The organism is Aeromonas sp. QDB23, assembly GCF_027707745.1.
Lineage (GTDB): Bacteria > Pseudomonadota > Gammaproteobacteria > Enterobacterales > Aeromonadaceae > Aeromonas > Aeromonas allosaccharophila.
This window is the reverse complement of sequence record NZ_JAPCJA010000003.1, coordinates 56,412-113,285: the sequence shown is the minus strand read 5'-3', so window position 1 is coordinate 113,285 and position 56,874 is coordinate 56,412. Positions and strand designations below refer to the sequence as shown.

At 59.9% G+C, this 56,874-nt stretch carries 51 protein-coding genes, 1 tRNA gene and 1 riboswitch (2 of these 53 running past the window's edge); of the genes, 32 read left to right on the top strand and 20 right to left on the bottom strand.

Translation table 11 applies throughout. The features are described from left to right. Positions 1-264: the 3' portion of a methyl-accepting chemotaxis protein gene (locus PG888_RS02500; protein ID WP_182937870.1), read on the top strand. 1,392 nt of this gene lie to the left of the window's left edge; 264 of the gene's 1,656 nt are visible here — the last part of the coding sequence; its start codon lies beyond the left edge, outside the window; it ends in the stop codon at positions 262-264. Between the two features lie 72 nt (positions 265-336). Here the strand turns inward: PG888_RS02500 and PG888_RS02495 are convergent, their stop codons facing one another. Beyond that, complete coding sequence (locus PG888_RS02495; RefSeq protein WP_182937869.1) at positions 337-2,067, bottom strand: formate--tetrahydrofolate ligase; 1,731 nt, start codon at positions 2,065-2,067, stop codon at positions 337-339. 67 nt (positions 2,068-2,134) lie between these two features. Here PG888_RS02495 and PG888_RS02490 point away from each other — a divergent pair, with 67 nt between their 5' ends. Further along, positions 2,135-2,551 (top strand): hypothetical protein, encoded by a 417-nt coding sequence (locus tag PG888_RS02490; RefSeq protein ID WP_163129552.1) that lies wholly within the window; start codon positions 2,135-2,137, stop codon positions 2,549-2,551. Positions 2,552-2,606: 55 nt separating this feature from the next. Here the strand turns inward: PG888_RS02490 and PG888_RS02485 are convergent, their stop codons facing one another. Beyond that, the gene (locus tag PG888_RS02485; protein ID WP_182937868.1) at positions 2,607-3,509 is read right to left on the bottom strand and encodes a LysR family transcriptional regulator; all 903 of its coding nucleotides are present in this window, start codon (positions 3,507-3,509) and stop codon (positions 2,607-2,609) included. A gap of 109 nt (positions 3,510-3,618) precedes the next feature. On the opposite strand from PG888_RS02485, the gene PG888_RS02480 reads away from it, so the two are divergent. The 4 genes from PG888_RS02480 to PG888_RS02465 all read left to right on the top strand — a co-directional run bounded on the left by PG888_RS02480 (position 3,619) and on the right by PG888_RS02465 (position 6,610). After that, positions 3,619-4,179: a YceI family protein gene (locus PG888_RS02480; protein ID WP_182937867.1), complete on the top strand. Its 561-nt coding sequence runs from the start codon at positions 3,619-3,621 to the stop codon at positions 4,177-4,179. Further along, complete coding sequence (locus tag PG888_RS02475) at positions 4,179-4,916, top strand: hypothetical protein (RefSeq protein ID WP_182937866.1); 738 nt, start codon at positions 4,179-4,181, stop codon at positions 4,914-4,916. Before PG888_RS02480 ends, PG888_RS02475 begins: the two co-directional genes overlap by 1 nt. Positions 4,917-5,098: 182 nt before the next feature. Beyond that, positions 5,099-6,223, top strand: coding sequence for an adenosylhomocysteinase (locus tag PG888_RS02470; RefSeq protein WP_058052119.1), 1,125 nt, complete (start codon positions 5,099-5,101; stop codon positions 6,221-6,223). A 78-nt stretch (positions 6,224-6,301) separates the two neighbouring features. Beyond that, complete coding sequence (locus PG888_RS02465; RefSeq protein WP_182937865.1) at positions 6,302-6,610, top strand: SelT/SelW/SelH family protein; 309 nt, start codon at positions 6,302-6,304, stop codon at positions 6,608-6,610. Positions 6,611-6,713: 103 nt separating this feature from the next. Here the strand turns inward: PG888_RS02465 and PG888_RS02460 are convergent, their stop codons facing one another. Together PG888_RS02460 and pepT are read right to left on the bottom strand one after the other, a co-directional pair. Further along, on the bottom strand, positions 6,714-8,423 hold the full coding sequence (locus tag PG888_RS02460; protein ID WP_182937864.1) for a lysophospholipid acyltransferase family protein: 1,710 nt from the start codon (positions 8,421-8,423) through the stop codon (positions 6,714-6,716). A gap of 212 nt (positions 8,424-8,635) precedes the next feature. Further along, positions 8,636-9,859 carry a peptidase T gene (gene pepT, locus PG888_RS02455; protein ID WP_182937863.1) on the bottom strand — a complete coding sequence of 408 codons (1,224 nt, stop codon included), beginning with the start codon at positions 9,857-9,859 and terminating at the stop codon, positions 8,636-8,638. A 1,015-nt stretch (positions 9,860-10,874) separates the two neighbouring features. On the opposite strand from pepT, the gene speA reads away from it, so the two are divergent. Both speA and PG888_RS02445 read left to right on the top strand, forming a co-directional pair. Continuing rightward, positions 10,875-12,776, top strand: a complete 1,902-nt coding sequence (gene speA, locus PG888_RS02450; protein ID WP_270692781.1) for a biosynthetic arginine decarboxylase — start codon at positions 10,875-10,877, stop codon at positions 12,774-12,776. A 285-nt stretch (positions 12,777-13,061) separates the two neighbouring features. Further along, a complete protein-coding gene (locus PG888_RS02445) occupies positions 13,062-13,250 on the top strand; it encodes a hypothetical protein (RefSeq protein ID WP_042655959.1) in 189 nt (62 codons plus the stop codon). 74 nt (positions 13,251-13,324) lie between these two features. Here PG888_RS02445 and PG888_RS02440 read toward each other — a convergent pair whose 3' ends face one another. From PG888_RS02440 to PG888_RS02430, 3 genes are all read right to left on the bottom strand, one after another. After that, the gene (locus PG888_RS02440) at positions 13,325-13,618 is read right to left on the bottom strand and encodes a hypothetical protein (protein ID WP_182937862.1); all 294 of its coding nucleotides are present in this window, start codon (positions 13,616-13,618) and stop codon (positions 13,325-13,327) included. A gap of 268 nt (positions 13,619-13,886) precedes the next feature. Beyond that, complete coding sequence (locus PG888_RS02435; RefSeq protein ID WP_182937861.1) at positions 13,887-15,893, bottom strand: methyl-accepting chemotaxis protein; 2,007 nt, start codon at positions 15,891-15,893, stop codon at positions 13,887-13,889. Positions 15,894-16,090: 197 nt separating this feature from the next. Further along, a complete protein-coding gene (locus PG888_RS02430) occupies positions 16,091-17,386 on the bottom strand; it encodes an amino acid permease (protein WP_042655962.1) in 1,296 nt (431 codons plus the stop codon). A gap of 250 nt (positions 17,387-17,636) precedes the next feature. On the opposite strand from PG888_RS02430, the gene PG888_RS02425 reads away from it, so the two are divergent. The 6 genes from PG888_RS02425 (at position 17,637) to PG888_RS02400 (ending at position 23,774) form a co-directional block, all read left to right on the top strand. Continuing rightward, on the top strand, positions 17,637-18,020 hold the full coding sequence (locus tag PG888_RS02425; protein ID WP_182937860.1) for a Rid family detoxifying hydrolase: 384 nt from the start codon (positions 17,637-17,639) through the stop codon (positions 18,018-18,020). 22 nt (positions 18,021-18,042) lie between these two features. Beyond that, positions 18,043-19,332, top strand: a complete 1,290-nt coding sequence (locus PG888_RS02420) for an L-cysteine desulfidase family protein (protein ID WP_182937859.1) — start codon at positions 18,043-18,045, stop codon at positions 19,330-19,332. Between the two features lie 65 nt (positions 19,333-19,397). Next, a complete protein-coding gene (locus tag PG888_RS02415; protein ID WP_040065159.1) occupies positions 19,398-20,051 on the top strand; it encodes a helix-turn-helix transcriptional regulator in 654 nt (217 codons plus the stop codon). A gap of 153 nt (positions 20,052-20,204) precedes the next feature. Continuing rightward, positions 20,205-20,792 (top strand): histidine phosphatase family protein, encoded by a 588-nt coding sequence (locus PG888_RS02410; protein ID WP_182937858.1) that lies wholly within the window; start codon positions 20,205-20,207, stop codon positions 20,790-20,792. Between the two features lie 150 nt (positions 20,793-20,942). Further along, a complete protein-coding gene (fabV, locus tag PG888_RS02405; protein ID WP_182937857.1) occupies positions 20,943-22,136 on the top strand; it encodes an enoyl-ACP reductase FabV in 1,194 nt (397 codons plus the stop codon). A 162-nt stretch (positions 22,137-22,298) separates the two neighbouring features. Continuing rightward, a complete protein-coding gene (locus tag PG888_RS02400; protein WP_182937856.1) occupies positions 22,299-23,774 on the top strand; it encodes a YfcC family protein in 1,476 nt (491 codons plus the stop codon). Positions 23,775-23,838: 64 nt separating this feature from the next. On the opposite strand, the gene PG888_RS02395 is transcribed toward PG888_RS02400, so the two are convergent. Continuing rightward, entirely contained in the window at positions 23,839-25,053 is a 1,215-nt protein-coding gene (locus tag PG888_RS02395) for a pyridoxal phosphate-dependent aminotransferase (RefSeq protein ID WP_182937855.1), read from the bottom strand. A gap of 381 nt (positions 25,054-25,434) precedes the next feature. Here PG888_RS02395 and PG888_RS02390 point away from each other — a divergent pair, with 381 nt between their 5' ends. Together PG888_RS02390 and aqpZ are read left to right on the top strand one after the other, a co-directional pair. Beyond that, positions 25,435-25,647 (top strand): DUF1653 domain-containing protein, encoded by a 213-nt coding sequence (locus PG888_RS02390; RefSeq protein ID WP_042655972.1) that lies wholly within the window; start codon positions 25,435-25,437, stop codon positions 25,645-25,647. A 269-nt stretch (positions 25,648-25,916) separates the two neighbouring features. Continuing rightward, the gene (gene aqpZ / locus PG888_RS02385) at positions 25,917-26,606 is read left to right on the top strand and encodes an aquaporin Z (RefSeq protein ID WP_042656004.1); all 690 of its coding nucleotides are present in this window, start codon (positions 25,917-25,919) and stop codon (positions 26,604-26,606) included. Positions 26,607-26,698: 92 nt separating this feature from the next. Here aqpZ and PG888_RS02380 read toward each other — a convergent pair whose 3' ends face one another. Further along, a complete protein-coding gene (locus PG888_RS02380) occupies positions 26,699-27,448 on the bottom strand; it encodes a lytic transglycosylase domain-containing protein (RefSeq protein WP_411579865.1) in 750 nt (249 codons plus the stop codon). Between the two features lie 328 nt (positions 27,449-27,776). Here PG888_RS02380 and PG888_RS02375 point away from each other — a divergent pair, with 328 nt between their 5' ends. Next, complete coding sequence (locus tag PG888_RS02375) at positions 27,777-28,217, top strand: GNAT family N-acetyltransferase (protein ID WP_182939771.1); 441 nt, start codon at positions 27,777-27,779, stop codon at positions 28,215-28,217. A gap of 5 nt (positions 28,218-28,222) precedes the next feature. On the opposite strand, the gene PG888_RS02370 is transcribed toward PG888_RS02375, so the two are convergent. Further along, complete coding sequence (locus PG888_RS02370) at positions 28,223-28,765, bottom strand: DUF1439 domain-containing protein (protein WP_058052102.1); 543 nt, start codon at positions 28,763-28,765, stop codon at positions 28,223-28,225. Between the two features lie 97 nt (positions 28,766-28,862). On the opposite strand from PG888_RS02370, the gene cls reads away from it, so the two are divergent. Together cls and PG888_RS02360 are read left to right on the top strand one after the other, a co-directional pair. Next, the gene (gene cls, locus PG888_RS02365; protein ID WP_042057989.1) at positions 28,863-30,344 is read left to right on the top strand and encodes a cardiolipin synthase; all 1,482 of its coding nucleotides are present in this window, start codon (positions 28,863-28,865) and stop codon (positions 30,342-30,344) included. 106 nt (positions 30,345-30,450) lie between these two features. Beyond that, positions 30,451-31,713 carry a DUF945 family protein gene (locus PG888_RS02360; protein ID WP_182937853.1) on the top strand — a complete coding sequence of 421 codons (1,263 nt, stop codon included), beginning with the start codon at positions 30,451-30,453 and terminating at the stop codon, positions 31,711-31,713. Between the two features lie 79 nt (positions 31,714-31,792). On the opposite strand, the gene purU is transcribed toward PG888_RS02360, so the two are convergent. Continuing rightward, the gene (gene purU, locus PG888_RS02355; protein WP_042655976.1) at positions 31,793-32,629 is read right to left on the bottom strand and encodes a formyltetrahydrofolate deformylase; all 837 of its coding nucleotides are present in this window, start codon (positions 32,627-32,629) and stop codon (positions 31,793-31,795) included. 249 nt (positions 32,630-32,878) lie between these two features. Beyond that, a riboswitch (FMN riboswitch) is annotated at positions 32,879-33,035 on the top strand. Positions 33,036-33,139: 104 nt separating this feature from the next. Between purU and ribB the strand changes: the two genes are divergently transcribed. Further along, positions 33,140-33,793: a 3,4-dihydroxy-2-butanone-4-phosphate synthase gene (ribB, locus tag PG888_RS02350; protein WP_182937852.1), complete on the top strand. Its 654-nt coding sequence runs from the start codon at positions 33,140-33,142 to the stop codon at positions 33,791-33,793. 225 nt (positions 33,794-34,018) lie between these two features. After that, positions 34,019-34,261, top strand: coding sequence for an Lpp/OprI family alanine-zipper lipoprotein (locus PG888_RS02345; RefSeq protein WP_005334342.1), 243 nt, complete (start codon positions 34,019-34,021; stop codon positions 34,259-34,261). Between the two features lie 152 nt (positions 34,262-34,413). On the opposite strand, the gene PG888_RS02340 is transcribed toward PG888_RS02345, so the two are convergent. Then, the gene (locus PG888_RS02340; protein WP_182937851.1) at positions 34,414-35,262 is read right to left on the bottom strand and encodes a tetratricopeptide repeat protein; all 849 of its coding nucleotides are present in this window, start codon (positions 35,260-35,262) and stop codon (positions 34,414-34,416) included. Further along, positions 35,259-35,981, bottom strand: coding sequence for a 4'-phosphopantetheinyl transferase family protein (locus PG888_RS02335; protein ID WP_182937850.1), 723 nt, complete (start codon positions 35,979-35,981; stop codon positions 35,259-35,261). Before PG888_RS02335 ends, PG888_RS02340 begins: the two co-directional genes overlap by 4 nt. A 275-nt stretch (positions 35,982-36,256) precedes the next feature. Between PG888_RS02335 and PG888_RS02330 the strand changes: the two genes are divergently transcribed. From PG888_RS02330 to PG888_RS02315, 4 genes are all read left to right on the top strand, one after another. Then, positions 36,257-36,745, top strand: a complete 489-nt coding sequence (locus PG888_RS02330; RefSeq protein ID WP_042057977.1) for a C40 family peptidase — start codon at positions 36,257-36,259, stop codon at positions 36,743-36,745. Positions 36,746-36,894: 149 nt separating this feature from the next. Next, on the top strand, positions 36,895-37,866 hold the full coding sequence (gene rlmF / locus PG888_RS02325; RefSeq protein ID WP_182937849.1) for a 23S rRNA (adenine(1618)-N(6))-methyltransferase RlmF: 972 nt from the start codon (positions 36,895-36,897) through the stop codon (positions 37,864-37,866). A 246-nt stretch (positions 37,867-38,112) separates the two neighbouring features. Next, on the top strand, positions 38,113-38,838 hold the full coding sequence (locus PG888_RS02320) for a MaoC family dehydratase (protein ID WP_042655982.1): 726 nt from the start codon (positions 38,113-38,115) through the stop codon (positions 38,836-38,838). 245 nt (positions 38,839-39,083) lie between these two features. Continuing rightward, on the top strand, positions 39,084-40,499 hold the full coding sequence (locus PG888_RS02315; protein WP_151287278.1) for an SLC13 family permease: 1,416 nt from the start codon (positions 39,084-39,086) through the stop codon (positions 40,497-40,499). Between the two features lie 99 nt (positions 40,500-40,598). Here the strand turns inward: PG888_RS02315 and PG888_RS02310 are convergent, their stop codons facing one another. After that, positions 40,599-41,585, bottom strand: a complete 987-nt coding sequence (locus PG888_RS02310; RefSeq protein ID WP_182937848.1) for a DUF481 domain-containing protein — start codon at positions 41,583-41,585, stop codon at positions 40,599-40,601. A gap of 39 nt (positions 41,586-41,624) precedes the next feature. After that, entirely contained in the window at positions 41,625-42,566 is a 942-nt protein-coding gene (locus PG888_RS02305) for a L,D-transpeptidase family protein (protein WP_182937847.1), read from the bottom strand. A gap of 565 nt (positions 42,567-43,131) precedes the next feature. Between PG888_RS02305 and PG888_RS02300 the strand changes: the two genes are divergently transcribed. Beyond that, a tRNA-Ser gene (locus tag PG888_RS02300) sits at positions 43,132-43,221 on the top strand. A gap of 517 nt (positions 43,222-43,738) precedes the next feature. Then, positions 43,739-47,614, top strand: a complete 3,876-nt coding sequence (locus PG888_RS02295; protein WP_182937846.1) for a DEAD/DEAH box helicase — start codon at positions 43,739-43,741, stop codon at positions 47,612-47,614. 156 nt (positions 47,615-47,770) lie between these two features. Here PG888_RS02295 and PG888_RS02290 read toward each other — a convergent pair whose 3' ends face one another. After that, positions 47,771-48,664, bottom strand: coding sequence for a DNA replication terminus site-binding protein (locus tag PG888_RS02290; protein ID WP_182937845.1), 894 nt, complete (start codon positions 48,662-48,664; stop codon positions 47,771-47,773). 523 nt (positions 48,665-49,187) lie between these two features. Between PG888_RS02290 and PG888_RS02285 the strand changes: the two genes are divergently transcribed. Together PG888_RS02285 and astE are read left to right on the top strand one after the other, a co-directional pair. Next, positions 49,188-49,397: a DUF1127 domain-containing protein gene (locus PG888_RS02285; protein ID WP_042083987.1), complete on the top strand. Its 210-nt coding sequence runs from the start codon at positions 49,188-49,190 to the stop codon at positions 49,395-49,397. Between the two features lie 295 nt (positions 49,398-49,692). Beyond that, positions 49,693-50,718, top strand: coding sequence for a succinylglutamate desuccinylase (astE, locus tag PG888_RS02280; RefSeq protein WP_182937844.1), 1,026 nt, complete (start codon positions 49,693-49,695; stop codon positions 50,716-50,718). A 159-nt stretch (positions 50,719-50,877) separates the two neighbouring features. Here the strand turns inward: astE and PG888_RS02275 are convergent, their stop codons facing one another. After that, positions 50,878-52,428, bottom strand: coding sequence for a lytic transglycosylase (locus PG888_RS02275; protein WP_058052090.1), 1,551 nt, complete (start codon positions 52,426-52,428; stop codon positions 50,878-50,880). A gap of 70 nt (positions 52,429-52,498) precedes the next feature. Continuing rightward, complete coding sequence (gloB, locus tag PG888_RS02270) at positions 52,499-53,263, bottom strand: hydroxyacylglutathione hydrolase (RefSeq protein ID WP_182937843.1); 765 nt, start codon at positions 53,261-53,263, stop codon at positions 52,499-52,501. 72 nt (positions 53,264-53,335) lie between these two features. Here gloB and PG888_RS02265 point away from each other — a divergent pair, with 72 nt between their 5' ends. Continuing rightward, complete coding sequence (locus PG888_RS02265) at positions 53,336-54,058, top strand: methyltransferase domain-containing protein (RefSeq protein ID WP_042656955.1); 723 nt, start codon at positions 53,336-53,338, stop codon at positions 54,056-54,058. On the opposite strand, the gene rnhA is transcribed toward PG888_RS02265, so the two are convergent. Further along, entirely contained in the window at positions 54,046-54,510 is a 465-nt protein-coding gene (rnhA, locus tag PG888_RS02260) for a ribonuclease HI (protein WP_042656956.1), read from the bottom strand. The genes PG888_RS02265 and rnhA overlap by 13 nt on opposite strands. Positions 54,511-54,589: 79 nt before the next feature. Between rnhA and dnaQ the strand changes: the two genes are divergently transcribed. Both dnaQ and PG888_RS02250 read left to right on the top strand, forming a co-directional pair. Further along, a complete protein-coding gene (gene dnaQ, locus PG888_RS02255; RefSeq protein WP_042656957.1) occupies positions 54,590-55,324 on the top strand; it encodes a DNA polymerase III subunit epsilon in 735 nt (244 codons plus the stop codon). Next, on the top strand, positions 55,321-56,583 hold the full coding sequence (locus tag PG888_RS02250) for a TIGR03503 family protein (protein WP_182937817.1): 1,263 nt from the start codon (positions 55,321-55,323) through the stop codon (positions 56,581-56,583). The genes dnaQ and PG888_RS02250 overlap by 4 nt, the downstream gene beginning before the upstream one ends. A 92-nt stretch (positions 56,584-56,675) precedes the next feature. Here the strand turns inward: PG888_RS02250 and PG888_RS02245 are convergent, their stop codons facing one another. Continuing rightward, a protein-coding gene (locus PG888_RS02245; protein WP_270692769.1) for an HD domain-containing phosphohydrolase crosses the window boundary here: on the bottom strand, positions 56,676-56,874 show its end. 1,319 nt of this gene lie beyond the right edge of the window; only the last 199 of its 1,518 coding nucleotides appear in the window; its start codon lies off the right edge, out of view; it ends in the stop codon at positions 56,676-56,678.

Here is a 56,874-nt window from a genome sequence, read left to right as displayed (position 1 = left end):
AGCGTCGGTCTGGCGCGGGATGCCGGTACCAGTATCGACACCATCAACGGTGCCGTGGTGCGCATCACCGACATGAACACCCTGATCGCCACTGCCACCGAAGAGCAGAACGCGGTGACCGAAGAGCTCAACCGTAGCATCGTCAACATTCACAATGCGGCTGACGAGAATGCCCAGGGCGCCCATCAGATCGCCCAGGCCTGTGGCGAACTGAGCAAGTTGGCCAACACCCTGCACCATATGACCCAACGCTTCACCCTCTAAACCGTGACGCCTGGATAACAGAAGGCCCCGCCAATTGGCGGGGCCTTGTTGTTTCTGGCGTTGTGGAAGGGCTCAGCTCAGGCCGACTATCTCGCCGTTCTCATCGATATCGATATGGCGATAGGCAGGCAGACTGCCCAGTCCCGGCATGGTCATGATGGGGCCCGCCAGCGCATAGACGAACCCGGCCCCTGCGCAGAGCTTCACCTCGTCGATGGGTACCTCGAAATCGGTCGGTACCCCCTTGAGGGCGGGGTCATGGCTGATGGAGAGCGGCGTCTTGGCCACGCAGATGGGCAAGTGATCCCACCCTTCGGCGGAAAGTTGTGCCAGCTGCTGGCGGGCTCTGTCGGAGAGCTGCACCCCGCGGCCACCGTAACCGCACTCCACCAGGGTCGCCAGCTTGGCGTCGAGGCTCATCTCGTCGGGGTAGAGCAGTTTCACCTTGCTAGGTTGCTCGCAGGCGGCGACCACAGCGCGGGCCAGCTCGCTGGTGCCAGCGCCACCCTGAGTGAAGGCGTTGGAGATAGCCGCGCCACAGGCACCGGCTTGCTGTGCTTCATGGGCCAGCAGCGCCAGTTCGGCCTCGCTGTCGGTGGGGAAGCGGTTGATGGCGACCACCACCGGCACCCCGTAGCGACGGGCGTTCCGGATATGCCAGGCGAGGTTGGCGCAGCCTTGCTTGAGGGTTGGCAGATCTTCCCCCTGCAGGCTGGCTGGCAGCGGTTGGCCCGGGCGGATATCGAGCAGGCCGCTGTTGGCCTTGAGGCCGCGCACCGTGGCCACCAGCACCACGCAGGCGGGGGTAATGCCGGATTGGCGGCTCTTGATGTTGAAGAACTTCTCCAGCCCCATGTCGGAGCCAAAACCTGCCTCGGTCACCACATAATCGGTCAGACCAAGGGCGATGCGATCGGCGATCACCGAGGAGTTGCCGTGGGCGATGTTGGCAAAGGGGCCGGCGTGTACCAGCACCGGCGTCTGCTCGGTGGTCTGCATCAGGGTCGGTTGCAGCGCATCTTTCAGCAGCACCGTCATGGCGCCCGCCACTTCAAGCTGCTCGGCAGTGATGGGCTTACCGTGGACATTGCGGGCCAGCTGGATGCGGCCGATGCGTTGGCGCAGATCTTTCAGATCGCTCGCCAGCGCCAGAATGGCCATCAGCTCGGAGGCGGCGGTGATGACGAAGCGCTCGCCGCGCTCCACACCATCGGCTGCGCCACCTTGACCTATGGTGAGGTGGCGCAGGGCGCGGTCATTCATGTCGAGGGTGCGCGGCCAGAGGATGTTATCGGCATCGATATCGAGCCGCGGCAGGCCGGTTTTGGCGGTGAACTCAGCACCCAGTTTCTGTTCGTGGAACAGGCGGGCATCGAGGGCCGCCGCCGCCAGATTGTGGGCCGCCGTCAGGGCGTGAAAATCGCCGGTGAGGTGAAGGTTCATCTCCTCCATCGGCACCACCTGAGCGTGGCCGCCACCGGCTGCCCCCCCCTTGACCCCGAATACTGGGCCGAGACTCGGCTGGCGGATGGTAGCGATGCTGGGCTGGCCGATATGGTTGAGCCCCATGGAGAGGCCGAGGGTGGTCACCGTCTTCCCTTCACCGAGCGGGGTCGGGGTGATGGCGCTCACCAGTACCAGCTTGCCGCGCTGTTTGGACTGAGACTTGAGCAGGTCGAGGCTGAGCTTGCCTTTGTAGTGGCCATGGGGGCTGAGCAGGTGCTGGGGGATGGCGAGGCGTTCGACCAGCGCGTGAATGGAGAGACGGGGGGACTGGCGGGAGATCTCGATATCGCTTAGCATCAGCACCTCGTTGGCATATCGGGGTAAAATATGCGGCGCAGTCTAGTGGAATATAACGGGTAATCCAATGACGAAAACGATTTTATTTGGTGAGGGTGAGGTTCGTCAGAATCCTGTTCTGCTGGATCTCAACGAACTCTATCATCCCCCCAAGCAGCCGATGACGGCGCTGGGGATTGTCAGTGCGCTGGTGCCACTGTTCGGTTTCGGCTGGCAGGCGATGACCCAGGACCCGGAAACCCAGCTGCGCCACGAGATCCGCAAACGGGTCAACAAGCACAAGACTGACGAGGCAAACCTCATTCTGATCCTGCAGCTGGCCGCCATGTTTGACTGCCCCGAGCTTGAGGTGGCGCTCCCCTATGCCCTCAGTGAGCCGCAGTTGTCGGTGATCCGCACCCGTCTGCCGCGCTGGCAGTTAAGCCTCGAGCAGGAGCGTCTGCTGGCGAAGCTGGTTCCGGCCGCGGCCCCCGGCCAGCGCTAGGGTTCAAGCCGGGCCAGCAGGCCGGACATTCAGGCCGTACCCTCTGCTCTGGCAATCAGGTCGGCGTATCCCACTGTTGCGGGGCGAGATAGCGCTCCTGCACGAACTCGATAAAGCAGCGCACCTTGGCTGAAACGAAGCGGCGGTGCGGATAGACCGCATAGAGCCCCACCTCCCCCTTATCCCACTCCGGCAGCAGGCTCACCAGTTGCCCTTCCCGCAGCGCCTCCCCCACGATAAAGGTGGGCTGCAATATGATGCCCTGATCATCACAAGCGGCGCGGGTCAGCGCCACCCCGTTGTTGGCCCGCAGCGGCCCCTGCGGCCGGATGTTCTGCGCCTCGCTCCCCTGTTTGAAGTGCCACTCCGGCTGGGTCAGGGTATAGACCAGACAGTCGTGCTGCTTGAGATCCTCTGGGCTCTGTGGCGTCCCCTTGTGAGCCAGATAGGCGGGGCTGGCACAGAGTTCCAGTTTGATGGTGGCAAGCTGGCGTGCCACCAGCGAGGAGTCGCTGAGGTGGCCGATCCGCAGCGCCAGATCGAATCCCTCTTCCACCAGTGCCACCCGCCGGTCGCTGTACTCGATATCGAGCTTGAGATCGGGAAAGCGCTGGCGAAACAGCGGCAGGGCGGGGGAGAGGTGCAGATAGCCAAAATCCATCGGCACCGAGAGTTTGAGGGTGCCGTTCGGCTGCTGGTTGTGGTGGGTCAGCTGGCTGTGGGTCTCTTCCAGCTCCGCCAGCAGGGCGAGGGAGCGCTGGTAGTAGAACTGGCCCGCCTCGGTGGGATTGACCTGACGGGTGGTGCGCGACAGCAGCCGGGTGGCGAGGGACTCTTCCAGCTGCTGCATCAGTTTGGAGGCCATGGCGACCGAGATGCCGAGCTGGTTGGCGGCCTTGGTAAAGCTCTGGCACTCCACCACCTTGATAAAGGTGCGCATGGCGGCTATCTGGTCCATTTTCCATCCTCAGTAAATAATGAATTTAATAAATCACTGATTATTCATCTTCAGAACGAGGTTAGCATTTTAGCCACTGATGTGAACCCCAAGATGAAGGAACGAACGGATGAAAATGACCAAGGCTCTGCTGGCCTCCTGCCTGTTTATGGCTACCCCTCTGATGGCGGCGGATTACGATGTGGATGCGGCGCACACCACGGTGCAGTTCAAAGTGGGTCACCTGGGCTTCTCCGAGCTGGTGGGTCGCTTCAACACCTTCAGCGGTACCTTCAGCATGGATGACGCCAACCCGGCTGCGGCCAAGGCGAGCTTTGAAGTGGACGCCGCCAGCGTCGACTCCAACCACGAGGCCCGCGACAAGCACCTGCGCAGCCCTGACTTCCTCGACGTGAAGCAGTATCCCAAGATGACCTTCGTCAGCTCCGCTTACGAGGGCAGCAAGGATAAAGGCGTGCTGAAAGGAACCCTGACCCTGCACGGCATCTCTAAAGAAGTGGCCTTCGATCTGGTGAAGATTGGCGAGGGCAAGGATCCCTGGGGCGGCTACCGCAGTGGCTTCAACGCCTCTACCACCATCAAGCGCAGTGACTTTGGCGTGAGCTACATGCTGCCCGGCATCCCGGACGAGATGAACATCAACCTGTTTGTCGAAGGCGTGCGCAAGTAATGGGCGCGGAACTTCTGCTGCAAACCCTGGCGGCTCCTCTGGGAGCCGCTTTGCTATCGTGGCGCTGGCCGCGACTGGGGTATCTGTGGGGCGCGCTGGCGCTCTGGCTGGTGGGATCCTGGCTCGGCGGCCTCTATGGCATTCCGGCCAAGGCGTGGCAGTGGTTGCCGCTGACCCTGATGGCCCCTGCCATTGCGGCTCAGGTGAGCGATCTGCGCAGTTCGCTGCTGCTTTTTGCGGTGTTCAGCGCGCTGGTGTGGCGGCAGGGATTGGCCTCGGTATTGGCGAGCGAACCCGGGATCTGGTTGGCGTTGCTGCCCGCCATCCTCTGGTTTGGCTGGAGTGGTCTGCGCGGTGACAGCCGCGAGGGGCTGGGTTTTGCTCTCGGCTTTATCTGGCTGGCGCTGGTGATCGGCATCGATGGCAGCCTGCTGATTGCCCAGTTGGCCGGTGCGCTGGCCGCTTTCGCCGGTTTTCGTGCCCTGCTCGCCACCTTTGTTGGCATCAAGGTGGCACCTGCCGGTCTGGCGCTGGCCCTCGCTTTTGTCCAGATGCTCGCCTGGCAATATGTGGAGGTGCCGCTGGTGGTGTTGCTGCCGGTCTGGTTGCTGCCGCTGCTGGAATGGGCGTTGCGTGACAAGCCGTGGCCGCTGCGCTGGGGGGCTCTGATCCTGCTCGCCGCCGCGGGGACCGGACTCAGCCTGTGGTGGGTGTGGCCCGCTGCTTCTTTGTACTGATTTTTGCATGAAAAACAGGCAATTACAGTCATTTTTGCATACCCGCTCATACTCTTGGCAGATAATGATTGAGCCCCCTATGTGTTTCAGATAAAAAGGATTTTCATTTTATTTGGACACACACAGAACCCGGCCGAGCCGGGTTCTGTTTGCCTGCTTTGCGGCACATAAGGAGGCCACAGTTGCGCAGTCAAGGATCTGAGCATCTGTTTTTTCGCCATTTCACCGGACAGGGACGTATCGACGGTCTCTGCATTCTGCTGGTCACTCACCTGCTTCCCGATCGCCCCCGTTTTATCGAAGCGCTTTCCCGGATTGGGCGGATCGGCGCCATTTTGCCCAAACCGAAATCGGTACACGGCCCGACCCTGGAGTGGGTATCCCAACACTATCCGGTGCTGCCCCTCAACCGGCACTGGACCAATGATCCCGACAGCCTCATCCAGCAGATTGCACCGCTGGTGGCCCCCCACGAGCGGCTGCTGATCCTCGATATCGGCGGTTACTTCGCCAGAACCCAGGTGATCTTGAGCGAGTACTTCGGCCCCCGTTTTCTCGGGGTGGTGGAGATGACCGAGAACGGCCATCAGCGCTATGAGCAGGAGGTGCTGGCGACCCCGGTGGTGTCGGTGGCGCGCAGCCCCCTCAAGCAGGCCGAGGATATCCAGATTGGTCTGAGCGTGGTCTACTCCGCCGAGTCGCTGGCCCGCACCCTCAACCGCACCTTCAACGTCTGCGAAGCCGTGTTGTTTGGTTATGGCAAGGTGGGGCGCAGCATCGCCCGCGACCTGCGCTGTCGCAATCTCCATCTCGGGCTGGTCGAAACCGATGTGCTGCGACAGGTGGAAGCGCTCTCCCACGGTTTTCGCTTGATCACCAAGGCCGAGGCGTTGAGCCGTGCCGAGCTGGTGATCTGCTCCACCGGCAATGGCTCGCTGGACTTGGCGGATCTGCAGGCGCTGCGCCCCGGCACCATGGTGGCCTCGGTCACCTCGGCTGACGACGAGTTCGCCTTCTCGCTGGCCCAGCTGCCGTGGCCGAGCGAAGAGGTGTGCCCTCATGTGCTGGCCCTCAACCGGCCGGATGGCAGCCAGATCTACCTGCTCAACCGGGGTGAGGCGGTCAACTTCGTGCATGGTGCCGTGATTGGTGAATACGTCTATCTGGTGCTGGCGGAGATCATGGAAGGGATTCGGATGCTGGCGGCAGGCCCGCTTGCTCCCGGCCTGTTCGAGCTGCCAGAATCGGCGATGCGTACCATTGCCCGCCATTGGCTGGCCGATTTTCATGGTGTTGACCAGCACTGATTTGACCAAACCGGGATCGGCCATTGGGCGGCGGTACGCCACTTTCCGCCATTGGCCGCTTTTTTTATGGAGTCCCTCATGACCGAGTCTGAAACCCTGATCAGCAAACCCCGCATCGAGATCCGCTACTGCACCCTCTGTCGCTGGATGCTACGCGCTGCCTGGCTGGCGCAGGAGCTGCTCTCCACCTTCGACAGTGAGCTGGGAGAGGTGGCGCTGGTGCCGGCCAGCAAGGGGGAGTTCCGCATTCTGGTGGGCGGGGTGCAGGTGTGGGATCGGGTGGTCGATGACGGCTTCCCCGAGGCCAAGGAGATCAAGCAGCGGGTGCGCGATGTTATCGCACCGGAGCGAGATCTCGGCCACTCGGATCGCAAGACGGCCGAGTAACGTCCACCCCGTTGTCTGTAAAACACAAAATAGAAAAAGGAGAGGGAGGCCATGGCCTCTCTCTCCTTTTTTGCATTTGGCTTTTGTTTGGTACCTGCGGGGGCTATGGTCGCGGCTCGGACAGATGGCTGCCGATATAGCGGGCCCGCTTGTGGGGCTTGATGCGGCTCACATCCACCCACACCAGCCCGTCGATGCAGTGGTTGAAGTCGGGGTCGATGCCAAAATCCATAAACTGGACGCCGCCCGGCTCGCACAGCTCGGAATACTGCTTGTAGAGGGTAGGGATGGCGCAGCCCAGATTGTCGAGGCGGGCCTTGAGTGCTTTGAGGTCGGCGCCGTAATCCAACCCTTCGAAAAGAGGCTGCGTCTCGGGGTAGGGACGGCGGGAGGGGGCCAGCGCCAGCTCGGGGGCAAAGTGCTGGCGGTAGAAGCTCACCAGCAGATCCTTGGCCGCCGGTGGCAGGCTGCCGGAGAGCGACACCGGGCCAAACAGGTAGCGGTAGCTGGGATAGCGGGCCAGATAGGCACCGATACCGAACCAGAGATAATCGAGCCCCCGCTTACCCCAGTAGGCGGGCTGGATAAAGCTGCGGCCAAGCTCGATGGCCTGCTCCAGCCGGGGCAGCAGCTTCTCCTCGAAACCGAACAGGGTATGGCTGTAGAGGCCATCCTTCCCCTTGCTGGCCAGCAGCTCCGCCACCGGGGCGAACCGGTAGGCACCGATAATATCGAGCCGGGCCGGATCCCAGAGGATCAGGTGGTGGTAGTCATCGTCAAAACCATCGAGATCCCGCCGCTTGCCAGACCCTTCCCCCACCGCGCGAAAGGCGATCTCCCGCAGTCGCCCCAGCTCGCGCAGGATCACCGAGTGGCTCAGTTCGTGGCGGCGGTAGAGGTAGATCCCCTGACCATCCGGGGTGGTGCCGAGCTGTTCGCACCCCTCGATGGCCTGTTTGAGCTGGCGGCGATCCTCCGGCAGGGCGATGGGGGCCTCGGTCTGCAGCCGTCCCGCCTTGCCCCGGCCAATCCGGTAGAGGTGGCTGCGCACCAGCCGCGCCGCCGTCTTGGCGGGCAGCTCCTGAAAACTGCCGAGCGGAATGCGCGCCCCTATGGTCACCGGCAGGGTCTGCCCCTGCTGGCGAAACAGCTGGCGCACCAGCAACAGGGCGGAAGCGGGCTTGTTGAGCCAGGAGGCGAGATAGAACCAGAGGCTGTTGCGCCCCCCCAGATGGATCGGCACCAGCGGGGTGCGGGTGCGCTGGGCCAGCTTGATAAAGCCTGCCTGCCAGGGGCCATCTTTCACCCCCTTGAGGCCAAGCCGGGAGACTTCACCTGCGGGAAAGATCACCAGCGCCCCTTCATGGGCGAGGTGTTCGTTCATGGCGAGGATGGCCTGTCGATCGGTTTTGCCCGCCATATTGTCCACCGGCAATAGCAAAGGGCGCAGCGGCGCGAGCTGGGCCAGCAGCTGGTTAGCGACGATCTTCACATCGGGGCGGATGCGGCCGAGCAGTTGCAGCAGCGCCAGTCCATCCAGCGAGCCGATGGGATGGTTGGCGACAAGCATGACCCGACCGCTGGCGGGAATGTGCTCCAGCTGTGCCTCGCTGACCCGATAGTCGAAATCGAGCCGGGTCAGCGCCTGCTCGACAAAGTCGAGGCCGCGCAGGTGCGGGTAGCGGGCGGCAAAGTCGGCAAAGGCCCGTTCGTTGAGCAGCCAGCCCAGCAGCCGCTTGCACAGCGGGGTGAGCAGGGGATAGCCAAGCAGGCGAGGGAAGTGCTGGGTCAGCAGGGTATCGATAGTGAACATCTGGGGGCTCCGGCGATCCGTTGTCCCCAGCATGGTGCGGCACTGTTCCCGCAACATGTCAGCGGGATGACAGTTTGATGGCAGCGGCGGCCAGTTGCCCTCGTACTGCGCTCTGTGGTTTCCTTTTCCTGATGGCTGGTGGCCAGATAGCAAAGCGGGGAGCCGGTTAACCGGCTCCCCGCTTGGTGGTCGTGGTAAGGATAGCGACCCGATTAACCGCGCCAGGCCGCGGTGAGGCGCACCAGCTCCACCAGGGTGGCGACCGATTTTTCCATGGATTGCAGCGGGATGAACTCGTGCTTGCCGTGGAAGTTGTGGCCACCGGTGAAGAGGTTGGGGCAGGGCAGACCCATAAAGGAGAGGCGGGCGCCATCGGTACCGCCGCGAATGGGCTTGATCTTCGGCACCACGTCGGCGGCTTCCATGGCGGCCTTGGCCAGCTCGACGATGTGCATGTGCGGCTCAATCTGGCTGCGCATGTTGCGATAGCTGTCGGTCAGGGTCAGCTCGATACGGGCTTTCGGATACTCGGCTTGCAAGGCTGCGACCCGGCTCTGCATCTCGGCCTTGCGCGCGGCGAAACGCTCGTCGTCGAAGTCGCGGATGATGTAGTGCAGGGTGCTCTCCTCCACCGTGCCGCTCATCTGGGCCAGATGGAAGAAGCCCTCATACCCGTCGGTGCACTCCGGGGTCTGCTCGGCAGGCATGGCGGCGTGGAAGCGGGCGGCCAGGGTCTGGCTGTTGATCATGCTGCCCTTGGCGGTGCCGGGGTGGACGTTGTTGCCGACAAAGCGCAGGTTGGCGCTGGCGGCGTTGAAGTTTTCATACTCCAGCTCTCCCAGTTCGCCGCCATCCACGGTATAGGCCCACTTGGCCGGGAATCTCTCCAGCGGGAACAGGTTGGCGCCGCGGCCGATCTCTTCGTCCGGGGTGAAGCCGACCCAGATATCGCCGCGCGGGATCTCGGGGTGGGCTTGCAGGTGGTCGATGGCGGTAAGGATCTCGGCGATACCCGCCTTGTCGTCGGCGCCCAGCAGGGTGGTGCCGTCAGTGGTGATGAGATCCTGACCCAGATAGTTTTTCAGGAAACGGTAGTCACGGATGGCAAGCACCTCGTCACCCTTGCCAAGGCAGATGTCGCCACCCTGATAGTTTTCGATGATCTGGGGTTTGACCTGCTCCGCCTCGTAGTCGGCGGTGTCCATGTGGGCAATCAGGCCGATGGCGGGGGCGTCCGGCTGGTTGCCCGGCAGGCAGCCGGTGAGGTAGCCGTGCTCATCCAGGGTGACCTGGGTCAGCCCCAGCGCCTTCATCTCTTCTTGCAGGGCACGGGCGAAGATCAGCTGGCCTTCGCTGCTGGGGCAGGCAGGATTGGTCTCATCGGAGCGGGTATGAAAAGTCACGTAACGCAGAAAACGCTCAAGCAGGGTATCCATTAGTCAGCCTCTAACCGGTTGTGAGCGGTCATTGTGGCCAATCCGTGCAGGCGACTCATTGCGTCAGCGCAGGTTTTTCCCATTTTTTGACGCAAGGGAAGAGCGGCGAATGTGCGGCGCGCGGGGCAACTTCGGCGAGGGGGGGCGCATAAATTTGGCATTTATTACGATATTTAGGCACTGGCGGTCACGGCTAAATTCCCCTTGGCCACCGCACAGCAAGGCATCAGCCCCATCATGGCGTTTTCACACACTTTTCAAGGGGAAAGCGGGCTGTCGCATAACCTGCGCCATCCCAGAGCCCGCCTGCCCGCCAGCAAGATTTGATCGACTTATTAAAAGGGGATTTTGAACACTATTTTTTATTGTCACCGCCTGCGGTAAGTGTGTACACTCCGCGCCGATCCAAGGGCAACCCTGAAGCAGGCAGAGCCGCCAGAAACCCGACCGATCATACGCCTATAGGGCGAGGCACGCAGAAACGACAGACACTGCTGGGGAATGGTTTCTTTAATACCGGTTAGGCTCCGGTATCAGGGAGAACAACAGACTCTCATCCTTCATTTGACCGAGTGGGCCACCGGCTCATCATCTTCCCTTGTCATGGGCGGTCACTGACGGTGAGGTGGGCTGTGGTTGTTGTCGTCTATCAACACGCATGCGTGCTGGCGCCTTCGCTTCTCTTCCTTGGAACCCTCTCCTTCTGTCGGGATCGCTGCCGAATGATGAACTGACGGCGTGGCTGATGTCGTCTGTCATCAAAGTACCGCGGCGCCCCGTTTAAGGTGGCACCGCATACCGTTGAGCTTGATGTAAAGCCACCAGCCCCACATCAAGACTCGTTACTTCCCCAAGATCCACCAGGCAGCCTCTGGCTTGCCGCGATGTGCAAAGCGTTGGTTAGTGTGGCTGCGTCTCGTGATGGCAGCACCCGCCGCACTCTGCACTAGATGGTCTGGATGTGATTGAGGGTAACGAAGGCGACTCTGGGTCGCTCATTTGCGAGGCATAGCCCATGACTAACTGGTCCAGCAAGGACTCCTTGAAGGTCTACAACGTTCCCTACTGGGGTGCGGGTTTTTTCAATATCAATGACGCCGGTCATGTGACCGTCGCCCCCGACAAATCACGCCCTGACGCGCATATTGTCATCTCTGATGCCATCGAACAGCTGCGTCAGTCCGGGCTGACCACCCCCGTGTTGCTGCGCTTCCCCGATATCCTCAAGAGTCGGGTCGATGCGCTGTTCAACGCCTTTGGTCAGGCCATCGAGAAGTCAGGCTATGAAGGGGACTACCTCTGCGTTTACCCGATCAAGGTAAACCAGCAGCGTCGTGTCATCGAGACCATCAGCCAGTCCTACAACGACAAGCCCCGGCTTGGCCTGGAAGCTGGTTCCAAACCGGAACTGCTGGCCGTGCTGTCCCATCACCATGAGCAAGGCTCGGTGATCGTCTGCAACGGTTACAAAGACCGCGAATATATCCGCCACGCCCTGCTGGGCAACCTGATGGGCCACAAGGTCTACATCGTGGTGGAGAAGCCCTCCGAGCTGGAAATGGTGCTGGACGAGTCAGCTCGTCTCAACATCAAGCCCAACATCGGGGTGCGTGCCAAGCTCGCTTCCACCGGCTCCGGCATGTGGGAATCGAGCGGCGGCTCCATGTCCAAATTCGGTCTCTCCGCCTCCCAGATCCTGGCGCTGATCGAGCGTCTGCGCGGGCTGGGCAAGCTGGACTGCCTGCAACTGCTGCACTTCCATCTGGGTTCCCAGATCGCCAACATCCGCGACATTCAGGGCGGCATCCGCGAGTGCGGCCGTTTCTACGCTGAATTGCGTCGCCTCGGTGCCAACATTGAGGTAGTGGATGTGGGCGGCGGCCTGGGCGTGGACTACGAGGGAACCCGTTCCCAGAGCCACTGCTCCGCCAACTACAGCCTCTCCGAGTACGCCAACAACGTGGTGTGGGGCATCGGCGATGTCTGCCGCGAGTTCGACCTGCCGCACCCGACCATCATCAGCGAGTCTGGCCGTGCCCTGACCGCCCACCACGCCGTGCTGGTTACCAATATCATTGGTGCCGAAGGGGTGGAGATGAACGACATCAGCGCACCGGGCGAAGATGCACCGACCATTCTGCAGAACATGTGGCAAGGCTGGCTGGATCTGCGCAGCGAAGATCCCTCCCTGCTGGAGATCTTCCACGACTCGGTGGCTGATCTGGGTGACGTGAATACCCAGTACACCATGGGCCTGCTCAACCTTGAGCAACGTGCCTGGGCCGAGATGCTGCACCAGAACACCTGTCTGGCGCTGAAAGAGCTGCTCAACCCGGTCAACCGCAACCACCGCGCGCTGGCTGACGAACTGAGTGAAAAGCTGGCGGACAAGTGCTTTGCCAACTTCTCCCTGTTCCAGTCCCTGCCGGATGCCTGGGGTATCGGTCAGGTGTTCCCGGTGATGCCGCTGGCTGGCCTCGAGCGTCCGCTCACCCGTCGCGGTATCCTGATGGATATCACCTGCGACTCCGACGGTCAGGTCGAGCACTACGTCGACGGTCTGGGGGTCGAGAGCACCCTGCCGATGCCGGTCTACGGCGAGAACGAAGAGTGCCACGTCGGCTTCTTCCTGGTCGGTGCCTATCAGGAGATCCTGGGCGATCTGCACAACCTGTTCGGTGACACCCACTGCGCGGAAGTGTGGCTGGACGAGGAGGGCAAGATGGACATTCGCAACGTGGTACGCGGCGACACCGTCGATCAGCTGCTGCGTTACGTCAACATCGACCCGTCCGTTATCCGCGAGAACTATCAGCGGATCGCTTCCCACCCGGCGCTGGACGACGCAACCCGCAAAGCCCTGCTCGACGAGCTGGAGCTGGGCTTGCAAGGCTACGCCTATCTGGAAGACGAATAAGCCTCTGGCTTGTTCGCCCCGTCGATGAAAACCACATGACGGGAATGAAAAAACGGCGCCTGCGGGCGCCGTTTTTGTTGCCGGGGGGCCATCCGGCGATATGACGGGGCGCTCGACCCATCTTCATTCGGATAACCTATGGTGGCTCAGGGCATCCGCAGGCCACAGATCTGGCAGATATCTGTCCCTTGCAGCCGCTTCCCTTGATCTGCATCAAGCTTGAACCTCGGTGGTTATTTTACGGTCAGGAGTGATGTTGATGGGATGTAACAAAAGGATGTGCATATGGAACTGAAAAGGGACCCGAGATGCTATACCGACGTCTGTATCGACGGTAAGTGGTATCACTACGACCACTGCAGCACCAACGTCTACATGCTGATGGGGGGCGCCGCGCCGAGCCTTCAGCTCGCTTATGAGCCCAGCAGCGAAGAGGAGCTGATTGAGATGCTCCAGCAGTTGGCCCGCTTCTGAGTCACAAGATTAACGCCTCGCCATATGGCCATCGGGCACGTTGCCACGATGGCCACCACTCTTTACCGCTGCACCTAATCACGGCGAGTTTTTTTGCCAAATAGCCCCTTGCCTAGCTCCAGCATGGCGACGGCCGCGGCGTAGCTGCTGTCCGACTTGCCAATCTCATCCGCCACGTAGAGAAAGTTGGATTGGTACTTCTCGACGGCCTCTCGCGGGCTGGTTGCGTCAATAAAGTCCTCTTCCACCTCGAATCCTTGGGTCAGCAGTGCCGCCTTTTCACTCAGAAAAGTCGGAGATGCCATGTCGATAAAGGTGTATTGCTGCCGATTGGACGCCGGAACGGTAAAAAACTGGTATCTGGCCATGGATAAATCCTCGCTTGAAGCGGGTGATGGATGAGGTGACGCTGGTTTTAATCTGTGGCTCGCAGGCGGCTTGGTTTCCCTCGACATCGCACACAGTGCGCGTCAAGAATGCCGCATTTTGTTTTCGTTCGAGACTACTTTGTTGGCGTCTGCCCGGCAAGTGGGGCGCAGGGATTTTCTGGATGATCCGTGCAACTGAGGCGTTGTGGGCAGGCGTGAGGTCGGGGTAATGCCGGGCTCATATTGAGCCCGGCTTGTCAGCGTTCTGTCACAGCACGAAGCTCTGCACCATGGCGCGCAGCTGTTCGGTGAGCTGGTGGATCTGGCGGGCGGCGTCGCGGGCGGCGTTGGCCACTTGCAGCGCCTCGTCGCTGCCATCCGAGATGCGCACCACGTTGCGTTCGATCTCGTTGACCACCGCGCCCTGCTGCTCGATGGCGCTGGCGATGATGGCGTTGGTATCGACCATCCGATCCACCTTCTCGGTGATGGCGCCAAAGGCCTGTTGCGCCTCCTGCGCCAGACCGACCCCCTCCTGCGCTTCATGGCTGGCCGCCGACATGGCGGTGACCGAGGCGCGGGCGCCGGATTGCAGCTGTTCGATCATCTGCTGGATCTCGACGGTGGCGCCCTGGGTGCGGTTGGCAAGAGACCGCACCTCGTCGGCCACTACCGCAAAGCCGCGACCCTGTTCACCGGCTCGGGCCGCTTCGATGGCGGCGTTGAGGGCCAGCAGATTGGTCTGTTCGGCGATTCCGCGGATCACGCTGATGACGCCGCCAATCTGGCTGCACTGCTGTTCCAGTTGGCCGATGGTCTCGGCGGTGCGCAACACCTCGCGGTTGATATGGTCGATGGCCTTGATGGTGCGCTCCACCACATCCTCGCCCTGACCGACCACGTTCTGTGCCTCCTGGGTCATGCGGGCAGCTTGCAGGGCGTTGCCCGCCATGTCCTGTGAGGTGGCGGCCAGCTCCTTGATGGCGGTGGCGACCTGATGGGTCTCCCCTTGCTGATCGGCAATCACCTCCTGCGAGCGGCAGGTGCGCGCTTCGATCTCGGTGGCGCTCTCCACCACGGTGACGCCATTCTCCCGCACCCGCAGCATCAGGGTGCGCAGGGTCTCCAGCGTTACGTTGTAATCCCGGCTGATGGCGGCCAGCTCGTCCTGACCGACGATCTCGATATGCTGGCTGAGATCCTGGGCGTTGACCCGGGCGGCAATATCACGCACTCGCGCCACGGTTTCGCGCAGGGAGAGATAGGCGCCGATCATCAGGTAGAGGTAGAGCAGCAAGCTGGCGGTCAGTGGCGCGGTGACCCACCAGAAGTGGCGTTGGTTGGCGGCCAGCCGCTGACGCAGATCGGCCTCCAGCCGCTGGCGTACATGGCCTGCCAGCGCGGTGATGGCTTCGTCCATCTTATCCCCCAGTGCTTGCACCTCCTTGGTGGAGAGCTGCACCAGCTGATCCTTCATCATCTTGTTTTCCATGGTCTCGACCCCCTGACGCACCAGCTGCATCAGGGCATCGGTCTGCTGACCCAGCTCGGCGCGGTAGGCCGGTTCGATCTGGTAGAGCAGGGTCAGGTCGGCCTCCAGCTCCTGCAGAGTGGCGCTGATCAGGTCAAGACGAAAACGCAGGCCGCTGTAGCCTTCTGCCTGAAACAGGCCGAAGTCGGCGATGGTGGCGGCGCGATCCCGCACCTGGGCCAGCAGGTCGCGCAGTTGCGGCAACCGCTCGCTGGCGAGGATCACCATGTAGTAGGTACCGAGCGCCGGATCCTGGATCAGGCTGCTGGCGGCGGTGATGTGCTTGTAGAGGTGGCGCACCTCGGTCAGCAGTTTGTCGTGGCGCAGGTTGCTCTGTTCCACCTCCAGCTTGCCCGCGTCACTCTGCAGGGCGGCCCAGCCCTGCTGGATCACCTCAAAGGAGGGGTTGTTCTGGCGGGTGTCGGCAAAGGCCTGCAGGCTCAGCTCCACCGCTTGTGCGGCTGTCTTGAGCTGATCGTCACCGACCGGATCCACCTCATAGGCATGGCGGGTCATCAGATTGCGATGGGTGAGCAGGGCCTGTTCGATGGCGGGAATAGGGGCGAGATTGACCACGCCAGCCAGCTCCCGGTTGGCCTGCGCGTTGTCATCCTGCAGCCGCCCCAGCAGGTTGGTCATGCTGTAGGCCAGTGGCAACAGCATCAGGCAGGACCAGAGCAGGAATTTGTATTTGAAGGAGAGCTGATTGCCCAGCCGGATGGCCGGGTTGAAAATCCATTTCATATGAGGCCTCGATACCCGATAGGACGGGTCTATGCGGTGATGCCTGAATAGTACTCTGCGCAGGCCCCCTTGGGGGAGGCCGCATTGCAAGTTGTGATCTCTTTGGCTTTTTGCCCAGACGCATCCTCTGACGCAATAGAAAACGGGCCACCCGAAGGTGACCCGTTGTTGATGAAGGCATGTCCGGTTGCAACCGATCAGTTGAACGCCAGGAAGGGCGAGACACAGAGCAGCAGGCCGGTGACGATGATGATGTAAAGGGAGGTGCCCTTGTACTTGTGCAGCGCCGGTACCTGATAGACCAGATAGGCCGGGATGAGGCAACCCACCATGCCGAAGATGGGGCTGCAGATGGAGGTGAAGCTCAGTACCGGTGCGTTGAGCACGATGGCGCCCCAGGAGAGCATGACGGTAAACACCATGATCCCTTTGCCTACCAGACCCTTGTTGATGCGGTTTTCCGGCATCACGCGGCGCAGCAGGTTCATCGCCAGACCCTGACAGGCTTCACGGAAACCGAGGTAAACGCCGAAGTAGGCGGTCATCACCGCGAAGATGTTGAGGGTCAGGCTCAAGAGCTTGAGGGTCTGGCCAGGCATGCCCTGGGCCACCAGGGCCAGTGCGGAGATGTTCTCCTCGGAGGCTTTGACCGCCTGATCGTGACCCATCGCCAGGGTGAAGGAGACCGCGTAGAAGAACACCACCACGAACAGGATGCCGAAGGCGATGTTCATGGCGCGCATCGCCTTGAAGCGAGCCACTTCCAGCGACTTCTCCCGGGAGCGGTAGGAGATCACCATGGGGCTCAGGCTCTGGATAAAGAGGATGGAGGTGAGGGTGAAGGGGAGCATGATGATGGCATCCTTCATCCAGTCACCGGCAGCGGGCATGGCGGTGATGTTGGCCGCATCCCACTTGTCCACCATCATCAGGCCGAGCACGGCCACCACGGTGATCTTGGTCAGCACCATAAAGGTGGAGATCTTGAACAGCATGTTCTCGCCGCGCGATGCCAGTGCCACCAGACCGCAGATCAGCACCAGACCGTAGAGCGGGTTTTCGGAGAGCAGGCCGTCGGTGACGCCGAAGCTCTGCAGGAAGGAGGCGCTGTCATTGGTGATGGCGGTGGAGTAGACGAAGACCCAGATCACCAGCATCACGAAGTAGAGGGCGCCGAGCAGCATGCCCCAGTTCTTGCCGAGGTAACCGGTGATAACGCTGGGGTAATCCTTGCACTCCGGCGAGGTGGCCAGGGTGTTGATAAAGAGGCGCTGGAACATGTACATGGCCGGGTAGCCGATCACCGCAGAGAGCAGAAAGACCCACAAGCCCATCAGACCCACCTGTACCGGCAGGAAGACGATCCCTGCGCCGATGGCCATGCCGATGCTCATGATGATCCAGCCCCAGTCGGTGCTGTCGAAGCGAACCGCTTCTTTCCATTCCAGGGTGCCTATCGCGGGGCTGGTGAGAGTAGTGCTGTGCGCGTCCATTAAAACCTTCTTTTTTGTAGGGATGTGGGAAAGCGGCGCAAATATAGTTGAATGAATGCGTTGCAAACAATGCCCAAGACGATACTTTTGTTCAAATCAGGACCGTGATCACGGTTTGCATTGAGGCCGGCGATGTCTTTTTACGCCATTTTTGTATCTTTTTGTTGAATGGATAAAATAAAAAGCAAATAATGTTGAGCGAAAAGAGATTCATGATTGCAAAAAAAATTGCATAAATAGGAGTGGCTATATGAAAAGCATCATCACAGCAGCAGCGGCACCTGACGCTATCGGTCCCTACAGCCATGGCACTGCCTACGGCGATCTCATCTTCACTTCAGGTCAGCTGCCGGTCTGCAAACAGTTGGGCGGCGTGGTCGAAGGGGGCATTGCTGCCCAGACCCGCCAGTCACTGGAGAACCTGAAATCCGTGCTGGAAGCCGCAGGTGGCTCGCTGGATACCGTGCTCAAGACCACTTGCTACCTCGCCGAGATCAGCGATTTTTCCGCGTTCAACGAGGTCTATAAAGCCTATTTCCAGAAAGATTGTCCGGCGCGCAGCTGCTTTGCAGTGAAAGATCTGCCGATGGGCGTCAAGGTTGAAGTGGAAGCGATCGCCCATATCGCTCGTTAATGCTGATAAAAAGGTTCAAGTGATGAAACAAGCGTGGCAGCAGTATCTGCAGATTATTCAACAGGTTGTCAAACCAGCGCTGGGTTGTACCGAGCCAATCGCCGCCGCCTATGCCGCGGCTGTCGCCGCCCGGCAGTTGGGCTGTGAGCCCCGCGGCCTCGAGGTCGCGGTGTCGGATAATCTCTACAAAAACTCGATGGGTGTCTATGTACCGGGCACCGGCAAGATCGGTCTGGCCATCGCGGCTGCCGCCGGTGCCATCGGCGGTAACGCCGACGCCGGACTGGAGGTGCTGGCCGCCATTCAGCCCGAGCAAGTAATCACTGCCCAGGGGCTGATCGATGCCGGCAACGTGCAGGTGAGCCGCACCGCTGCCCCCGAGTTTATCTTCTGCCGCGTGACCGTTTATGGCACGGATGAAAATGGTGAAGAGCACAGCGCCGAAGTGACCCTGTGTGGCGGCCATACCCGCATCGTCGAGCAGCGTCGCGATGGCGAGGTGACCTTCACCGCAGATCAGAGCCAGAGCGGTGCCACCGGTTCCATCTGCGATGGCGTCGATATCAGCATCGCCACCATCTACGAGTTCGCCACCCAGGTGGAGTTCGAGCAGATCAAGTTCATCCTCAAGGCCTCCGAGCTCAACGGCAAGCTCTCTGCCGAGGGGATGAACAACCCCTATGGCCTGGAGATCGGCCGCACCATGCAGCAGAACATCGATGCCGGCCTCATCGGCGAGGATGTGATGAACCGCATCGTGATGATGACGGCGGCGGCCTCCGATGCCCGCATGGGGGGCGCGACCCTGCCAGCCATGAGCAACTTCGGCAGCGGCAACCAGGGCATTGCCGCCACCATTCCGGTGATGGTGATTGCCGAGCGCTTTGCGGCCAGCGAAGAGCAGCTGGCTCGCGCCCTTATCATGAGCCATCTGGGCGCCATCTATATCAAGTCCCACTATCCACCGCTGTCGGCCTTCTGTGGCAACACCGTGACCAGCGCGGCCGCCTCCATGGCCATGGTCTATCTGGCGGGCGGCAGCTTCGAGCAATCCTGCTTCGCCATCCAGAACGTGCTGAGCGACAGTGCCGGTATGGTGTGCGACGGGGCGAAAGCCTCCTGCGCCATGAAGGTGAGTACCTCCTCCGGCGCGGCGGTACGCGGCTTCCTGATGGCCCTCAACAGCCACTCGGTGTCGGGTCAGGGAATTGTGGCAGGCAATGTGGATCAGACCATCCGCAACGTCGGTCAGATGGTGAAGGAAGGCATGTCTGCCACAGACACCACCATTATTGATATCATGTCCGCCTGATGTCCCTGTCGGTTGCTGTACTGCCATCCCCCCGCGTGCAGCAACCCTTGCAAGAAGGTCCCATTGTGAAGCTGCAAGAGTTGAGCCCGAGCGATTTTGAGATCCTCAAGTCGATGGAGAACATAGTGGACGGCATCGCCGCCATGTATGGCCAGCACACCGAGGTGCTGCTCCACAGTCTGGATGTGCGCAATCCCTCGATCGTCAAGATTGCCAACGGCCATATCACCGGCCGCAGTGTCGGCGCTCCCATCACCAACCTGGCGATGATGAAGCTCAAGAGCGGGCAGGATATCTCCAGCCCCTACATGACCAAGTGCGCCACCGGCAAGACCCTGCGCTCCATCACCACCGTGATCCGCAACGGGGAGCACAGGGCCATCGGACTGCTCTGCATCAACAGCGACATGGATGCCCCGTTGCAATCCGTGCTGCGCACCATGATGCCGGAGTGCATGCATCCCCACGAGAGTCATGCCACCCCGGAGGTGTTCGCCCGCAACATCGACGAGGCGCTAAACAGCACCATCGATACCGTCAGTGCCGAGGTGCGCGGCAACGAGGCGGTGCCCCCGTCCCAAAAGACCCGGGTCATCGTCAACCAGCTGCACGACATGGGGATCTTCGAGTTAAAAGACAGTGCCCAGATCGCCGCGCGCCAGCTCGGTATCTCGGTCCACTCCATCTACCGCTATCTGCGGGAGATCAAGAAGGGCTGAGCCGGTTCACTCTGGCCAAATTGACAGCAAACGGGTCGGCACTGACCCGTTTTTTACGCCTGCGTTTACACGTCTGTTTGGGCCATCCCCCGAGCTCATCTGCTATCATCGTCCCCCTTATTTTTCTATCTATCTGAACGTGCTGGAGAAACCATGTCCCGACTCATCTACCTGCTGCGCCACGGCCAGACCCGATTCAATGCCGAGCAGCGTCTGCAGGGGCGTTGCAACTCCGATCTGACCGACAAGGGCGAGGCGCAAGCCATCGCCATGGGGCGGCGTCTTGCCGATGAGCTGGCCGATCCCGCCCGCTGGACCGTCTATGCCAGCCCGCTCGGCCGTGCTCGTCAGACTGCGCTGCTGGTGTGCGAGCAGCTGGGGTTGGCGGCGGATCGCATCGTCTGGGACGATCGCTTGATGGAGTTGGGCATGGGGGAGTGGGAGAGCTGCCAGATCCCGGCGCTGCGGCTTGCCCATCCCGAACTCGATACCGGCAAGGGGGACTGGTATCTGCAGGCTCCGGGGGCCGAGTCCTTCGAGTGCATTCAGCGCCGGGCACACCAGTGGTTGCAGGACCCAGCCATCGCCGAGCGGGCCATCGTCATCTCCCACGGCCTGCTCGGCGCCATGCTGCGCGGCGTCTATGCCGATCTCGACTATGAGGCGACCTGGGCACAGGAGTTGCCGCAAGATGCCTTCTACAAGCTGCAGGATGGTCATATCACCCGCATTGCCTGCTAGTTGCCGTGAGGTGGGCACCATGGCATGGACTATGATGGCCACCTTCGATGCCCATTTTTGCCGCAGTTCAACACATCAGAGCACCTTATCGCGGCAAGATGAGGTATCTTATGCCCCGATTTCATCCATTAAACGGATCCGAGACTCCATATGATCATCAAACCCAAGGTTCGCGGCTTTATCTGCACCACCACTCATCCGGTCGGTTGTGAAGCCAATGTTCGTCGCCAGATCGCTTATACCAAAGCCAAGGGCACCATCGATAATGGTCCCAAGAAGGTGCTGGTGATCGGTGCTTCCACCGGTTATGGCCTGGCCTCCCGGATTGCGGCTGCCTTCGGTAGCGGCGCCGCCACCCTCGGCGTCTTCTTTGAAAAAGCGGGCTCCGAGTCCAAGACCGGTACCGCTGGCTGGTACAACTCCGCCGCCTTCGACAAGGCCGCCAAAGAGGCGGGTCTCTACGCCAAGAGCGTCAATGGCGATGCCTTCTCCAACGAGTGCCGCGCCAAGGTGATCGAGCTTATCAAGCAGGATCTGGGTCAAATCGATCTGGTTGTCTACTCCCTGGCCTCTCCGGTGCGCAAGATGCCGGACACCGGCGAAGTGGTGCGCTCTGCCCTGAAACCGATCGGTGAGGTCTACACCACCACCGCGATCGACACCAACAAGGATCAGATCATCACCGCCACCGTCGAGCCGGCGAACGAGGAAGAGATCCAGAACACCATCACAGTGATGGGTGGTCAGGATTGGGAGCTGTGGATGGCCGCCCTGCGTGATGCTGGCGTGCTGGCTGACGGCGCCAAGTCCGTGGCTTACTCCTACATCGGCACCGATCTGACCTGGCCAATCTACTGGCACGGTACTCTGGGCCGCGCCAAGGAAGATCTGGACCGCGCTGCTGCCGCCATCCGTGGCGACTTGGCTGCCAAGGGCGGCACCGCTCACGTGGCCGTGCTGAAATCCGTGGTGACCCAGGCATCTTCCGCCATTCCGGTGATGCCGCTCTATATCTCCATGGCCTTCAAGATCATGAAGGAGAAGGGCATTCACGAGGGTTGCATGGAGCAGGTGGATCGCATGATGCGTACCCGTCTCTACGCGTCCGACATGGTGCTGGACGAGCAGGCCCGCATCCGCATGGATGACTGGGAACTGCGCGAAGACGTGCAGCAGACCTGCCGCGACCTGTGGCCGTCCATCACCAGCGAGAACCTCTCCGAGCTGACTGATTACACCGGCTACAAGCAGGAGTTCCTGCGCCTGTTCGGTTTCGGTCTGGACGAGGTCGATTACGATGCGGATGTGAATCCGGATGTGAAATTCGACGTGGTCGAACTCTGAGTCTGACTCAAGTGAAAACAGGGCCCTGCGGGGCCCTGTTTTTTTGGCAAAAATTCCGCTAATTAGCGGAATTTTATTATCAGCGATCACCTTTTTCCCATATCAAACCCGCTAGTCTTGCGCTGATCGGATCACAGACGGCATTGCCGAGGAACGGAAGCTATGACCACTCCAAACGAGGCGCCCAAGAAGCGCCAACTCCCCACTGTCTATACCCTGCTTTTTATCATCATCGCCCTGATGGCCGCCCTCACCTGGGTGCTGCCGGCGGGCAAATATGACTATGTCACCGCCAAGACCCAGCAGCCGGTGGCGGCAGCGGCCGTGGCTGATTACAGCGGCGACGAGCGGCTGTTGCCGGTGCCCGGCAGCTACACCGAGCTACCCGCCCACCCGCAAGGGGTGTTCGAGGTGCTCAAGGCGCCGATCCAGGGCTTTCACAAGGCGGCCGACGTGGCGCTGTTCGTGCTCATCATCGGCGGCTTTCTGGCGGTGACCATGCAAAGCGGGGCGCTCGATGCCGGGGTGGGGGCCATAGTGCGTGCCTTCGCTGGCCGTGAGCGGCTGCTAATTCCTGTGTTGATCTCCCTGTTTGCCCTCGGCGGCTCTACGTTCGGTATGGCAGAGGAAACAGTGGCCTTCTGGGCGCTGATCGTGCCGGTGATGATGGCGGCGGGCTTCGATCGCATGGTGGCGGCGGGGATCATCCTGCTCGGCTCCGGGGTCGGGGTGCTCGCCTCCACCGTCAACCCGTTTGCCACCGGTATCGCCTCCGGTTTTGCCGGCATTCCCATTGGTGAGGGGATTGGCCTGCGGGTCATTCAGTGGCTGCTGCTAGTGATCTTCGCCTCCTGGTTCGTGATGCGTTATGCCAAGCAGGTGCAGCAGGACAAGTCCCGCTCCGTGCTGGCCGATATCACCTATGACGACGAGTTCTCCCAGATGAAGAGCGGCAATCTCGCCTTCACCGGCAAGCAGAAGCTCACCATGCTGGTCTTCTTCGGCACCTTCCTGCTGATGATCTATGCGGTGGTGCCCTGGTCGGATTTGGGGATCGATCTGCTGCCCACCTTTGGCTGGTGGTTTGACGAGCTCTCCACCCTGTTCTTCAGCGCCTCCATCCTGATTGCGCTGATCAACCGGATGCCGGAATCCAACTATGTGGCGACCTTCCTCAACGGAGCGCGGGATCTGATCGGGGTGGCGCTGGTAGTGGCGGTGGCGCGCGGCATCTATGTGGTGATGGAGCAGGGCGTCATCATCGACACCATTTTGCACTGGGCCGAAGGGCTGGTGACCGGACTCTCCTCGTCGGTGTTCATCCTGATGGCCTATCTGGTACACATCATCCTGAGCTTTTTTATTCCCTCGACCTCGGGACTGGCGACCGTCTCCATGCCGCTGATGGGGCCGCTGGCGGACTTCTCCGGTATTTCGCGGGATCTGGTGATCACCGCCTATCAGTCCGCCTCCGGCTGGATCAACCTGTTCGCTCCCACCGCCGCTCATCTGGTGGCCGGTCTGGCGCTCGCCAAGATCCCCTACGATCGCTTCGTGCGCTGGGTGCTGCCCTTTATCATCGGGGTGGCCCTCATCACCATGGCGGTGCTGGTGGCCGGCGCCCTGTTGCACGGCTGATGGCACGGATAACACCACGGATAACAAAAAGGCTCCGTAAGGAGCCTTTTTTCATTGGCTTTGTTTACTGCTTGTAGCCTTTGAGGAAGCGGGCGAGGCGACCGATGGCATCCTCCAGCTCCTCTTCGCGGGGCAGGAACACCAGCCGGAAGTGATCCGGTGCCGGCCAGTTGAAGCCGGTGCCCTGTACCAGCAGCAGCTTCTCTTGCTGCAGCAGGTCGAACACCATCTTCTGGTCGTCGCGAATGTCATACACCTTGGGGTCGAGGCGCGGGAACATATAGAGCGCCCCCCTTGGTTTGACGCAGGAGACCCCGGGGATCTCGTTCAAGAGCTCCCATGCCTTGTCCCGCTGGCGGCGCAGGCGGCCGCCCGGCAGGATCAGCTCGTTGATGCTCTGATAGCCGCCAAGGGCGGTCTGGATGGCGTGCTGCATCGGCACGTTGGCACACAGCCGCATGGAGGCCAGCATCTCCAGCCCTTCAATGTAACCACGGGCACGGCCTTTGGGGCCGGTGATGACCATCCAGCCCTGACGGAAGCCGCAGGCGCGGTAGGCCTTGGATAGGCCGTTGAAGGTCACCACCATCACATCGTCGCACAGGGTGCAGACGCTGGTGTGGGAGATGTCGTCGTAGAGGATCTTGTCGTAGATCTCGTCGGCGAAAATGATGAGGTTGTGCTGGCGGGCGATCTCGATCACCTCCAGCAGGAACTCGCTGCCGTAGACGGCGCCGGTCGGGTTGTTGGGGTTGATCAGCACCAGGCCGCGAGTGCGCGGGGTGATGCGGGCGCGGATGTCGTCGAGATCCGGATACCAGTCAGCCCCTTCGTCGCAGCGGTAGTGCACCGCATGGCCACCGGAGAGGGTGACGGCGGCAGTCCAAAGCGGGTAGTCGGGGGAGGGCACCAGCATCTCGTCGCCGTTGTTGAGCAGCGCCTGCATGGCCATCACGATCAGCTCGCTGGCGCCATTGCCGATGTAGATGTCGTCGATATCGACCTTGCGCATCCCTTTCTGCTGGTAGTACTGCATCACCGCTTTACGGGCAGAAAACAGCCCCTTGGAGTCGCAGTAGCCCTGGCTCAGGGGCATGTTGAGGATCACATCCTTGATGATCTCTTCCGGCGCATCGAAACCAAACGGGGCGGGGTTGCCGATGTTGAGCTTGAGAATGCGGTGACCTTCGTCTTCGAGACGGCGGGCTTCTTTATGCACCGGGCCGCGGATGTCATAGCAGACATCGTCGAGCTTGTGCGACTTGTCGATAGTGAACATGGTGACTGTGATTCCTTCCCCATGGGGACGCGTTGGCGAAAAAGGCGATTTTTAGTATCAAATTTCTTTTCCCCTATTCTTCACAGAATTGAATGCTAGAACAATCCTCTTTTTAGAATAATTCCCTGATTTTTAGCCCTGAAACAGGGTTACTAGAACGTTAAATTTAGCATGATCGTTTGTGCTAACCGAGGTTCACCAGTGAAACATGGGGAACGAATTAACAAAGCTGCCTGACTGTGTTGCAATATCCGGATCCTGTGGCACGATTGGCTTGTGTAAAAAATCGTCTTCGTCCCCCTTTGCGATGAGTTGAATGGCACCAACGGTGTCATCGTTATGTGATCCGCTCATCGGTGTCTATTCCTGCGAGGTTTTCCCATGCATGCACCCGTTCCCGGCCGCTATCGCCACTTCAAGGGGGGTTACTATCAAGTGCTCGCCCTGGCCCTGCACACTGAAACCCAGGAGCAGCTGGTGATCTATCAATCCGAACAGGATGGTCAGGTCTATGCCCGCCCTGTCGCCATGTTCATGGAGTGGATTGAGCATCAGGGGCAGGTTGTCAGCCGCTTTGCACCGGTAGGGAACTGACCACCTCTCCGTTTTGATCGTTCAACAGATGAGCAGTCGAGCGAAACGGTGTCACAAGTTGTCGCATGACGCCCTTGGGCATGCGACGTGCCGCCAGCTGCCTTAATGACAAATCTCTTATCTAATCAATAAATTGTGATGGATATCACATTCAATGAACCTTGTCGGCAGGGTTCGCAATCTGGACTCACACTCCCATAATGCTGCGCTTGTTCAAGCATGGGCCCTTCTCGGGTCTGTTCGGTGTTATCTCAAATGGGAGAAATATTGTGAAACCTGTTGCTGCCGAGTTTATGGGCACTTTCTGGCTGGTATTGGGCGGGTGCGGCAGTGCCGTGCTGGCTGCAGCCTTCCCTCACGTCGGAATTGGTCTGCTGGGGGTCTCGCTGGCCTTCGGTCTGACCGTGCTGACCATGGCGTTTGCCATCGGTCATATCTCCGGTTGCCACCTCAATCCGGCCGTCACCGTCGGTCTGTGGGCGGGTGGTCGTTTTCCGGCATCCGGTGTCCTGCCTTACATCGTGGCGCAAGTGCTGGGTGGCATTGCCGCCGCTGCGGTGCTTTATGTGATTGCCAGTGGTCAGGCAGGGTTTGATCTCTCTGCCGGTTTTGCCTCCAACGGCTACGGTGAGCACTCTCCGGGTGGTTACAGCCTGACCGCCGCACTGGTGTGCGAAATGGTGATGACCGGTTTCTTCCTGTTCGTCATCATGGGTGCCACCGATAGCCGCGCGCCTGCCGGTTTTGCCCCGATCGCCATCGGTCTGTGCCTGACCCTGATCCACCTCGTCAGCATTCCGGTGACCAATACCTCGGTCAACCCGGCCCGCAGTACCGGCGTTGCGCTGTTTGTCGGTGACTGGGCGGTCAGCCAGCTGTGGCTGTTCTGGGTTGCCCCGATTGTCGGTGCCATTCTGGGTGCGCTGGCTTATCGCCTGGTGGCGACTGAGCAGAAGTAATCATTGGCGAAACAACGTGTGGTATCGACACGCCTGCGGGCGTGTTTTTTTGTTTCTGGAGGGGGGAAAGAGAGAATGGGCCGGGCCGAGCGTCACAGCCCTTTGGCCTGCAGCATCTCTTTGTAGCGCAGATGGAGCAGCTGGACGCGCTCCACATAGGCGCGGGTTTCCGCATAGGGCGGGATACCTCCATGTTTTTGTACGGCGCCAGCCCCGGCGTTGTAGGCCGCGGTCGCCAGTGCCACGTTGCCGTCATACTGTTTGAGCAGTCCCGCCAGATATTTCACCCCGCCGAAGATATTCTGCTCCGCCAGCAGGGCATTGCCGACCCCCAGTTCCCGCGCAGTGGCGGGCATCAGCTGGGTCAGGCCCATCGCCCCCTTGCGGGAGACCGCCAGCGGGTTGAAGGCGGATTCGGCATGGATCAGCGCCCGGATCAGCGCAGGCTCAACCTGATAGGTTTTGGCGGCGGCCTTGATGGTGCTGGCATAGTCATAGAGAAACAGCCCGGTTGTCTGCCAGTTGACATTGGATTTGGGATCGCAGGCGAAGCAGTCGTTGAACAGCAGCAGCTCGTAATGGCCCTGTTCTGGCGCCATGTCTGAGTAGCGTACCACCCCGTTCTGCTGCACCGATTTATAGACCTGGATCTGCTTGTTACCGCCAGCGGCGGTTGCCGCCGTTTGAGCGGTTTCGGGTTGCGGGGCGGGCGTGGCCTCATTGACCGGACGCAGGGGGGAGGGGGCTGCAGTCAGGAAGACCACCTCCGCGGGCGGGGGAGTCTGGCTCCATCCACTCAGGGGGATCAACAACATAGGGCCTGCCAGCATCCATGCTTTCAACCGTAATACTCCTTCCTGTGATGACCATGTTGAGTAAAGCATCATGACGAGGGCAGAACAAGCGGTGAGCAGGGGGCAAATGACCCGATTCGGTGACCGGGATCAAAGTATCCACCGCAATAAAGGGTTGTCATCGTGAAGCCGTGCGTTGGCAGTCAGGCCGTGGGTCATGGCCTCTTCCACCGGGTCAGCAACGTCGCCATGACGTCTGCTTTTTTGTTGACGAAAGGCATGCTATTGTGCTGGCGTCAGCTGGTCGGATTAGCTCACCGTATCTGGCACTAATAATTGATTACCAAAGGATTTGTCTGTGACAAGCAAGCTGGCGATGGAACTCACCTTCGAAGAGTACTGTGACGCCGACCTCTCCCTTATCAGGGACTATTACGAAACGACATTTTCCCACTATGTGCCGGACCTGGCCGAGCGGATCTTTGTCGTGCGTGATGCTCACTGGCTGGTGGGGGCGGTACGGTTGCGGGACGAGGAGGAGTTTTACCATCTGTGCGGCTTTCGCCTGTTGCCTCACTACCAGTCGCTGGGATTGGGATCACGGCTGTTGCAGCACGCTTGCCACGGTCTGGCGGACAAACCGGTGGTCTGTCAGGCGCTCCCGTTCGAGAAGCCCTTCTATCTCAAGGCCGGTTTTGCCGATATGCCCCTCAACCAATTGAGCGGGTCGCTCTTCTCCCTCTACGAGCGGCAGCAGCAGCAGGGTTATCAGGTGGAGCTGCTGGTACGGGATACCAGCCAGCCCCTCCTGAATTGAGTGGTTTAGCGGGGGTTGGTCAACAGGTGGATCTTGCCTGGTGACAGCTCCAGCCCCAGCAGATTTTCCTTCAGCCAGGCCTGATCCGGATCCTTGTCATTGAGTTTGTAGACCGGCTTGGTCTCGAGCCGTTTCTCCATGCTCTGCAGCAGCATGTTGAGCATCAGCCCGAACTTCTTCTCGGCCGCTTCCGGCTCCAGCTTGTACTCCACCAGCTTCATGTTATCGAGAAACAGCGCGCTCTGGGCCTTGTCATAGCGGGGCCTCGCCTCATAGGTCATCTGCAGGCGGGCGTCATATTCGGTATTGTCGGGCAGGGCGATTTTGAGCTTGCCCTTGCCATAAACCCGTGCCGTGTCGGGGCGCTGGCGACCAATCTGGACATCGCTCTGCTCAAGTTTCACATGAGCCTTTATTATGCCGGGCAGTTCCAGCTGTTTATCGACTTGCACCTGGGATTGCAGGTACTGGTTTATCTGTTGCTCATTGATGTCATATGAGCCTTGGCCTAGCATGGCCAGGCTGAGCAGCATAGATTGCAGGATCATGCGTGCGACCTGATAGAATGGATTTGCCTTACAGCATACCATTGCGGCCGGTTGGGGTCTGCCCACCGCACTGTTTGTCGATGAGAAGGAGCCCCCGTTGCTCAACGGTCTGGAACATGATCTTCAACTGCTGTTTTCCCGTTTTCTGGGTTGGCTGCTACTGCTTTTTCACACAGTTATCGTCACCGGGGTGTCATTTCGGGTGGTGATGAAACGCCGTCCCATCGGCGTGTCGCTGGCCTGGCTGGCGCTGATCTACGCCATTCCGTTTGCCGGGGTGGGCTTCTATGTGCTGTTTGGTGAGATAAAGCTGGGGCGCCGCCGCGCCGAGCGCGCCCAGGCCATGTATCGCCCTTACGCCATCTGGATCCGTCAGCTGGCTCGTCTGTTCCCGCAGCACTGCTGCGAAGTGGGCGCCAAGGCGCAACCGCTGCACGATCTGATACAGGGGCGGCTTGCCATGCCGATGCTCTCCGGCAACCGCATGACCCTGCTCAACAAGCCGGACTGGATCTTGCGCGAGATTGCGCAAGATATCCGCCGCTCGACCCTCTCCTGCTATCTGGAGTTCTACATCTGGCACCCTGGCGGCGATGCCGACGAGGTGTGCGAGGCGCTGATTGAAGTGGCGCAACGCGGCGTGGATTGTCGCTTGTTGCTCGATTCGGTGGGCAGCAAACAGTTCTTCCGCTCTCACTGGCCGAAAAAACTGCGCAAGGCGGGGGTCAAGCTGGTGGAGGTGCTGCCGGTTGGCGCCTGGCGCATTGTGTTCCAGCGTCAGGATCTGCGGATGCACCGCAAGCTGGTGGTGATCGATGACAGGGTGGGTTACACCGGCTCCATGAACATGGTGGATCCCCGTTTCTTCAAGCAAGATGCCGGGGTTGGCCAGTGGGTCGATATCATGATCCGGGTGCAGGGACCCATGGTGCCGCTGATGTGGTCGATCTTCGTCTGGGATTGGGAGATGGAGACCGGCGAGCGGCTGCTCGACAGCCTGCAACACGATCCCGAAGCCTGGCCCCAGACCAACTACCGTGCCCAGCTTATTCCGTCCGGCCCCTTCGTCGGTGGCGACTGCATCCAGCAGAGCCTGCTGCTCGCCATCTATCAGGCGCGCAGCCATCTGGTGCTGACGACCCCCTACTTTGTGCCCGACGATCCGCTGGCGGCCGCGCTCAGCTCGGCAGCCGCACGCGGCGTGCAGGTGCAGCTGGTGTTGCCGGCGCGCAACGACTCCATCATGGCCAATTACGCCTGCAATGCGTTCATGGAGGAGCTGCTGGCGGCCGGGGTGGAGATCTACCGCTACGATGCCGGTCTGCTCCATACCAAGAGCGTGCTGGTGGATGACGACTTTGCGCTGGTGGGGACGGTCAATCTGGATCGGCGCAGCCTCTGGCTCAACTTCGAGGTGACCCTGCTGGTGGACAACCCCTCGTTCGTGGCCCAGATGACCCGGTTGGTGCAAGGCTATATGGCGGAAGCCACCCCGATGACCCTGGCCAAATGGCAGGCACGCCCCTGGTACAAGAAGGCGATGGAGAACATCTTCTATCTCTTCAGTCCCTTGCTGTGAGGTTGTGGCGAATCGCAAGAATGTTGGGGCGCCATCTGATTGCACTTGCCTCGCCCCGAGTACGCCCCTAGAGTGCAGTGACAACTCTCTGGAGACACATGAATATATGAAAAAGATAGTGGCCCTCGCCGTGGGTGCGGCACTGGTAGGTGGTGGTCTGGCGGCGTGCTGGTACACGGGCAACAGCTTTGACAACATCATGGCGGAGCAGATCGCCAAGGTAGAGCAAGAGACCGGCATCGATATGCAGTGGCAGCCGGGCAGCAGTAACCTCTTCACCCGTGACGGGATCCTGAAGATCGTGGTGACGCCGGAGGAGCTGGCTACCATCGACAGTGAACTGGAGGGCAGTCAGCCCATCGAGCTGCAACTGGTGGTCAAGAGCCGGATCCTGCCGCTCTATATCAAGAGCCACCTCCTGCTCGATACCCATAATGGCACTATGGCGCCGGTCTTTACCGCACTGGGCATGGAGCAGTGGGAACTCGGTCTGGAGTCGGTCACCAGTCTCTGGACCCAGGGTAACAGCAGCCGCTTTTGGGCCAATGAGTTCAAGGTCAAACAGGGGCTGGACGAGTTCCATTTCCTGCCGCTTTCCGGCGAGTTTCACGGCAACCTGGAGGGGAATGGCCACATCACCATGGCCTGGCAAGGGATGACGGTCCACGAAGAGCAGAGCAAGATGGACTTGGTGCTGGCCGATATGAAAGGGAGCGCCGACATTGCCGAGATCAGCGGTGTGCTCCTCTCGCCCCAGAGCGAGATGACCCTCTCGGCCCTCACGGTGCAACTACCTGACAGCGTCAAGGTCGCCCTGCAGGGGATGACTACCGAGACCCAGCTGACCGGCGATGATGCCCAGACCCTCTCCAGCAGCTATCAGATGAAGATTGCCAAGCTGGATCTGGAGAACGAGACCGACACCCTGGCGGTCACCGACAGCAAGCTGGCGCTCAACCTCAACGGTCTGGATCTGGAAGGGTACCAGGGGTTGCAGGCCGCCGGTGGCAAGGGGGTTGAAGATGCCGCCATCCAGCAGGCGCTGGACAAGATGCTCAAACGTGGCGCGACCCTGGAGCTGGCCGATCTCAGCGCCAGGCTCAACGGTGAGGCGGTGACCATGAAGGGGGATGTGAAGCTGGCATCGACCTCGCTGGAGCAACTGTTCAACAGCGAAGCGGGGATGCAGGCCCTCAGCGGTGTGCTGCATGCCAACCTCAGCGACAAGCTGGGCAAGGCGGTGCCGCAACTGGCCCCCATGCTCGATCAGCTGACCCTGATGGGCTATCTGAAGGCCGACAAGCAAGCGCTGACTTCCGAGCTGAAGCTGGAGAAGGGCGCCGTGACGGTAAACGATCTGCCGCTCTGATATTTGACGCAGAAACAACAACGGCTCCCGCGGGAGCCGTTGTTGTTTCTGGCGCTTGCATACGTGCAGTGTGGGCGGATTACTTGAAGACCACCGTCTTGTTGCCGTAGACGAACACCCGCTCGTTCAGTACCAGCTCCAGCGCGCGGCTCAGCACCGATTTTTCCACATCCCGGCCTGCTTTGGCCATGTCGTCCGCACTGAAGGCGTGACCGACGTGGATCACGTCCTGTTCGACGATGGGACCTTCATCCAGATCGTCGGTCACGAAGTGGGCGGTGGCGCCGATCAGCTTGACGCCGCGATCGAACGCCTGCCGGTAAGGGCGGGCACCGATGAAGGCGGGCAGGAAGGAGTGGTGGATGTTGAGGATCTTGCGCGGATAGGCCTCGACGAAGCTCGGGGTCAGCACCCGCATGTACTTGGCCAGGATCACATAGTCAGGCTCATAGCTGTCGATGATGGCGCGTACCTGCTCTTCATGCTCGGTACGGCTCAGCTCGTCGTGGCTGACGGTGTGGAACGGAATATTGAATTTGCCGGTGAGCTCGGCCAGGGTGTCGTAGTTGCCGATCACCGCGACGATATCCATATCCAGCGCGCCCGCGTAGTTCTTCATCAGAATGTCGCCGAGGCAATGGGTCTCCTTGGTCACCAGAATGACGATGCGCTTCTTGCCCGCCTTGACCAGACGACGCTGGGCACCGGTGGGCAGGGCATCGTCCAGATCCGCCAGCAGGGTCTCATCATTGAAGCGCCCCTCCAGCTCGGTCCGCATAAAGAAGCGGCCATTCTCATGATCCACAAACTCATCGTTCTTGATGATGTTGAGCTGATGCTTGTAGCAGATGTTGGTGATCTTGGCGATGAGCCCTTTGGCATCCGGGCAATCTGTGAGCAGTATTTTCTTTTCCATCTCTGTCATTTTCCGTTTGTGGTGTTGGCGCTGCTGTCTGCGCAGGCAGCGTTGTTCAGGCTCTTTTTCGGGCTCTGTTTTTTGTTTCGGGAACTATGCCATAAACCGATCCGCGCCATAAAGAAATTCGCCAGTCACGGCCTCTCGCGCGGGCCGCAGAGCGCGATCCCGGGCGCAATGTTGAAATGCTTTTCAGCCAGCGGGGGATTTTGGCTGGTATCTGCAACCGTTTTTCTTTAGGCTGTCTGCGCTTATTCTCAGGGCGGGGTGCAATTCCCCACCGGCGGTATCCCGATTGACTCGGGGAGCCCGCGAGCGCCCGACCCGGCTGATTGCCGGGTCGGGGTCAGCAGATCCGGTGAGATGCCGGAGCCGACGGTCATAGTCCGGATGAAAGAGGATAAGACAGACCTTGCTGCGTTGGCCCTTGTGGGCTGGCCGCTGCATGCTCCTCTCTGTCTGCCTTTCCATGCCCTGATTCTGGTCCTTGTCTTGTTTAGGAGTTTTACCATGAATCAGTCTCTACTCAGTGAATTCGGTGATCCCGTTGCCCGTGTCGAAGCGGCCCTGTCTGCCTTGCGTGCCGGAGGCGGCGTGCTGGTGGCCGACGATGAAGATCGGGAGAACGAGGGCGACCTCATTTTCGCCGCCGAATCCATGACCAATGAACAGATGGCGCTGATGATCCGCGAGTGCTCCGGCATCGTCTGCCTCTGCCTGCCCGACGAGCGGGTTCGCCAGCTGGAACTGCCGATGATGGTGGAAGCCAACTCCAGCCACTACCAGACCGCTTTCACCGTGACCATCGAAGCTGCGCAGGGGGTTACGACCGGTGTTTCGGCGGCTGATCGCATCACCACCATCCGTGCTGCTATCGCCGATGGCGCCAAACCGGGCGATCTGCATCGCCCGGGTCATGTGTTCCCGCTGCGGGCGCGAACCGGTGGGGTGCTTACCCGTCGTGGTCATACCGAAGCGACCGTCGATCTGATGCAGTTGGCCGGTCTGAAACCGTTCGGGGTGTTGTGTGAATTGACCAAGGAAGATGGCTCTATGGCACGTCTGCCAGACCTGGTTGCGTTCGGTCGGCAGCACCGGATGCCGGTGCTGACCATCGAGGATCTGGTGCAATATCGTCAATTGTTGTCAGAACAGAGTGCCTGAGCCTCATACGAAATTGTAATAAGGCAAAAATTTGGTTAACCTTTGTCCGTGCCCTCACCACGCGGCACTCATTTTTTAGACGAATCTGGACAAAAACTGTTCATTCAAAAAAAAATGAGGGTTTTAATGCATTTATCTGTGGTGGGGACTATGCAAAGTATGATTTTTTTGTGCCATAATCACGCCGCTTGCTAAACGTCTGGCGAGTTCAAGGGAGCTTTAAAAATGAAAAAATTGTTGTTGGTAGGTGTTGTTGGTCTGTCCGCTCTGCTGGGCGGTTGTGCAAACACCAGCGAACTGGAAACTTCCGTTCAGAATCTGTCTAACAAAGTTGACCAACTGGCTCAAGATGTTAGCGCAGTTCGTGCTGATCAGTCCAAAATCGCTGCTGATGTTGCCGAAGCCAAGCAAGAAGCTATGCGTGCTAACCAGCGCATCGACAACATGGCTACTTCTTACAAGAAGTAATCCATGCGAAAAAAATGGCGCAGTTATGCGCCATTTTTTTTTGCCTGAAATTCACCGTCCCCACATCCCCACTGCACTTCTTCGCACTTGACCCATGAGGTCATGCCGGTCTCCCGGCACTCCCCCATCATTACCAGCCAGTTCGACGCTGATCAGTAGAGCAGACTATAGAGTTTGCGACGGTAGCTCTGCGCCGCCGGCGTGCTGCCCATGGTCGCCAGAATATCGAGATAGGTCTTTCTGGCATCGCCGAATGCCAAATCCCGCTTGAGGATCTCCAGCAGCAGTCCCAACGCCTCTTCCTGACGGCCAGCCTGGTTGTATTGCACCGCCAGCTCCTGAGTCAGGGCAAAATCATCGGGTTGTTCTGCATGGCGGGCTTCCAGCGCGCGCAGCTCCGGGCTGTCTGCTGCTTGCAGGGCGAGCGCGAGCCGTGAGCTCAGGGTATGGAAGTGACTATCCTGCGCCACCATCGGGATGGTGCCGAGGCGCTCCTGCGCTTCCTCCAGCAGATTGAGGTCGAGCGCGGCCTGAATGAGCCACAGGCTGATGTCGTGACGCTCAGGGGCCAGCTGGTGTGCCTTGGTCAGATGGGCATAGGCGATGCTGGGCTGCTCGTCAGCCAGTGCCTGTTGCCCCTTGGCCAGCAGTTCTTCCTCTTCTTTGGGGGCGAAGGCGGCGAAATACTGGCGCAGGGTGGCTTCATCCTGCGGCCCTTCGAGGATCGCCTGTTCGTCAGGGCGACCCTGATGGAACAGCACCAGCGCGGGCAGGGCGCGCAGACCGAGCTGGCTGGCCAGCGGCTGCAGCTGGGGATCGTTCATATCCACCTTGGCCAGGGTGACCTGCTCATTGGCGGGCCCAACCAGTGATTCGATCAGCGGTGTCATCCCCTGACACTCCGGCATCTGCGGAGCATGGAAATAGATGACGACCGGCTTCTTCATGGACGCATCGATAAGTTCAGCGTGAAAATTCTGGGGAGTAATGTCGACGATCATGAGTTGGACTCTTCAGAAAGGGTGTTGAGTAACATGGGGTTGAGCGACTGGCAATTCAAGCGCTCATCCAGCCGGTAAAACGTCACGGGGGTTGCCGCTGCCGCAAGACTGAGCCAGCCGCTGGCAAAGGGCCAATCCTGTACCTGATAAGAGATGTCATCGAGCCGGTTGTCGAGTTGCCACCCTTGCTCCGGGACAAAGCGCACCTTCTCGAGCCCGGCGGCTATGCCGCCGCCGTGGGCCTTCAGTACCGCCTCCTTGCGCGACCAGAGCCGGTAGAAGGCGCTCTCCTGCTCTTGAGCGGGCCGCGCGCAGAGCCACTCATATTCACTCTGTGCATAAAAGCGGCGGGCGAGGGGGAGGGGATGATGCCGCCGTTTGCCCAGTTCGATATCCACCCCAAGCGGCCCCTGCGGGCAGAGTGCCAACACCAGCCAGCTGCCACTGTGGCTCAGATTGAAATGCCAGGCATCATCATGCAGTCGTGGCTTGCCGTGGGGGCCGTTGCAAAATTGCAGGCTGGCGGCGGGTTGCTGCAGCCGCTCGGCCAATAGCTGGCGCAGCAGGGCGCGGCTCACCAGATATTCCTGACGCCGTTCAGGATGGGTCATGGTTTGCCAGATATGCTGCTCATCGGTTGACAGCCCTTCAGGCAATTGAGCGAGCAGTTCCTGGCATACCCTGGCCGGTTTTAACAAAAAAAGATCGGTTTCGATCATGATTTTTCACTTTAAAAAGGTGCTGAAGCAGGGATAAAAGCCAGTTATCTATGAGACCCAAGGCCCTTTTTGCAATTGTATATTGTTTGGGCATGATCACATTAATTATGAAAAATCGTGCATTTACTTGCAAAAATGTGAGCTCGATAGGGATTTTCACTTGCCTCGATAGAATTCTTGGATATAGTCGGGTGCTGTTGCCTTATAAATTGCCCTTTGGGGCCGTATTTTAACAAGATTTACTATTTAGCGGGGATAAAGGATTGCGCCACCTGATGCTACTGCTGGTCGCGCTCGGAATGGTGGGTTGTGCCTCGGCACCCCAACCCGAGGTCGCGAGCAAGATCGAAGTTTCCATGGTTGAACCTGTAATCGAACCGGAAGCTTCCCAGACACCCGATGTGAATGAAATCCTGACAGTATATAAAGAGTGGCGTGGCGTTCCGTACCGGATGGGTGGCAGTAGCCAGCGTGGTATCGATTGTTCCGCCTTCGCCCGTGAAGTGTTCCGCAATGCCGTCGGTGTCGAATTACCCCGTGATACCCGATCCCAAGTCCACGAAGGGACGCGCGTTTCCAAGCAGGATCTGGTCGAAGGTGATCTGGTCTTCTTCAAAATCAATCGTCGTCTCAACCACGTTGGTATCTATGTCGGCAATGGCGAATTCATCCACGCCTCGACCCGTGCCGGTGTGACGCGCTCCAAGCTGGACAGCCAATACTGGCGCAGCAAGTTCTGGCAAGCTCGCCGGATCGATATCTGAGTCAGGCTGGACAAACGGCTCGCAGTACGGACTGTTTTTCCAACCTCACTTGAACCGGGCTCGATAGCCCGGTTTTTTTATTGCCCTCGTTTAGACTTTCCCGAGTCAAATCACTATAGTGTGGGCCCGTTTTCTTCGGCAGGCTCAGCATGAAACCCCGCACCCCATCAGCCGGTGGCCCCAAGTCGGGCGACCGCAAATCCGGACTTCACTCCCGTAATCGCCATCAGGCGGGTTACGACTTTGAGGCGCTCTGCCTGCGAACTCCCGAGTTGGCTGCCCACGTCTTTATCAATGACTACGGCACCCGCACCATCGATTTTGCCAATCCTGATGCCGTGAAGACCCTCAACCGCGCCCTGCTGGCCCATCACTACGGGATTGCCCACTGGGACTTGCCCGCCGGTTACCTCTGCCCGCCCATCCCGGGACGGGTGGACTACCTGCACTGGGCGGCCGACCTGTTGGCCGAGAGCGCAGGCCTGCTCCCTACCGGCAAGGGGGTGAGGGTGCTGGATATCGGGGTGGGGGCAAACTGCATCTATCCGCTGCTCGGCTGCCGCGAATATGGCTGGCGTTTTGTCGGATCGGATATCGATCCGGTCTCGGTCAAGGCGGCGACCCTGCTGGCCAGGAGCAACGGGCTCGGCAATCAGATTGAATGCCGCCTGCAGGGCAACCCCAACCATGTGTTTCGCGGCATCATAGGGCCGAAGGAGCGCTTTGCCCTGACGCTGTGCAATCCGCCGTTCCATGCGTCGCTGGAAGAGGCGAGCAAGGGGACGGAGCGCAAGCTGCGCAATCTGGGCAAGGAGGTGACAGGGGCGCCCGTGCTCAACTTCGGCGGTCAGAAGGCTGAGCTGTGGTGCGAAGGGGGCGAGGCAGCGTTTCTGGCCAATATGATCGCCCAGAGCAAGGAGTTTGCCAGCCAGTGCCTCTGGTTCAGCTCGTTGGTGTCGAAAAAAGAGAACCTGCCGGGAGCGAAAAAGGCGCTGAGCCGGGTGGGAGCCCGTCAGGTGCGGGTGATCGACATGGCGCAGGGCAACAAGGTGAGCCGGATCCTCGCCTGGTCCTTCCTGGATGAAGAGGGATTGCGCAGCGGCTGGTCGAGCGCGCGCTGAACCCCTATCACAAGGCCCGACAAGGGCCTTTTGTCATGATGACCCCGGTGAATTTCCCCCTGCTGGTCGCATATCCGGCAATCGTTTTTATCATTGGCAGAACGTGCTGGTTTGCATGGTGTAAGTAGTGACTTCCGCCTTGGTACAGGTGTACGCCGAGATTTTTTTGCACTTACAGCTGAAACTTTAATAAAATAGGACTGGTTAGACCTCTTTACAGGCATTGAATCAAATAGGGATCGGTAGATGAAAGTTGTCGATTTTCTGAAGCGCAAGCGCGAAATTCTGGCGCAGCACCCCTTTGAGCTCAAGGATTGGCTCTCTCCGGCGATCCGCGACTACTGGCGTGAGTTTCAGCAAAAGGCACATCTTCATCCTTTGCTGGGACGTGTGCTGGACTTGCAAGCCGAGTCTCAGGACGAACAGCAACAGGATGCAGCAACCGTGGCACAGGTGGCCAACGGTCGCCCCGTCGTGGCTCAGGAGCCCGCTGTGGAGCTGGGGGCCGAGGCTGCCGAGCTCTATGCCACCCTGCAGGCCCGCATCGGTGAAGAGACCCACGTGGGCGAATGGCTCCATGTCAGCCAGCAGATGATCGATCAATTTGCGGCGGTGACCGGGGATCATCAGTGGATCCACACCAATCCGGAGCGTGCGGCCGCCGAGTCGCCCTTCAAGACCACCATCGCTCACGGCTTCCTGACCCTGGCGCTGCTGCCGCAGTTGACCGGCTCGGTCGATGAAGCCACCCCCGAGTTCCCGACCGCCCGCATGGTGGTGAACTTCGGGCTGGATCAGGTGCGTTTCCCGTACCCCATCAAGGTGGACAGCAACATCCGCGCCCGCACCAAGCTGGCCCGGGTCACCCCCATCAAGGGCGGGCTGGAGTTGCTCAAAGAGATCAAGGTGGAGATCGAAGGGATCCGTCGCCCGGGTTGCGTCATCGAGTCGGTGACCCGCATCTACTTCTGAGCCGCCTCATCGGCATAAATGGTGAAACGGGCCCGCTGTCGTGTGCAACGAACAGCGGGCCCGTTTTTTTGCCTGTTTGTTGCAAGGGCTGAGGCGTCAGCCATCGCGCGCCGACCCCAGCTTGATATGACTCACAAAACGGTGCGCCGTGCAGTTAGCCAGCTCTCATTTTGGCGAGTTGGCCGCGTGAGGCGATAGCATGTTATGCCACTATTGGCTTCTTACTCCCGATCCTGGAGACAATAGTGCCCATCAATAACAAGATTATTCTGCCACTGCTGCTGAGCATCACCATCCTGCTGATCCCGACCCACTGGATCCCGCTGGAGGGGATCACCGTCATCGAGCAGCGGGTCGTGGCCATTTTCGTGCTGGCCGCCCTCTGCTGGATCCTGGAGCCCATCCCTATCTTCGCCACCTCGGTGCTGATCATCGTGCTGGAGCTGCTGCTGCTCTCCGACAAGGGGCTTTGGTTCATGACTGCCGACAAGGCAGAGCCGGGCTTTGGTGAGCTGCTCAAGTCCACCGAGGTGATGGCGACCTTTGCCTCGCCGGTTATCATGCTGTTTCTCGGCGGTTTTTTCCTCGCCATTGCGGCGACCAAATACCATCTGGACGTCAATCTGGCGCGGGTGTTGCTGCGCCCGTTTGGTCAGGATCCCCGGATCGTCATGCTGGGGCTGATGTTGATCACCGCCACCTTCTCCATGTTCATGAGCAATACCGCCACCACAGCCATGATGCTGGCCATCCTTACCCCGGTGCTGGCGGCGTTTCCCGACAAGGACCCGGCCAAAATCGGCTTTGTGCTGGCCATTCCGCTGGCGGCCAACCTCGGCGGGATCGGCACTCCCATCGGCACTCCGCCCAACGCAGTGGCCCTCAAATACCTGACCGGCGAGCATGCCATCTCGTTCGGCCAGTGGATGGGGTTTGCGGTGCCCTTCGTGGTGCTGCTGTTGCTGCTCGGCTGGTTTCTGCTGGGGCGCTTCTTCCCGAGCACCCTCAAGCGGATGGATCTCAAGATTGAGGGGCGCTTTATGCAGACCCCTCGCGCCTGGGTGGTCTACCTCACCTTTATCACCACCATAGTGCTCTGGCTACTGGGGGATCTGCATGGCATGAGCTCCTACGTGGTCGCCATGATCCCGGTAGCGGTGTTCCTGACCACCGGCATCATCACCAAGGACGATCTGCACAAGATCTCCCTCGATGTGCTCTGGCTGGTGTCGGGCGGTATCGCGCTGGGGCTGGCGCTGGAGGACTCCGGGTTGGCCGAGCGGCTCATCACCCATATTCCGTTCCACGAGTACTCCACGCTGGCGGTACTGGTCGGGGCCTGTCTGCTGGCGGTGGTGATGGCCAACTTTATGTCCAACACCGCGACCGCCAACCTGTTGCTGCCATTGGTGGCAGCGCTGGCGGTCAGCATGCCGGAGCTGGCCGAGTGGGGCGGCAGCCACACCCTGATCCTGGCGGTCACCATTTCGGTCTCGCTCGGGATGTCGCTGCCCATCAGTACCCCGCCCAATGCGCTGGCCCACGCCACCGGTCTGGTGGAGAGCCACCAGATGGTGCGCATCGGCGTCATCATGGGATTGGTCGGTACCCTGCTGGCGATGGTGTGGATCTACCAGATTGCAGCCTGGGGATTGATCTGAGTGTGATGTCGATGAGTTGTGAGTTTGCATCACTCGCATCGCTATTACGGCAATAGAAAGAGGAGCCAAATTGGCTCCTCTTGTTGATCTGCTTGCGACTCAAAAGCTTGCCCCCAGACTAAGCAAGTGGCGCCATTCGCGATCAGATATTTCGACATCCACCCCGGGATAGTGCAGGGCGCCATTTTGCCACTCCATCTCGCTCGACCAGGATAGACGCAGATGATCGTTAAAGTAGTAGCGCAGGCCGATGCTGCCGTTGATGTCCTGATCCAGTGTGAGGTAAGGGGACGGTTGCGACAGGTACTTCAGATAGGTGCCTTTACTGAACAACTCAAATCGCTGTTGCCAGAATGACAGTGGTTGGCGGTAATCCCAGCTCAGGCTACCGATGGGGTAGCTGATGATCCTGGAATCGAAAAAGACCAGTCCTGGCCAGCTGTCACTGCGAAAGTAGGCGCGCTGAATGCCGCCCTGTGAAATCAGTTCCAGCCGTTTGTGCTTGTCATTCCAGAAGCGATAACCCGGCCCCGAGCCAACGTTCAGCTTGAGGTAGTTGTCAGCCAGCATGTCATACTCCGCTTCGAGCGAGTTGCGTAGAAACCAGTGCTGGTTAAAGAAGTAGTCAAGGGTCGGGTTCAGCTTGTAGTCATGGCTATCGGTGACGCTGTCGGATGTTTCGTAGGTATATTCCCCGGAGAGGCTGTAACGCCAATCCAGATTGGCCAGTTCGGTCACTCCCTTGAAGTTGACGTTGTTGGTGCGTTTATCCTTGTGCTTGAGCTTGACGTTGAGATCGCCGCTGCCGCTCCAGAGCCAGGCGTTGCGCTCATTCTGCTCATCCTTGAACAGGGTGATCCCCCCTTTGGCGGTTGCCTTGGGTTTATCCTGCTTCTCCAGACGCCAGCGTTTGATGGCATCCCGCTTGACGGTCACGGCGCCGGTATAGGGCAGGGCGATGCGCACCGACTTATCGCCGATCTCTTCGATGGTGCCGGTCAGGCGATCGCCGTTGTTCATCCAGAGAATGTCTTTTGCCCACAGGGGGTGGCAGACCACCATGAGTATGAGAGGCAGGTATTTCATGACGTAAGGCAACTCCGGTATGGTGCAGGTGCTGATGAGTTAACTGCTGATGGGGCGGGGTAGGCCATTTTTGCTCTCCAGCGCCGCCGTCACCTCATCCTGCATCACGTCAGGTGCACTGATAAAGCTCTCTATGGCCGGAGATAGCACCAGCGGGGCGCCATTTTCAAGCTCCTCTTCGGTGCGGGAGAGCGGGGAGTGTACCTCCAGCCAGCGGCGACCATCCGGTTCGATGGCGACCTTGACCGGTTGGTTGATGACCCGCACCGGCGTGCCAATCGGCACAATCTTGAACAGGGCCTCGATATCGTCCGGCCGCAGCCGGATGCAGCCTGCACTTACCCGCAGGCCAACGCCAAAATCCTTGTTGGTGCCGTGGATCAGGTAGTCGCGTTTGCCATAACCAAGGCGCATGGCGAACTTGCCGAGGGGGTTGTCCGGGCCGGGAGGCACCACGGCGGGCAGGGTGATCCCTTTTTGCTCCAGCCAGGATTTGCGCACCATGGGGCCGGGCACCCAGGTCGGGTCCGGATTCTTCTCGATGACGGTGGTGGTCATCTCCGGCGTTTCGCGGCCGATGTCACCAATCCCGATAGGCAGCACAATCACCTCGTTCTTGCCTTTGGGGAAGTAGTAGAGACGCAGCTCCGGCAGATTGATGACGATCCCCTCGCGCGGCACATCGGGCAGCAGCATCTGGGTAGGCAGCGTCAAGCGGGTGCCCGGCTTGGGTAAATAGGGGTCTACACCGGGATTTGCCTCAAGCAGCGCCAAAAAACCAATCTGGGTATGTTTGCCAACCAGCTCCAGATGCTCATCCTGCTGGATGATGTAATCCTCCAGCTCGCCAATGAGGCGGCTTTCAGCCGGCGGCAGCGGGTAGCGCTTGGCTTGTGCGGGCGCGGTACAGAGCAGGGCCGCAGCCAGCAGCAGTGAAAGTGTGGGCGTTAAGGAGAGGGGCATGAGTTTCGGCAATCGCATAAGGAGATCCATCAGTTCAATCGGGGCGGCGCATCATCAAACAGTGCCGCCAGGATGGCGCGATTGTTCCTCAATCAGCCCATGATTACCAGCTTGCCGCGTACCCGCAACGGTGTGGGGATACATAGGAAACCGGCCAAAATCGGCCTCTCCACTATGTTTGACCGCCAAGCGGGAAAACGGCGCAACATGGTGGTGTGCGAGTATCACGATAGGGAGCATGGCCCGGTATGTGATCGGGCCCTGCGTCGGGTGGATGCTTGACGACTTGCGACTTGCGACTTGCGACTTGCGACTTGACGACTTGACGACTGGACGAATGGGGTCGATGCAAGGCCTCTATGTGAGGCAAGGCCCCCTGAATGCGGTCAGCGATGATCACCGTTTAATGAGAACGCACGACCGGCGTATGGGAAGTGCGAATTTGTCTGTTCCAAGCCTCCTGTCACAGTGAGCAGCCAATGCCGCATTGTGAGCCTGCTCCCAGATATCTGATTCAGCCATTTGATATATAACAAATTTTTATTGCATCCTCGGCCCTGCTTGGGTAAAACTCTCTCCCCACGGAGAGATGCCGGAGTGGCCGAACGGGATTGACTCGAAATCAATTGTGGCAGCAATGCCACCCAGGGTTCGAATCCCTGTCTCTCCGCCACATGCCAAGCCCAACCTGTTGCACAGGTTGGGCTTTTTCTTTATGCACCTTCTTCTTGATGTAACCACGGTATGGATGCCATGACCTGTTTACCGTGTCGTGGCAGGAGATAGGTGGCCACCTGACGCGAAGTGACATGTTCACCTGATACCTGGAGCGGGTATCCATTATTGCGGCCTGTTCCGGGTGAGCAGGGTGGTTGAGGATGGCTTATTTGGCGCTTAAAGCATGGTTTTTTGCCGTCAAAAATTGAAACCGTTTTCAGAAATCCTTTTCAACTGTGATCCGCTTCAAAGCTTTTTCGGGCGCCAACCTCTAGCATTGGCTCCACGAATTAGGGGCTTGCGCTCCCGATTTTCCCGCTGTGGGAGGTAACCGGATGATCCGGCTATTTCCTTCGTTACTTTCGACGGTCATCATGGATGGCCGTTTTTTTTTGAGTTATTTCACGGTAAAGGGTCGAGCCGCTGGCGCTTTACCGTTAAAATTCCGCTTTTGCACTTGCCCGTGAGTCTTGATGTCTGCGTCCACCCTCTCTTCGGATAGTTATGCCCTGCTCGCCACCCTGCAATTGCAGCGCGTCGCCAGTACCCGTTTGCTGCAAGATCAACTGGCGATGGGCCATGCCCTGATCGATAAACTGACCCGACTGCAGGATGCGGGGCTGGTCAGATTGCGCGGGGAGCAGCAGTGGAGCCTGACCGCCGAGGGGACGCTGGCGCTGATCCTGGGGGTACGTGCCGGTCTCTGCCCGGAGCCGGACTGGAGCCGGGTGCCCTCATTGACCGGGCAGGATCTCACTCATGCGGTGGTGCGCGAGCTCTGTCGCGGCAAGGCGGGGGAGGTGCCGACCTATTTCTCGGCCAGCGATCTGCTGACCCTGCTCGATACTCCGGATGCTCACCAGTTGCTGGCGGGCTCCAGCCCCGCCTGGCAGCAACTGCTGCTGGAGCACTTCTCGCTGCAACTGCTGCTCGATGCCCCCTATGAAGAGCGCTGGCCGCTGGCCAATGCGCTGGTGCGCTGCGCCCCCGAGGTGCAGGCCCGGGCCAAAGCGTTCGAGGCGGAGTGGCGCTGGCTCTGCGGGGATGGCGAGAGCACGTCGCCAATCGGCGAGGGTAATGACACAGTGCCCGGCTGGCCATCCCTGCAGGCGCTGGCCCAGCAGAGCCAGAGCGGCCCGCTCGGCGAGCGACTGCTCACCGCGCTGGGTCAGTGGCAGGCAGCCGATGAGGGTGAGGCGGGCCAGTGGCCCCGTTCGTTCAGCGCCCTGCTCTGGCTTGGCTGGTTGCAGCAGGCTGATCCCGTCATTGCCAGCGAACAGCGCAAGAAGTGGCAGCGCAGCCTGACCGGCCAGTTCCCTCTGCTTGCCGATCTGCTCAGCCAGTGGGCGGGCGATCGCCATGGTCAGGCGGTTGGCCTGTTCGATACTCTGCAATTGCCGGTGGAGGAGCTCCACTGGGGCTACCTCTGGCTTGACCTCTGTGCGCTGGCCCGTCACGGTGCCCAGAGCCCGCAGGTGGCCATGCTGCACAAGTGGGATCTCTCCCATCTGCTCGATGCCGAGCCTCATCATCGCCTGATGGCGTTTTGTCAGGATCTGCTGCGCCTCTTGTTGGGAGAGGCGGCCAAAGGGGCGCCCCTTTGCCAGCTGCGCAGCAGTGAGGAGAGTGCCCCGGAGAGCAGTGACGAGCAGGATGAGGAAGGGGACGAGGATAAAACCGCGGCCTCTGCCAGCTGGCTCAACTGGCTGCAGGGGCTGGGACGCTCCAGTGGCGTACGTAAGCCACAGGAGCGGTTGGTGTGGCTGCTCCATGCCGAGGGCCCCGAGCTGGAGTGCAAGATCCAGAAGCTGAGCACCAAGGGGGAGTGGACCGCTGGTCGCCGGGTCGATCCGGCCCTGCTCTCCACCCAGTATGCCGCCATGCTCGATGAGCATGACTGGGCACTGGTCCGCACCCTGCCACGGGTGATGGGGCGGTTGCCGCGGGATGTCTGGGCACCGCTGGCCGATCACCCCCGCTTGTTCAACGCCAAGGGGCAAAAGCTGCAACTGGCCATCAGCGCCCCCCTGCTGCAGGTGGTCGCCACCGAACAGGGGATGAGCGCGCAGCTCTGCCCCGATGCGGCCGCCCGCGGGGCCCATATCATGCCGCTGGCACAGGATCTGTGGCAGCTGATCCTCACCCCGCAGCCGCTGCTCGACCGTTTGCCTGCGCTCGAATCCATCCCGCTGCTGCCTGCCGAGGGGCTGGCCGAGCTGCAACGCACGCTCGATGCCATTCCCGAACTGCCTTGGCACAGTCAGGTTGCGGGGCTTAGCGGCAACGCCGAACTGGCTCCCTGGCCGGGCATTCCTTCGGTGCAACTGGATTGGCAGGATGGTCAGCTGTCGGTCAAGCTGGTGACCCGCTTCGACGATTTGCCACCCCAGCCCCTTGGCAAGGGGGAGCCCATCGTGCGGCAGGGGATCAAGGCGTACCACTACTGGCAACGGGATCTCGCCGCCGAGAAGCTGCAGGCCCAACTGTTGCGCAATCAACTGCCCATAGGCCTGCCCGGCAGCGAGTGGCTGCTGCAGGGGGAACAGGCGCTGGCGCTGGTCAATGCCCTGCCCGAGCTGGTGGATGCCGGCGTGGTCATTCACTGGCATCAGGACAGCGCTCGCCTCAAGAGCCTCGATGAAGCAGCCCTGAGCCTGCGCATCGAGCGGCGGCAGGACTGGTTCCAGGTCGAAGGGGCGCTGGCGCTTGATGAGCACCAGATCCTCGACCTGCGCCTTATTCTACGCCAGATGACCCCGGGCCAGCGCACCGTTCAGCTCGACGAGAAGACCAGCCTGATGCTGAGCGACAAGCTGGTGGAGCGGCTCACCATGCTGGGGGCCATGCTCGATGAAGAGCAGCGCATCAACAACAAGCTGGCCTATCCGCTCACTCGCCTGCTCTCGGTCATCACCACCGAAGGGGATGCGGCTTGGCAATCCCTGCAGCAGGAGTGGCAGCAGGAGGTCGAGTGCCCGGATGAGTTGCTCACCGGCCTGCGGGACTATCAGAAAGAGGGGGTGCGCTGGCTGGCGACCTTGGCCCATCACGGTTTTGGCGCCTGTCTGGCCGATGACATGGGTCTGGGCAAGACTCTGCAGGCGCTCATTGTGTTGCGCATGCGCCAACACCTTGGCCCGGCGCTGGTGGTGGTGCCCAAGTCAGTGGTCACCAACTGGCAGGAGGAGGTGGCCCGTTTCGCCCCCGAGCTGGATGTGGTGGTGTTCGAGAACCCGGCCGAGCGGGAGGGGATCATTCGCGAGGCCAAGGCCGGTCAGGTGATCCTCATCAACTACGGTATGTTGGGCAGTCTGGCGGAGGCGCTCAAGTCCCGCCGCTGGTCCAGCATGGTGCTTGATGAGGCGCAGCAGATCAAAAACGCTGGCACCCAGCGCGCCAAGCTGCTGTTCCAGCTGGAAGGGGATTTTCGCCTCGCCCTCTCCGGCACCCCCATCGAGAACCATCTGGGGGAGCTGTGGAGCCTGTTTACCTTTATCAACCCGGGGCTGCTCGGCAGCCTTGGCGAGTTCAAGCGCCGCTTTGGCAAGGCAGTCAAGGATCCCCAGCACATGGCACTGCTGCGGGCGGTGATCAGCCCCTTCATCCTGCGCCGCCTCAAGCAGCAGGTGCTGACCGAGCTGCCGGACAAGACCGAGATCATCCACCACATCAGCCTCTCCCCCGAAGAGCGTCAGCTCTACGAGGCGACTCGGCGTGAGGTGGTGCAGCAGGTGCAAAGCGCCGATGGTCGCGCCCTGATGCATGTGCTGAGCGGCCTGACCCGGCTGCGCCGTCTCTGCTGCTCGCCGGAGCTGGTGATGCCCGAGTGGTCACAAACCAGCAGCAAGCTGGACGAGGCGATGGCGCTGCTGGAAGAGGCGATCGACGGCGGTCATCGGGTGCTGGTGTTCAGCCAGTTCGTCGATCTGCTGAGCCTGCTGCGCGCCCGCATCGAGCTGAAATCCTGGGATTACTGCTATCTGGATGGCGGCTGCTCCGCCAAGTCCCGTCAGGACTCCATCCTGCGTTTTCGTCATGAAGCGGTGCCGCTGTTTCTCATCAGCCTCAAGGCGGGGGGCACCGGTCTCAACCTGACCCAGGCCGATACCGTGCTGCACCTCGATCCCTGGTGGAACCCGGCAGTGGAAGATCAGGCGAGCGATCGGGCCCACCGGATGGGGCAGACCCAGCCGGTGACCGTATACCGGCTGGTGTGCGAGCAGACGGTGGAGGAGAAGATTGTCGCCCTGCACGACGAGAAGCGGGCGCTGGCCGATGGCCTGCTGAGCGGCCAGTCCGAGGTGCGTGGGCTGGATGTGGAGAGCCTGCGGGCCCTGCTGATGGGCTGATTGGCGACACCGCCTTCCATGCCGACTACCAATACAGAAATGGGGAGAACATCCAGAGATGTTCTCCCCATTTTCATTTGGGATGCAGATGCGGGATTAGTCGTTTATCGCGGCAAGGCGGCCCGGTTATCCCTGAGCCAGCTATCCCTGATCCAGTCACCCCTGATAGAGATAGAGGTGCAGCCGCTCGATGATGGGCTCGCCGCCAATCTTGCGATCCCGCCGCGCCTGCCGGCTCTTGGGGGGATAGTTGCCCAGATGGGTAACCGCGGGCGGGGTATCGGAGCAGAGCAATAGAGGCAGGCTCGCCTTGATCTGCTGCTTGCGCGGGGTGCGCTCCAGCCAGAGCAGGTTGATCATCGGGTGGGTCTTGACCGGGCGGCGGATCCGCAGCTCGGCATCGGCCGGCAGACGGCGAATGTCGTACACCTCCTGATCCACCATCTTGCTCCACTCCTCGTTGTTGGAGAGGGCCGGTATGTAGCGGCGGCTGCGCTCCAGCATCTCCAGCACCTGTTCGCGACTGAGGCGATTGATGGTCTGCTTGTCGGCCCAGGTAAAGCCGAGGGATTGCAGCTCCCCCGCCAACAGGGTCAGTTTGCGGTAGACCTGCAAGGTGATCACCCCGGGCAGGGCGGTATGTACCAGCTCGAACTTCTCGTCCCGCCCGCCCGCCTGCTGCACCAGTGCCTTGAAATCGAGCTTGTGCTGGTTGATTTGGTCGATCAGCGGTTGCAGCAAGGGGGCGGCGGCGGCAGGAAAGCGCAACCAGCCGGGCAGCCGGTGAGTCGCCTTGGTGGAGCAGCCGGGGCGGGCGCTGTGGTCCCGATAGGCGGCGAGGGTGGCCGCCAGCGCGGCTTCACCGTTGAGATAGCCCACCTCAATCTGCGCGATCGGGTCGTGCTCCTCTCCCTGTGGCACCGGGGGGAGGGGATAGACATGGGCCTCCTGCAGCTCGAGCTGGCCAAGCAGATCGGCCAGCTGGTTGAGAGAGGCTTCAATGGCGGCCATTTTTTGGCGCAGGGCGGCGGTCGGGGTAAAGGTATCCATCGATGATCCTGTGGTTTCATCCGCCGTTGACGGCATAAGCTATGGCGTCAGGGCAGGGGAGTAAACTACTGTATAAATAACCATACCAGTCTGCCGGTTGCGCGCCAAGGGGCGCGTTTATGGGTCGTCATTGAGGATGCTGCGCGGGAAGAAACGTAAGTTTGTTTTATGTTTCATCGTGTTAATTGCAGATCGCCAAGAGATCATTGAATTAACAATCGAATGTAATGACGGGGTTGCCAGCCATGGCGCGTCCATTGGTGAGTGCATAGGCAATGCGGTAAATTGCATATGTAAGATGGTGCCATGCAGCACAATATGCTGCGGGCAGTGGATGGTCGAACGGTGATTTAATTATTCGTTATAAATCAAAGTATTAAAATTGTATCAGTCAGTTTTTTACTATTAGTTTTACTAATGTAACGTATCAAAATTCGTCAATTGAGTCGGCTCAGCTCCCTGACTAAGCTTTGCGCATCAAATAAAGCCCAGTGCGTAAACAAATATTCAGAGGAGCCACATCATGGCCAACATGACTTATACCGAAACCGGTTACCAGCATTCCAGCCAATTGAATCTGGCTGCTCGCGTTAAAATGACCGTTCTGACCTGGCTGGAGCGCAGCCGCAGCCGTCGCCAGCTCTCCGAGCTGCCCGAGTACCTGCTCAAAGACATCGGCCTGAACGAAGCTGACCGTTATCAAGAGACCACCAAGCCGTTCTGGCGTGGTTGATCAGCCGGGCATGGATGCCTCGTTTTTCTGCTGATCTGTTTGCTGCTCTGCCCCTGTGGCGCCCGGCTATCAGGCGGGCAATAGTCTGTTTTATCTCCCCCCGTTTTTCCCCTGTTGTGCGTTGATCCTCTTGCCTCTCTTCTTTATTTCACATTGCTATAGCGCCTCGCTGTCGTCGCTCGATTGTTATCACAATTGTGTTGTTAATGTTTGAATTTGTTTAAAAAACGATTTTAAGCCGCGATGCCTTGCGTATAATCCGGCCATAGTGTTCCAGAGCAAGAGGGTGAGACGGATGATTCCCCAGCACGATTTTTTGGCCCTGACTCGCAGCAACGAGTGGCAGCTTGAGCCCTTTGAATTTGCCCTGCCCGATGGTGCGCGGGTCAGCGTCTGGGATACGGGCGTGCTCTGCCTGGAGCCTGCCAGAGGCGCGGGCACTCAGCCCGGGGGATACAAGGATATCGTCCTCTCCTGCGGCATTCATGGCAACGAGACCGCACCCATCGAGATCTGCAACCAGCTGCTGAGCCGTCTGCTCGCTGGCGAGCTGAGTGCCCGCCATCGGGTGCTGTTCCTGTTTGGCAATCCGGCGGCGATGAATCTGGGGCTGCGGGAGGTAGAAGAGAACATGAACCGGCTCTTCTCCGGTGCCCACAGCAAGGGGGAGGGGCTGTGTAATCGGGAGCGGATCCGCGCCATGCGCCTCGAGCAGTATGTAAGCCGCTTCTTTGCCGATCCGGCCCGACCCCGCTACCACTACGACCTGCACACCGCCATTCGCGGCTCGCGCCACGAGAAGTTTGCCGTCTACCCCTTCCCCCACGAGCGGCCCCACTGCCGCGAGCAGGTGCAGTTCCTCGGCGCCTGCGGGGTGCGCACCATTCTGCTCTCCGCCAGCCCGACCACCACCTTCAGCTACTACAGCTCACGCCAGCATGGGGCCCACGCCTTCACGGTGGAGCTTGGCAAGGTACGGCCATTTGGCGAGAACGACATGACCCGCTTTATCGAGACCCGGCAGGCACTGCAGGAGCTGGTCACTCAGGATGAGGTGGCGCTGGAGCCGTGGCGGGCGGATGATTTCACCCTGTTTGCCATCGATCGGGCGATCACCAAAAAATCGGAGCAGTTTCGCTTCCTGTTTGCCAGCGATGTGGACAACTTTACCGAATTCCCGCAAGGGTTCGTGCTGGCTGAGGATGGCGAACTGCGCTACACGGTCGAGCAGCCGCGTGAGGCGGTGGTCTTCCCCAATGCCAACGTGGCGATTGGCCAGCGCACCGTGTTGCTGGTGGTGCCGACAAGGCTCTGGAAATAGCGCTGGAGCGCTTTGCCCGCAGAGCGGCGAGGCGTTGGCAGGCGGCGCCAAGCCATTGTTTGATTGGGTGGCTCGGATACAGCGGTTAGCCGCAGGAATAAAAAAACGGGGCCAGTCAGATGACTGGCCCCGTTTCGTATCGGGTTCAAGCGGTGAGGCTTAGCTGTTGTTCTTCACAAACAGGGTCAGCTCCTGACCGGGCTTGAGGTAATCCCCTTTATCCAGCTGGTTCCAGCGCATCACATCGTTGATGGCCACCTGGAAGCGAGCTGCGATGGAGGAGATGGAGTCGCCACGGCGAACCTGATACACCATCGACTTGTCGTTCTTCTTCCCTTGCTTGGGATAGACCACCAGCTTCATACCAGGCTTGAGCGCCGACTTGGCATTCAGACCGTTCCACTTGGCCAGCTCGGCATGGGAGACGCCGTGCGCCTGGCTGATGCTCCACAGGTTGTCACCCGAGCGCACCTTGTAACTGACCTTGGCCTTCTGGCTGCCACGGCTGGCCAGCTGCTGCGGCTTGCTGGCGGTACTTGCCTTGCTGCTGACCTGACCATGGGTCGGGATCACCAGCTGCTGACCGCGACGCAGGCTGTTGCTGCGCAGATTGTTGGCCAGCTTCAGCTCGCTCACGCTGACGCCGTGATTCTGGGCGATGCGCGACAGGGTATCGCCACTGGTGACCTGATAGGAGCGAGTACGAATACGTTCGCGCTTGGGCAGATCGGTCAGTGCCAGCTCCAGAGTATCGGCATACTCGATCGGTACCAGCAGGCGGTAAGGGCCACGGGGTGACATCACACCACGGCTCAGGGCCGGATTGACCTCCTTGAGCTCTGATGTGCGCAGTCCCGCCAGTTGGGCGGCCACGTTCAGATCGAGCTGGCTGCCGGTCTCTACCACCCGCAGCTTGGGCTCGTTGGCGAGCACTGGCAGCGTGACGTTGTACTTGTCCGCATTGCTGATCATGTCCGCCATGGCGAGGATCTTCGGTACATACATCCGGGTTTCGCGGGGCAGATCGAGCGACCAGTAGTCAGTCGGTTTGCCGGCACGCTGGTTACGCTGGATGGCGTTGCGCACCCGACCTTCACCGGCATTGTAGGCGGCCAGCGTTTGCAGCCAGTCGCCGTCAAAGAAGCGGTTCAGATACTCCAGATAGTCGAGCGCCGCATTGGTGGAGGCCAGCACATCGCGCCGCCCGTCATACCAGTTGTCGTGGCGCAGACCGAAGTTCTTGCCTGTGGCGGGGACAAACTGCCAGAGTCCAACCGCATTGCTGCGGGATCGGGCATGAGGGTCAAACATGCTCTCGATCATCGGGACAGTAATAAGCTCCATTGGCAGCTCACGCCGTTCTATCTCCTCTACCATCAGATAGAGGTAGGGTTCAGCCCGGCTGGCAATGGTCGCCAGATGCTTATCATTACGCAACAGCCACTCTCGTTGTTGGCGGATGCGGGCATTATCCGGGGTTTCCAGCTGCATATCATCGCTGATGCGCACCCACAGATTGTCCGTATCTTCCATTTCGTCCAGCTGTTCATCGCCAAACAGGAAATGGGAAGAGTGTTTTTTATGCGCTTTTTTCTTGACCTGGGGGGACTTGATCGGCTCGATTGCCGTTAGCGCCCGGTCATCCTGATGGCTCAGGTTTTGGCAGCCGCTGAGCAACAGCGCTGCCAATAAGGCCGTTCGTACCTTCATCTCGTTCCGGTCATTTTTAGGAAAAACAGCCCGCATCATAAGGGGCAATGGCCCCCTGATCAAGGTTTGTTCAAAAAACGTCCTTCCACTGGCGCAGGATGGTGAAGGTATCTACCGGATTTTCCACGCATTTTAGCCCGTGATTTTCAGCAGAAAATTTCACTGAATCCTGCTCGCAGCGCAGAAAAATGTTGAAAGTGCGTTCATCCCCCAACCGGGTTGGCAGGCTTGGCAGCCCTTGTTGCCGCAGTTTGCTGATCAGCCCGATCTGGCGGCGGATCGCCGGGTTGTCCGGCTCGACCGCATAGGCAAAGCGCAGGTTGGAGAGGGTGTACTCGTGGGCACAATAAATGAGGGTCTCATCGGGCAGGGCGGCGAGTCGTTGCAGTGAGTGGTACATCTGCTCCGGCGTCCCTTCAAAAAGGCGGCCACAACCGGCCGAGAAGAGGGTATCGCCACAAAACAGCATGCCGTTGCCATGGTAGGCGATGTGGCCGCGGGTGTGACCGGGCACATGGATCACCTCGAGGGCGAGGCCGTGCCAGTTGATCTGATCGCCATCTTCCAGCCACTGACCGTGGTGATCCGGCATCGGGTCAAGTTTGGGGCCATATAGCCGGGCATGGGGAAAGTGGCTGAGCAGGTCGGTGACGCCCCCCACATGGTCGTGATGGTGATGGGTCAGCAGGATGGCGTCGAGCACCAGCCCCAATGCCTCGAGCCGCTCCAGCACGGGGGCGGCATCGCCCGGATCGACCACCAGACAGTGATTTTCGTGGCGGATCAACCAGATGTAGTTGTCATTAAAGGCTGGAACTGTGATCACTGGATACATGAGTCTGCTTCTCTTTAGGGAGGGTATCTTATATAACAGGATGGCGTTCGAAACCCCGAGTTGAGCCCTATTATGCAGGTGGCACGTACCGAACAACAAATCGAGATCCCGACCAGCTGGTCTGCATTGCCTATGGGGGACTGGGTGGCGGCCGAGATCCAGGAGCGGCTCGACAACTGGTGCCCCAATCTGTTTGGCTATCATCTGCTGAAAATTGGCGCCCTGAGCGCCGAACTCTCCTGCAAACGCTCCTCCATCCGTCACCAGATCGGGGTTGCCCCCGGTGGACGGTTGCTCGACATGTATGGCGATCCCCTCGATCTGCCGGTACGGACCGGCAGCGTCGATGCCTGCCTGCTGGCCCACTGCCTCGATTTCTCTGCCGATCCCCATCAGGTGCTGCGCGAGGCCGAGAGGGTACTGACCGACGATGGCTGGCTGATCATCAGCGGCTACAACCCCTTGAGCCTGGTCGGGATCGGTCATTGTGTGCCGTTCTTGCGGCGCAGGATGCCCTGGTCGGCCCGGATGTTTACCCCGGGGAGGGTGACGGACTGGCTGCATCTGCTGGGATGCGAAGTGATGTTCGACGAGCGTTTTGGCTACTCGTTTATGGGGAAACAGAGTTGGCACAGCTGGTGGCAGGAAAGCATCGGGCGGGATTACTGCAGAGTGTTTGCGTCGGTGTATGTGATTGCGGCCCGTAAACGGCGCTTTCCACTGATCCCGGTGCGGCGGCGCTGGCAACTGCCCAAATCCCTCGCCACACCGGGAATGGCCCGTCAGGGCTGGTAGCCGGTATCCTCGGCCAGATCCTTGCCGCAGGCGGCATCTCTGGCCAGTTCGTCGCACCGTTCGTTCTCCGGATGGCCGGAGTGACCCTTGACCCAGAGCCACTCAATCTGATGGCGAGCCACTTCCGCATCCAGCTCCTTCCAGAGATCGACGTTCTTGACCGGCTGACGGTTGGCGGTCATCCACCCTTTCTTCTTCCAACCGATGATCCACTGGGTGATCCCCTGACGGACATACTGGCTGTCGGTAGTGAGGCGCACCTTGCACGGTTCGTTGAGGGTGCGCAGGCCCATGATGGCGGCCATCAGCTCCATCCGGTTATTGGTGGTCAACTTGAATCCGGCGGAAATCTCTTTGCGGTGGGTGCCGTAGACCATCACGGCTCCGTAACCACCCGGGCCCGGATTGCCGAGGCAGGAGCCGTCGGTATAGACATCAATCTGTTTTAACATGAGCAATCAATCTGTTTTAGCATGAGGCTTGGGGTAAACTAGCGAGTAAGTAAAGCCGAAGTTTGACATAGATTGGATCATGAACACACCCCAACTGAATCGCCAGATCATTCTGGATACTGAAACCACAGGTATGAATACGGCAGGCGGCCCTGTCTATCTGGGTCACCGCATTATCGAAATCGGCTGTGTGGAGGTGATCAACCGCAAGCTGACCGGTAACCACTATCACGTCTATATCAAGCCTGATCGTCTGGTCGACCCGGAAGCGATCCAGGTGCACGGTATCACCGACGAGTTCCTGCGCGACAAGCCATCGTTCAGCCAGATCGCCGACGAGTTCATCGAATTCATCCGCGGTGCCGAACTGATCGCCCACAACGCGCCGTTTGACGTGAGCTTCATGGACTACGAGTTCAGCAAGCTCGGTCTCGGCTTCAAGACCGCCGATATCTGCTCCATCACCGATACCCTGGCGATGGCGCGGGATCTCTTCCCCGGCAAGCGCAACAACCTTGATGTGCTCTGCGATCGTTACGGCATAGACAACTCCCACCGGACACTGCACGGGGCCTTGCTCGATGCGGAGATCCTGGCCGATGTCTACCTGCTGATGACCGGTGGCCAGACCAAACTCAATCTGGCCAGTGAAAGCAACGAAAACGAAAGCAATCAGGACACCAGCATTCGCCGGCTGGAGAGCAATCGGCCCGCCCTCAAGGTAGTGCGCGCCAGCGCCGAGGTAGAGGCCCTGCACGAGGCGAGGCTGGATCTGGTGCAGAAGAAGGGAGGAAGTTGTCTGTGGCGGCAATGAGCAAGTGGTGTGCCGGTCTGCTGTTGTTGCTCTCGCTGGGTGCGTCGGCGACCGAGGTGTTTGCTCCCTCCGATATCCCGCTGCTGGATAACCGCTTTCGCATCGATTACGGGGTGAAGGAGATCACCTTCATCGTCAAGCGCAAGCCGGGCACCCCGTCGGTGATCCTGGTTCGCCCCGATGGCAGCAAGCTCTACGTGGGCAAGGTCAAACCCGCCGAGGTGGGTTGGCTGGCACTGCCGGAGCACGATCTCATTACCCTGCGCAATCCCATGCCGGGTCCCTGGCAGGCAATTGGCGAGGTGGACCCCGACAACCGGGTGCGTATTCTCTCCGATATCCGGCTCGATATCGCCGCCCTGCCGATGCAGCTCTATCAGGGGGAGGTGGTCAAGCTCAAGGCGTGGTTGCTGATCAATGGCCAGCCGCCGAAAGATAAATACTATCTCTCTGACCTTGGCATGACCGTCAAGCTGCAATCCTTTAGCGATGCCAGCCAGCAAAAGGTCGTACTGGATCAGGTGCTCGGCCACTACCGTGATGACGGCAAGGGTCTCGACGAAGTGCCGGGTGACGGTATCATGACCGCGGAAGTGACACTGCAGGATATTCCCGGTGGCAAGTACCGCGCCATGTTCAGCACCGGCAATCAGGTGTTTGTTCGCGCCCGTTATCAGGATGTACTGCTCTACCCCTATCCGTTCAGTTATAACCTGGCGCCGCCTTCGGAAGAGCTGGGTGCCAAGTTGTCGCTGCTGATCGACCGTGATGAGCTGGATCCTGCCTCAGTGGTGATCAAGGGGAGTGTGACCAGCAATGTGGGCGGCCTCTACGAGTTCAGCGAGACCGCCAGTGAGCCCAAGCTTGATATCGATCTCTCCATCATCAAGGAGGTCGGTCAGCATGTGGTGAAAGCAACCCTCTATGGCACCACTCGCCTCGGCCGCGAGCTGAAAATCGAGTTGCCGGTCAAAACCTTCAATATCTTCCCGCCGCCTCCCCCTCCCGTAGAGGTGGTATCGGCTGCCGCACCGGCATCCAGTGCCGAGTCAACTCATGAGGCTCCGGCACAGGAGATGGGCTGGCTGATCTGGGTATTGGCGGGTGGTGGCGTGCTGCTGGTGATGCTGGGTGGAGTCGGGTTTGTGGTGATGCAAAAACGACGAGCCTTCAAACGCGCATTGGCGGCGGCACAGGCCGAAAGTCAGCAGTCCGGGCAGCCGGCAGCCAAGCTGGATCTCAACCTGCCGGAGCAGTAACCCTCGTTTTGCAGTGCGTGATGCCAGATAGAAAAAACCGCCCTGATAAGCAGGGCGGTTTTTTTGAGTTCATAAACAGAACAAACCGGGTATCAGTGTTCGCCGATGTAGACATCCTTGTTCTGCTCGCGGATCTCGAGGAACTTGTCCAGATTAGCCAGCATCAGCTCGACCAGTTGGGGGTCGAAGTGCTGACCCTTCTCCTCCTCAATCAGCGCCAGCACCTTGTCCAGTGGCCACGCCTTCTTGTAACAGCGATCCGAGCCGAGGGCATCGAACACGTCAGCCAGT

What these genes read in the sequence shown, in the direction of transcription:
- PG888_RS02495 (WP_182937869.1), bottom strand. Translation starts at nt 2,067, where the DNA reads ATGCTAAGCGATATCGAGATCTCCCGCCAGTCCCCCCGTCTCTCCATT.
- PG888_RS02490 (WP_163129552.1), top strand. Translation starts at nt 2,135, where the DNA reads ATGACGAAAACGATTTTATTTGGTGAGGGTGAGGTTCGTCAGAATCCT.
- PG888_RS02485 (WP_182937868.1), bottom strand. Translation starts at nt 3,509, where the DNA reads ATGGACCAGATAGCCGCCATGCGCACCTTTATCAAGGTGGTGGAGTGC.
- PG888_RS02480 (WP_182937867.1), top strand. Translation starts at nt 3,619, where the DNA reads ATGAAAATGACCAAGGCTCTGCTGGCCTCCTGCCTGTTTATGGCTACC.
- PG888_RS02475 (WP_182937866.1), top strand. Translation starts at nt 4,179, where the DNA reads ATGGGCGCGGAACTTCTGCTGCAAACCCTGGCGGCTCCTCTGGGAGCC.
- PG888_RS02465 (WP_182937865.1), top strand. Translation starts at nt 6,302, where the DNA reads ATGACCGAGTCTGAAACCCTGATCAGCAAACCCCGCATCGAGATCCGC.
- PG888_RS02460 (WP_182937864.1), bottom strand. Translation starts at nt 8,423, where the DNA reads ATGTTCACTATCGATACCCTGCTGACCCAGCACTTCCCTCGCCTGCTT.
- pepT (WP_182937863.1), bottom strand. Translation starts at nt 9,859, where the DNA reads ATGGATACCCTGCTTGAGCGTTTTCTGCGTTACGTGACTTTTCATACC.
- speA (WP_270692781.1), top strand. Translation starts at nt 10,875, where the DNA reads ATGACTAACTGGTCCAGCAAGGACTCCTTGAAGGTCTACAACGTTCCC.
- PG888_RS02445 (WP_042655959.1), top strand. Translation starts at nt 13,062, where the DNA reads ATGGAACTGAAAAGGGACCCGAGATGCTATACCGACGTCTGTATCGAC.
- PG888_RS02440 (WP_182937862.1), bottom strand. Translation starts at nt 13,618, where the DNA reads ATGGCCAGATACCAGTTTTTTACCGTTCCGGCGTCCAATCGGCAGCAA.
- PG888_RS02435 (WP_182937861.1), bottom strand. Translation starts at nt 15,893, where the DNA reads ATGAAATGGATTTTCAACCCGGCCATCCGGCTGGGCAATCAGCTCTCC.
- PG888_RS02430 (WP_042655962.1), bottom strand. Translation starts at nt 17,386, where the DNA reads ATGGACGCGCACAGCACTACTCTCACCAGCCCCGCGATAGGCACCCTG.
- PG888_RS02425 (WP_182937860.1), top strand. Translation starts at nt 17,637, where the DNA reads ATGAAAAGCATCATCACAGCAGCAGCGGCACCTGACGCTATCGGTCCC.
- PG888_RS02420 (WP_182937859.1), top strand. Translation starts at nt 18,043, where the DNA reads ATGAAACAAGCGTGGCAGCAGTATCTGCAGATTATTCAACAGGTTGTC.
- PG888_RS02410 (WP_182937858.1), top strand. Translation starts at nt 20,205, where the DNA reads ATGTCCCGACTCATCTACCTGCTGCGCCACGGCCAGACCCGATTCAAT.
- fabV (WP_182937857.1), top strand. Translation starts at nt 20,943, where the DNA reads ATGATCATCAAACCCAAGGTTCGCGGCTTTATCTGCACCACCACTCAT.
- PG888_RS02400 (WP_182937856.1), top strand. Translation starts at nt 22,299, where the DNA reads ATGACCACTCCAAACGAGGCGCCCAAGAAGCGCCAACTCCCCACTGTC.
- PG888_RS02395 (WP_182937855.1), bottom strand. Translation starts at nt 25,053, where the DNA reads ATGTTCACTATCGACAAGTCGCACAAGCTCGACGATGTCTGCTATGAC.
- PG888_RS02390 (WP_042655972.1), top strand. Translation starts at nt 25,435, where the DNA reads ATGCATGCACCCGTTCCCGGCCGCTATCGCCACTTCAAGGGGGGTTAC.
- PG888_RS02375 (WP_182939771.1), top strand. Translation starts at nt 27,777, where the DNA reads ATGGAACTCACCTTCGAAGAGTACTGTGACGCCGACCTCTCCCTTATC.
- PG888_RS02370 (WP_058052102.1), bottom strand. Translation starts at nt 28,765, where the DNA reads ATGATCCTGCAATCTATGCTGCTCAGCCTGGCCATGCTAGGCCAAGGC.
- PG888_RS02360 (WP_182937853.1), top strand. Translation starts at nt 30,451, where the DNA reads ATGAAAAAGATAGTGGCCCTCGCCGTGGGTGCGGCACTGGTAGGTGGT.
- purU (WP_042655976.1), bottom strand. Translation starts at nt 32,629, where the DNA reads ATGGAAAAGAAAATACTGCTCACAGATTGCCCGGATGCCAAAGGGCTC.
- ribB (WP_182937852.1), top strand. Translation starts at nt 33,140, where the DNA reads ATGAATCAGTCTCTACTCAGTGAATTCGGTGATCCCGTTGCCCGTGTC.
- PG888_RS02345 (WP_005334342.1), top strand. Translation starts at nt 34,019, where the DNA reads ATGAAAAAATTGTTGTTGGTAGGTGTTGTTGGTCTGTCCGCTCTGCTG.
- PG888_RS02340 (WP_182937851.1), bottom strand. Translation starts at nt 35,262, where the DNA reads ATGATCGTCGACATTACTCCCCAGAATTTTCACGCTGAACTTATCGAT.
- PG888_RS02335 (WP_182937850.1), bottom strand. Translation starts at nt 35,981, where the DNA reads ATGATCGAAACCGATCTTTTTTTGTTAAAACCGGCCAGGGTATGCCAG.
- PG888_RS02330 (WP_042057977.1), top strand. Translation starts at nt 36,257, where the DNA reads ATGCTACTGCTGGTCGCGCTCGGAATGGTGGGTTGTGCCTCGGCACCC.
- rlmF (WP_182937849.1), top strand. Translation starts at nt 36,895, where the DNA reads ATGAAACCCCGCACCCCATCAGCCGGTGGCCCCAAGTCGGGCGACCGC.
- PG888_RS02320 (WP_042655982.1), top strand. Translation starts at nt 38,113, where the DNA reads ATGAAAGTTGTCGATTTTCTGAAGCGCAAGCGCGAAATTCTGGCGCAG.
- PG888_RS02310 (WP_182937848.1), bottom strand. Translation starts at nt 41,585, where the DNA reads ATGAAATACCTGCCTCTCATACTCATGGTGGTCTGCCACCCCCTGTGG.
- PG888_RS02305 (WP_182937847.1), bottom strand. Translation starts at nt 42,566, where the DNA reads ATGCGATTGCCGAAACTCATGCCCCTCTCCTTAACGCCCACACTTTCA.
- PG888_RS02295 (WP_182937846.1), top strand. Translation starts at nt 43,739, where the DNA reads ATGTCTGCGTCCACCCTCTCTTCGGATAGTTATGCCCTGCTCGCCACC.
- PG888_RS02290 (WP_182937845.1), bottom strand. Translation starts at nt 48,664, where the DNA reads ATGGATACCTTTACCCCGACCGCCGCCCTGCGCCAAAAAATGGCCGCC.
- PG888_RS02285 (WP_042083987.1), top strand. Translation starts at nt 49,188, where the DNA reads ATGGCCAACATGACTTATACCGAAACCGGTTACCAGCATTCCAGCCAA.
- astE (WP_182937844.1), top strand. Translation starts at nt 49,693, where the DNA reads ATGATTCCCCAGCACGATTTTTTGGCCCTGACTCGCAGCAACGAGTGG.
- PG888_RS02275 (WP_058052090.1), bottom strand. Translation starts at nt 52,428, where the DNA reads ATGAAGGTACGAACGGCCTTATTGGCAGCGCTGTTGCTCAGCGGCTGC.
- gloB (WP_182937843.1), bottom strand. Translation starts at nt 53,263, where the DNA reads ATGTATCCAGTGATCACAGTTCCAGCCTTTAATGACAACTACATCTGG.
- PG888_RS02265 (WP_042656955.1), top strand. Translation starts at nt 53,336, where the DNA reads ATGCAGGTGGCACGTACCGAACAACAAATCGAGATCCCGACCAGCTGG.
- rnhA (WP_042656956.1), bottom strand. Translation starts at nt 54,510, where the DNA reads ATGTTAAAACAGATTGATGTCTATACCGACGGCTCCTGCCTCGGCAAT.
- dnaQ (WP_042656957.1), top strand. Translation starts at nt 54,590, where the DNA reads ATGAACACACCCCAACTGAATCGCCAGATCATTCTGGATACTGAAACC.
- PG888_RS02250 (WP_182937817.1), top strand. Translation starts at nt 55,321, where the DNA reads ATGAGCAAGTGGTGTGCCGGTCTGCTGTTGTTGCTCTCGCTGGGTGCG.